This window comes from Rubellimicrobium mesophilum DSM 19309 (assembly GCF_000600335.2).
Classification (GTDB): Bacteria; Pseudomonadota; Alphaproteobacteria; order Rhodobacterales; family Rhodobacteraceae; genus Rubellimicrobium; species Rubellimicrobium mesophilum.
Genome location: NZ_KK088570.1, coordinates 1 through 53,581, shown reverse-complemented (window position 1 = coordinate 53,581; position 53,581 = coordinate 1). Strand labels below are relative to the sequence as shown.

The following is a 53,581-nucleotide window of genomic DNA, read 5'->3' as shown; positions in this document are numbered from 1 at the left end:
CGCCGAACTGGCGGCGAGAGGCGGCCTCTACTCACGGCTCGCCACGGCCTGAGCGGCTCCGGGGGCGGCCGCGGCCAGTCCAGGCCGGGGGGACGCGTGGTGCCGTCGCCGGAGCTGCGGGTCGGGCCGGCCGGCGGCGCGCGCCGGATCCTCGACCGGTGAGGGCGGGCTTGGCCGGGCCCGACAGCACGAAGCCCCCGTGCCTTGCGGCAACGGGGGCTTCGGATTGTCTGTTCCGCGAACCAGCGAGGCGCGGCTTTCGCCGTCTCTCGTCAGTTCGCTCGAGTTTGGTTGCGGGGGCCCGCTTTGGTCACTGGTTGCAGTTGGGACGCGCGAGCAACCTTTAAGCTTCGAGCAGCGAGTTTCGACGAATCTTAGGAATCTTCGTGAGGTCTAACTGATATTTGGCCCCTCATCGGAGTCGCTGAATAACGAGCCCGGACCGTGCTGCCCAGTCAGACAGCCCGCTGAACTACAGCATCGGCGTGCCGCCGTTGACGGCGATGGTGGCGCCCGAGGTGTAGCTCGACAGCGGGTCGGCCAGCATGACGTAGGCGGTGGCGAGTTCGGCGGGCTGGCCCGGCCGCTTCATGGGCGACTGCTGGCCGAAGGTCCTCACCTTCTCGGGTGGCATGGTGGACGGGATAAGCGGCGTCCAGACCGGCCCCGGTGCTACGCAGTTCACGCGGATGCCCTTCTCGGCCAAGAGCTGGGCGAGACCGGCCGTGAAGTTGTGGATCGCCCCCTTGGTGGTGGCGTAGGCGAGGAGCTCGGGGCTCGGCTTGTCGGCGTTGATCGAGGTCGTGTTGATGATCGAGGAGCCCGGTTTCATGTGCGGCACGGCGGCTTTGGCCAAGTAGAACATCGCGTGGATGTTCACGCGGAATGTGAGCTCCCATTCCTCCTCCGGGATCTCGGAGATGTCCTGGAAGGTCTGCTGGTGGGCGGCGTTGTTGACGAGGATGTCGATGCCGCCGAGCTCGGAGACCGCGCGGTCGATGATGGCGCGGCAATGCGCGGCGTGCTGGATGTCGCCGGGCAGGACCACGGCCTTGCGGCCCGCCTCCTCCACGAGCCGGCGCGTCTCCTCGGCCTCCTCGTGCTCGTCGAGGTAGGAGATCAGCACGTCCGCCCCCTCGCGCGCAAACGCCAGCGCCACGGCGCGCCCGATGCCGCTGTCGGCGCCGGTGATGACCGCCTTGAGGCCTTGGAGCTTGCCCGAGCCGCGATAGCTCTCCTCGCCATGGTCCGGGCGCGGCTGCATCTGGTCGGTCCGCCCCGGCATGGGCTGCTGCTGCTCGGGGAACGGGGGAGTGGGATAGTCCTTCATGGGAGCCTCCGGCGGCCTTGGGGGAATGGACTGTCGAACGGGCCGGCGGACGGGTTGTTCCCCGGGACGTCGAGGTCCCCGGCCCGCCTCCATGTGCCAAGGAACAGCGAAGGGGTCGCCGAGTTTTCCCCGCTCAAGGGCAAGCGGAGCGGACCAGAACATGCGACCCGGATCACCCGAGCGGACCGAACGGCGGCATCCGGTGGGGGCCGAGCCCCTGGCCTCGGGCGTCCATTTCCGCGTCTGGGCGCCCGATCACAAGGAGGTCACGCTGGTGACGCCGGACGGGCCTGACCGCCCGATGGAGGCGGAGGACGGGGGCTTCTTCGCCCTGTTCGTGCCCGGGCTGGAGGTCGACTCGCTCTACCGCTTCCGCCTGAGCGGCGACAAAACTATCCGCCCCGACCCGGCCTCGCGCTTCCAGCCCGACGGCCCGGACGGCTGGTCGCAGGTCGTAGACCCCGGGGAGTTCGCCTGGACCGATGAGGGATGGGCGGGGCTCACCCTTCCCGGACAAGCCTTCTACGAGATGCACATCGGCACCTTTACCGAGGAGGGCACCTGGGCCGCGGCGGCCCGCGAGTTGCCTCGCCTGCGCGAGCTGGGGATCACGGCTGTCGAGATCATGCCGGTGGCCGACTTCTCTGGACGCTTCGGCTGGGGCTACGACGGGGTGTGCCCCTTCGCGCCGACACGGCTCTACGGGACGCCGGACGACATGCGGCGCTTCGTCGACGCGGCGCACGCACTCGGGCTGGGGGTGATCCTCGACGTGGTGTTCAACCACCTCGGCACCGAGGGGAACCACATTCCCGCCTTCGGCAAGGCCTTCGTGTCGGAGCGGCACATGACCGACTGGGGGGCGGAGCTCAACTTCGACGGCCCAGGGTCCGAGGCGGTGCGGGCCTTTGTTCTCGCCAACGTGGCTCACTGGATCGAGGAGTACCACGTGGACGGTTTCCGCGTGGACGCCACACAAAACATCACCGACGAGTCTCCGACACACATTCTGGCCGAGATCACGCGCACCGCCCGCGCGGCCGCGGGCGCCAAGCCCATTCTGATCGTGGGCGAGAACGAGCCGCAGGACACGCGCCTCGTCCGCCCGCTCGACCGGGGCGGGCATGGCATGGATGCGGTCTGGGCGGACGACATCCACCACTCGGCCTTTGTGGCGCTCACGGGGCGCGGGGGCGCCTACATGAGCGACTACTCGGGTGGGCCGCAGGAACTGATCTCGGCCTTCCGCCGGGGCTATTTGTTCCAGGGGCAGGGCTATTCGTGGCACGACACGGGGCGGGGCACGCCGGGGCTGGACCTCGGATCGCACCGCTTCGTGGCCTACCTCGAGAACCACGACCAGATCGCCAACACCGGCCCAGGGCTGCGGCTGCATCAGCGCACGAGCCCCGGGCGCTTCCGCGCGATGACCGCGCTCCTGTGCCTTGCGCCCACGACGCCCATGCTGTTCCAGGGGCAAGAGACGGGGAGCGAACGGCCCTTCACCTACTTCCTCGACTCGAGTCCTGCTCTGCGCGAGGAAGTCCGGCAGGGACGGATCGAGTCCATGGGCCAGTTCAAGGGCCTGGCCTCGCCCGAGATGCGCGACCGCCTGCCCGACCCGGCCGACGAAACCGTGTTCCGCGCCTGCAAGCTGCGCCCGCCCGCGACCGAGCGGGAGCGACAGGTCGAGGCACTGCACCGCGACCTCCTGCGGCTGCGGCGCGAGGATCCGGCGATCCGGCCACGTGAGGGAACCGTGACCGAGGGCGCCGTGATCGGGCCGGAGGCGTTCCTCCTGCGGTTCTTCGGATCGGAGGGGCCGGGCGGCGGGGACGACCGGCTGCTTCTGGTGAACCTGGGACCCGACCTGCGGCTTCGGAGCCTGGCCGAGCCGCTCGTCGCACCAACGGCGAAGGGGCCGTGGACTGTTCTCTGGTCGAGCGAGCATCCCGACTATGGCGGCCTGGGGACACCCCCTGTCATTGAGAAAAACTTGACGCTGTTCCTGCCCGGCCATGCGGCCGTGCTCCTCGCGCCCTCCTCCGCAAAACGGCCCTGACCTCGGGCTTCTGTGGCCCAGCATTGAGGCGCTCCGAGAAGAGGCATCCGCCGTTAGGCATCTGCTGGTGGCCAGGACCTGTGGAGACCTTAAGGAACAGTTAGCTATCTCCACGTGGACCTGATGGTGTTCTCGGCCATCTTGGGTCCTATGCGGATGGGGACGAAGTACAACAACAAGATTCGGACCTCGTCGGTGCGGCGCACAATACTGGTATCGACACATTCGGTCCCGACCTGCTGGGCCGGCCGGAGCGAACGCCTACTTGGACGCCGTTAGGCGCCGAGTCCGTCCTACAAACCTCCACATCGCCCTGTCCCTTTCGAAGGAGCCTCCGATGAGCCGTCTTGTTGTGGCCTCGAACAGGACCGCCACCCCGGGCGAGGAGCGTGCGGGCGGCCTGGCTGTCGCCCTCTGGGACGCCCTGGCCGAGCGTGGTGGTGGCCTGTGGTTCGGCTGGTCGGGCGAGACGGCCGAGCGCGAGACGCGCGGGGTCCGCGTCGTCACCGAGGACAACGTCGAGTTCGCCTTGGCCGACCTCACGGAAGCCGAGCACGAGGGTTACTACCTGGGCTACGCCAACCGGGCGCTCTGGCCGGTGTTCCACTACCGCATCGACCTGGCGCGGTTCGACGACGCCGACTGGGACGCCTATGCGGGCGTCAACCGGCGGTTCGGCCGGTTACTCCACCAACTCCTCCGCCGCGAGGATCTCGTCTGGGTCCACGACTACCACTTCCTCCTGCTGGGCCAGGAACTGCGCAACAACGGCTGGCAAGGCCCGCTGGGCTTCTTTCTCCACATCCCCTTCCCGCCCTCCGAGGTCTTCTCGGCGCTGCCCCAGCACCAGAGGATCGCGCGCGGGCTGGCCGAGTTCGACCTCCTGGGCTTCCAGACGCAGCGCGACGTCCGCAACTTCTGCCGCTACATGGTCGAGCAGAACGGGGCCGAGGCGCTGCCCGATGGGCACCTCCGCGCCTTCGGCCGGACCATCCGGGCCGAAGCCTTCCCCATCGGCATCGATGCCCAGGAGTTCCGCTCCTTTACCGAGGCCGACGAGGCTCGCAGGGCCGTGGAACGTGTCCAGCGCTTCATCGGCGATCGCGCCCTGGTGATCGGCGCGGACCGGATGGATTACTCCAAGGGCTTGCCGCAGCGGCTCAAAGCCTTCGGGCGCCTCCTCGACGACTACGAGGACCTGCGAGGCCGGGTGAACCTTCTGCAGATCGCACCTCCTTCGCGCGAGACCGTCGGCGCCTATCGCGACCTGCGGGAGGAACTCGACCGCCTCACCGGCCGGGTGAACGGCGACTACTCAGATCTCGACTACTCGCCGGTCCGCTACCTCGCCCGCGGCTACTCGCGGGAGGTGCTGGCGGGGCTCTACCGTCTGGCCCGCGTAGGGCTCGTCACGCCGCTCCACGACGGCATGAACCTCGTCGCCAAAGAATACGTCGCCGCGCAGGACCCGGAGGATCCCGGCGTGCTGGTCCTGTCGGAGTTTGCCGGTGCTGCCGAACGAATGCCCACCGCCCTGCTCGTGAACCCCCACGACATAGGCGGCGTCGCGGACGCGATCAGGCGGGCGCTGGAGATGTCGCGGGACGAGCGGGTGGAACGCTGGCGTGCCCTGGATGCCGAGGTGCGGACCAACGACATCGCGGCCTGGCGCCGGAGCTTTCTGGGCGCTCTCGAGAGAACAGTCGGAGGCAAGGAATGACCCTCGGCGACCTTGAGGGCTTCCGGCTTGGTCCCGGCGATGCCCTCTTCCTCGACTTCGACGGCACCCTCGCGGAGATCGGTCCAGACCCGGACGCAATATGGCTGCCCGAACCGACCTGCCGGGATCTAGAGCGGCTGGGACGCCGCCTCGGAGGAGCGCTCGCCATCCTCTCGGGCCGTGACCTGCGCGACCTGGCCCGGCGCACCCCAGCCGAGGTCTGGCGCCTGGGTGGCCACGGCCTCGAGGTCCTGCCGCCGGGCATGGAGCCGCCGCCCTCGGCCGCCCGCGTGCCCGAAGCCGTGCTTGCGGCGCTCGCCAATGTGGCGAGGCGCCCAGGCGTGCGGCTGGAGGTCAAGGGCCCGATGGTGGCGGTCCATTACCGCGCCGCGCCGGGGGAAGGTCCCGCCTGCGTCGCTGCCGCCGAGGCCGCGGCGCGGGCAGTGCCGGGCCATGTGGCCCAGGCGGGCAAGATGGTGGTGGAGGTGAAGCCCGAAGGCGCGCACAAGGGCACGGCGCTTCGGCGGCTGATGGGCGCTCCGCCCTTTGCGGGGCGCCGCCCGGTGATGATGGGGGACGACGCCACGGACGAGGACGCGATGAGCGCCGCCCTGGCGCTCGGCGGCGTGGCGATCAAGGTCGGAGCCGGCGAGACCGTGGCCTTCCTGCGCGCGCCGGATCCCAGAAGCGTCCGCTCCTGGCTCGAACGCGAGGCCTCGGCGGCGTGGTCCTTGGGTTGAGCTTTCCGGGCCATGCCTGACCCGTCCGGCCACCCGCCCTGACGCTTACGGCTCGCCGGTGACGATGGTCCAGACGACCGACCAGGGCCCGAGGGTCCCCCTCTCCCGGTCGACGTCCCCCTCGGTCCAGATGACCCGGCCCTCGCCCAGGTCGACCCGCTCGATGATCCTTGCCGACAGGTTGGCCACGAGAGCGAGCTTTCCTCCGTCGCCGAGCGGCCAGACCACGCGAACCGCGCCTTCCCCGAGCATTTCCCATGTGCCGGACTGGTGGAGAGTGTCGCCGAGCCGAGGGACGATTTGCTGGCGACGCGTCGCCAGCAAGCGTTGATAGTGCCCGAGGCGTGCCGCGTGCGGCTCGCGCGAGAGGGCTGTCCAGTCGAGCTTGGCGGATCGGAACGTCTCCTCTGCGATGGGATCAGGGATCCGCGACCGCGCTTCCTCGTCCTGAAGCTCGGGGAACCTCGCGAACTCGCCGCGCCGGCCCTCGCGCACGGCCTGGCCCAGCTCGTCGTGAAAGTCGCAGAAGAAGGGGAAGGGCTGGGAGGCGGCCCACTCCTCCCCATGAAGAGCATGGGGATCTGGGGCAGGAGAAGGCAGACTGCGGCGAGGGCGCGCACGGCTTCGGACGGCGCCAGACGGTCGATCCGGTCTCCGAAGGCGCGGTTGCCGACCTGGTCGTGGTTCTGCACGAAGGCCACGAAGGCCGAGAGCGGCAGATGAGCGCTGGGCTCGCCCCGCGGCTCCCCCCCGGTAGGGCATCATCTCGCCCTGGAAGGCGAAGCCCTCGGCCAAGGCGCGCGCGAGCCTCTCTGTGTCGCCCGTATAGTCTCCGTAATAGCCGGCAGCCTCCCCAGTGGCCGCCACGTGCAGCACGTGATGAGCATCGTCGTTCCATTGCGCCGTGTAGGTGCGGGGACGGCCATCCTCCGTCCGCTCCAGCCGGTGCGCCTCGTTCTCCTCGTTCTCGAGGATGAGGTGGATGTGGCGCTCTCGCCCGACCGTCCCGCGCACGCGCCGGGCCAACTCATCAAGGAGATGCTCCGGACTGTCGTCCACGATGGCGTGGACGGCATCAAGCCTGAGGCCGTCGAAGTGGAACTCTTCCAGCCAGTAGAGCGCGTTGTCGATCATGAAATCGCGCACAGGGCGACTCTGTGCCCCGTCGTAGTTGATCGCGTCGCCCCCAAGGAGTCTTGTGGCGTGAGGTGAAGAAGTCGGGGGCGTAGGCGCTGATGTAGTTCCCGTCCGGGCCGAAGTGGTTGTAGACCACGTCGAGGAAGACCATCACGCCCCTGGCGTGCGCCGCGTCCACGAGCGCCTTGAGGTCGTCCGGACGGCCGTAGGCCGCCGCCGGCGCGTAGAGCAGGACCCCATCGTAGCCCCAGTTGCGGGTTCCGGCGAAGTCCGCCACCGGCATCAGCTGGATGGCGGTGACGCCCAGGTCCACGAGGTGGTCCAAGCGCTCGACGACGGCGCGGAACGTACCCTCCGGGGTGAAGGTACCGACATGCAGCTCGTAGAGGACCGCTTCCTCCCAGGGCCGGCCGCGCCAGTCGGCACTCCCCCCAGGAGTAGCGGCCGGGATCGACGACCTCGCTCGGGCCGTGGACACCCTTCGGTTGGTGACGCGAGGCCGGATCGGGAACGCGCGTCCCATCCTCAAGTCTGAAGCGGTAGAGGGTGCCGGGGGCTGCCTCCGTCAGGACCTCGTGCCAGCCGTCTGCAAGAGCCTGCATCGCCAGCGGGTCCGCCCTGCCCTCGATCCCCAGAAGCAGCCGCATCTGGCCCGGAGCCCAGAGATGGAAGCGCACGCGCCCATCCTTCTGCATAACCGGGCCCCAACTTTGTGGACGGGCCAGTGTCGCGACTTGATCAACAGATTGGGAGAGGGCGGCACCCTGGAAAGGAGTGTCGAGGGTCATGAGGCCTCCGGGTGGCGAGGCCCTCCGAACCGGGGTGTCCTGGCAATGTTCCGATAGGATGAAGCTGACGTGGCGATACCTCGTCCCAGTCTGACTTCGACCGTGCCCTTGACCGAACCGAGATACGTTTAGACCGTCTCCACATAGACGTACTCGACGTCCGAGTAGCTGTCGGCGGCGAAGGCAAAGAGGAAGCGGGCTGGTGCGTCAGCATGCACGGCATTCAGCCTTCCCAAGCCGTAAGTGCATTGCCGGTCGCGGCGAAGGCTGCGGTGTTGTCGAAGATGCACCAACATACGCTGCCCCTGGCCGCGCGGAGACTAAGTCGGTCCATGAGGGTGTGGATCTCCGCGTCGTCGTAGGACGAGTAGTAGATCCTGGGCGAGCCATGCAGGCGGTAGTAGGTCAGGCCGGCCCAGCCGCCGGGCTGGTCGGCGCCTGGGACGGGAGGGGGGTCGGCCGCCACGCGCCCGATCCGGAGCCTGTCCAGCAGGCCTTCGACCTCCGGCATGAACCAGGACTGGTGACGCGGCTCGCAGGCGATCGGGCCCTCTGTTTGCCGCCTCAGGTCCTCAAGGAACCGGTCCGCCACCCCCGGCTCGAAGGCAAGGCTGGGGGGAAGCTGCACCAGAAGGGGACCCAGCTTCGATCCCAGTCCGCCCACCTCCAACAGGAACTGGTCCAGGGGCTCCCCGGCCGCCCGGAGCCGGTGCTCGTGGGTGATGGTCCTTGGCACCTTGACCGCGAACCGGAACGTCTGAGGCACCGACGCGGCCCACCGCTCGTAAGTGGTGCGGCGGTGCGGGCGGTAGAAGGACGAGTTGATCTCCACTGCCCCAAACACCTGCGCATAGCGCTCCAGATGACTGCCTTCGGCCGGAAAGGCGGCCGCGTGCTCCTTTGGGACACTCCATCCAGCCGTGCCGACGCGGATGTTGGGGATGGTCTCATGCGAAGGAGTGCTCTCCAGTGGCATTGCCACGGGTGGCTATTGCCCTTGGGAACGGGTCACACGATCGGCTCGTTCCCATATGCTTTGCGTCCTTCGGTCACTGTTGCTGCGCACCGAGATCCGCCGAACGCGCGAGACGGAGCGCGCCATACCTGCTAGCTCCAACATACGCCGCCCCGCTGCGAGCCTGCCGCATCCTGAGGAGCCCTTCGTGCCTGACATCCGCCCCCACGCCCAGCGCGCCCGCGTGGCCTACCTGACCATGGAGATCGGGCTCCGCGCCGAGATGCACACCTACTCGGGCGGGCTTGGCATCCTCGCAGGCGACATCGCCCGCTCGGCGGCGGATCTCGGGCTCCCTATGGTCTTCGTGACCCTCGCGAGCCGCGAGGGCTACCTGCGCCAGGGTCTCGACCGCGAGGGGCGGCAGGTGGACCACACCGACCCGTGGGAGCCCTCCGACTGGGCCATGCCGCTGGACGAGACGGTTAAGATCGAGCTCGAAGGTCGCCCGGTTCACATCCGCGCCTGGCTCTTCGAGGTTGTTTCGCCCCTTGGGGGCGCCGTGCCCGTCCTGCTTCTCGACACCGACCTCCCGCAGAACGACCCGCGCGACCGCACCATCACCGGTCGCCTCTACGGCGGGGCCGAGCCGGAGCGCATCAAGCAGGAAGCCGTGCTGGGCTTTGGCGCCGACCTCGTGCTACGCACCTTGGGCTTTCGTGTCGAGAGCTACCACCTGAACGAGGGACACGCCGCCTTCCTGCCGCTGGCGCGTCTGCTGCGCCGCCGGGACGAGGCCTCGCCGGGAGCGGCACCAAAGGACCCTGCTGGTCAGGGCGACACGGCCTCGGACATTGAGGCCGTGCGCCAGGCTTGCGTCTTCACCACCCACACCCCCGTGGAGGCGGGCCACGACCGCTTCGACTACGCCGACGTGGAGCGCATCCTGGGCGACCTTGCGCCCGTGGACGTGCTCAAGCCTCTCGCTGGGCCCGAGGTCCTGAACATGACGCATCTGGCGCTGTCGCTCAGCCGGTACGTCAACGGCGTGGCGAAGCGCCATGGCGAGGTGGCCAGCGCCCTTTATCCGGCCTACCGCGTTCATGCGATCACCAATGGGGTGCATCTTGGGCAGTGGGCGCACCCGGCGCTCGCGCGCCTCTTCGACGCCCGCCTGCCCGGCTGGCGCGAGACGCCCGAGACGCTCCATCACGCCGACTACTTGGACCCAGAGGAACTCCGCGCGGCGCGCCGGGAGGCCAAGTCCGCGCTCCTCGCTGAGATCAAGGCGCGCACGGGCCAAGAGCTCGATCCCACCCTCCCCCTCTTCGGCTTTGCCCGCCGGATGACCGGCTACAAGCGGCCTGATCTCCTCTTCTCGGACCTGGACCGCCTCCGCGCCATCGCGAGGGGCTACCCGTTCCAGGTCGTCATGGCCGGCAAGGCGCACCCCAAGGACGCGGCCGGCAAGGAGGGGATCGGCCGCATTGCCGAAGCGGCCCAAGCGCTCGCGGGCGAGGTCCCGGTGGTGTTCGTGCCCGGCTACGACATGGCGCTCGCGGCCCACCTCGTGGGTGGCTCGGATGTGTGGCTCAACACCCCGGTCCCGCCGCTGGAAGCCTCGGGCACCTCTGGCATGAAGGCCGCGCTCAACGGCGGGCTCAACCTGAGCATCCTTGATGGCTGGTGGGTGGAGGGCTGGGAGGAAGGCGTGACCGGCTGGGCCGTGGACGCGCCCGGCGAGGACGAGCCGGTGGGAGTGGCCGGCCAAACCATGGCGCAGGCCTCAGCGCCACTCAGCGCCGTGCCGGCGTTGGCGGCCGAGGGCGACGGCTTTCTGCCCCTCGAGGAGGCGGCGCAGGACGGCCCCGAGACCCACGCCGCCCGGCTCTATGACAAGCTCGAGCAGGTGGTCCTGCCGCTCTGGCACGAGAACCCCGAGGGCTGGGCACGCATGATGCGTCAGGCCATCGCTCGCGTGGCCCCCGTGTTCAACAGCCACGCCATGATGCGCCGCTACACGAGGGAGGCTTACCGGTGGTGAGAGAGGGACAGAGCTCCGGCACCTATGTCCCGTTCGCGAGTTCGCAGACAGCTTAATTGCGTCGCTGGCGCACGGCCTGATGGTCCCAAGCCCTGTTTCCGAGGGGCTCTCAACTGAGGTATGACGCCAGCCAGCGGCGGGGCGATGCTTAGTTGGACCAACTACAGGTGCTCAAAGGTGCATCTGACAATCGGATGTATTCTAGCCGGCACAAGACGCTCCTGAGAGGTCAACGAACATACGTACGCTGATTGCAGCGGCACTAGGTCCCTCGGTACGGATAATACGTGCGGCGTCATTGATTGACCTGAGCCCATGAGCGTGTGCCGATGGAGGTGATGCGGTCGGGCTGAGCGATGAGCCAGTTCCAAGCGTCGCAGCAGGCGTCGACGACGGCGTTGTAGGTCTCGAAGACGCGGTTGCTGAGCTTGTTGCTGCGCAGATAGGCCCAGACATTTTCGACTGGGTTCAGCTCGGGGCTATAGGGCGGCAGGTGAAGGAGGGTGATGTTCTGGGGCACGTTCAGCCGCCTACCGGGTTGGTGCCAGCCAGCCCCGTCGATCACGAGCACGGCGTGCGCCTCCGGCGCGACGCAGGCGCTGATCTCGGCAAGGTGCAGGTTCATCATCTCAACGTTGGCGGCCGGCAGCACCAGCGCCGTGCCCGTGCCGCGTGCGGGGCAGATCGCGCCGAACAGGTAGGCCCAGGAATAGCGCTGGTCGCGGGGCGCGACCGGGCGCGAGCCGCGCTCGGCCCAAACACGGGTGAGCGTGCCCTGCTGGCCAATACGCGCTTCGTCCTGCCACCAGAGCTCGATCGGCTTCCCACGAGCCTGTTCCGGCAGCCGCTCGTCTACGAGGGCGGCAAAGCTTGCCTGAAAGACGCCTGCGCCGCAGCGTCGTGGCCGGGATGGCGAGGACGCGCCACCAGCCGCCGGAACCCAAGCCGCCGGAGCACGTCGCCCACGCTGCGCTCGGCGAGCACCACCCCGAACCGGGCCTCGATCACGCGGGCCAGATCGGCACGCCGCCAGCGGACCACCCCGTGCTCGGCCAAGTCGGGACCACGCCGGACCCACTCGGCAACCTCCGCCTCCTGCTCGGGCGAGAGCCGTCGTTTGGGGCCAACTGCTCCCTGCCGGTCGGAGAGCCCGACCAAACCTTCCGCGTTGTAACGGTGAACCCAGTCGCGAAGCGTCTGACGGTCCATGCCAGCCGCCTGCGCACGCGAACTGCCCTCCAGCACCAAGGCAAGGGCCAACATCCGTCGCGCCGCTGCCGCATCACGCGACCGCCCCGCTGCCCGCCGCAGACCGGCCGCATCCAAGTCCCGCCGCACAATCTCAATCGCTGCCATCAGAGCCTCCGCCATCCAACGCAGAGGCCCCGAATCATGCTACCGTCACGCCCACAACCCCGGACGAGTCAGACAATCGCGCCGGGCGTATAAGAGACCTGCTTCTCGTCAAAGACGGGTTTGGGTTCACAAGTGGTTATGAGGTCGGCATGTCTTACACTAAGTTAGACGGGCTACGAACCCGGACTCTGCTCTGCCGACATGCGGTGGGTATCGGTTTGCCCCTGCTAACCCGTGCCCAGCCCCCAGACGGCCGCGATCATCAGCGTCCCGACGACTAGGACTAACACCGACAGGGGCAGGCCCAGCTTCCAGTAGTCGCCGAAGCGATAGCCGCCCGGGCCCATGACAAGCGTATTGCACTGGTGCCCGATGGGCGTGAGAAAGTCGCAGGCCGCCCCGACAGCCACCGCCATGAGGAAGGGGTCGGGGTTGAGGCTGAGGCGCTGGGCGAGGTTCCCGGCGATGGGGGCCATGACCAGCACCGTCGCGGCGTTGTTGAGAAAGGGCGTCACTGCCATCGCTAGAGCGATCATCAGCCCCAGCGCGGCCAGGGGCGGCAGACTTCCCGCCACCTGTTGGAGCCCGGCCGCAATCAGGTCGGTGCCGCCGGTCGCTTGGATGGCGTTGCTCACCGGGATCAGCGCGGCCAGAAGCACGATCACCGGCCATTCGACGGCCTCGTAAGCCTCCTCGGTGGTCATGATCCGCAGGAGCATCATGGCCGCCGCCGCACCCGCGAAGGCCACCGCCACGGGAACGAGGTGCGTCGCGACGAGGATCATCGCCAGAGCCAGGATGATGATGGGGAGCCAGCTGCGCTTGCGGCGGCCGAGGGCCATGTCGCGCTCGCTCAAGGGTAGAACATGGAGGTGACCGAGAGACTCCGCCAGACGCTCCCTCGGGGCCTTGAGGATCAGGACGTCGCCAACTTCGAAACGCAGGCGGCGGAGCCGCCGGGTCATGCGCTGGCCCGTGCGGCTCACGGCCAAGAGGCTCAACCCGTGCTCGCGCCAGAGCTGGGTCTCCGCCGGAGTTCGGCCGACCAGGGAAGAGTCCGCCGTGACCACGCCCTCCACCACAAGGCTGTCGCCATCGGACTCGTCCTCGGCGACCTCCTCGCCCGCGAGGCGCAGCCGCGCCCGGGCCACGACGCGCTCGAGGTCGCCGGGCTCCCCGGTCAGCAGGAGCACGTCGTCGGCCTCGATCCGCCAGTCGGGACGGGCGCGTAGCGGCGGAAGCGCTCCCGGATGACGGTAGTCACGCGGAGGCCCTCCTCGCCCAGCGCCTCCAGCTCGGCGACCGTGCGCCCGACGAAGGGGGAAGTCTCGGGCACCCGCGCCTCGGTTGAGTATTCCTCGATGTTGAAGGCGGCCTCCATCGACGTCCCGGCGGCGCGACGGCGGCCGGGAGGAGGCGGTAGGCGAAGGACAGGAAGACCACGCCGCTCAGGGCGATGACGATGCCCACCGGCGTGTAGTCGAACATCCCGAACGGCTTGCCCAGCAGTTCCTCGCGCACCTTGGAGACGAGGATGTTGGGCGAGGTGCCGACCAGCGTCACGAGGCCTCCGATCAGCGAGCCGAAGGACATGGGCATGAGGAGGTAGGACAAGGGCGTGCCGGTGCGGCGCGACACCTGCGCCGCCACGGGCATGATCATCGCAAGCGCGCCCACGTTCTTCGTCACCATCGACAGGGCCGTCACAGCCCCCGCAAGGACAGGCACCTGAGTCTGGGGACCTCGGAGATGCCGCAGGAGCGGTCGCATCGCGGTCTCGATCGCGCCCGAGCGCGCGATGGCTGCTGAGACGACGAGCGCGGTGGCGACGATGATGACCACGTCGTCGCCAAAGCCCGAGAAGGCCTCGTCGGCGGGAATGATGCCCAGGACCACTCCGGCAATGAGGGCCAGCACGGCAACGAGATCATAGGCCCATCGTCCCCAGACAAAGAGCCCGATGGTCACTGCCATGAGCCCGAAGGCCAGTGCCTGGTCGAGCGTCACCTGTGTCTCCCTGTCCCAGCGTTCCGGAACCTCCTCCGAGCACCGGAAGTTCCCCCGGCAGGCCAGGGAAGGGTGATGATGGGCTTCGACGTCATTGGCCGGCTTCTCGGGTCGATGCGCGACCGCGACGGACAGGCGCGCGCCCTGGAGGACCTAACCCAGGCCCAGCCGGGCCCGCCGGGCCCCAGGGCTGCTCCCAACCCGGCAGAGGAGATCTATCTGGCGGTCGCCACCAAGGTGCTGAGCGGCTGGCTGGCCAACCGGCAACAGACGCTGGTGCCGCACACCCTGAACTTCCGGGTGCTGGAGCGGGCGCAGGCGGACCTCCTCCTCGCGGTCATGGCCGCCGCGGCGCAGGCCGATGGCGAGATCGACTCGCGAGAGGTGCGGCAGCTTCCCCTGGCCCTGCGCCGTGTCGGGGCCGGTGAAGACGAGGCCCGGCGGCTCGACGAGGCCCTCGCGGAGCCGCAGCACCTCGGCGTGCTTCTGGCCCGGGTGCAGGAGGCGGGCCTTGGGACCCATGCCTATGCCGCGGCCCTTCTGGCCATCAACCGGGGGGCGCGGGCGAACCGGGCCTTCCTGGACTACCTAGGGGCGCGGCTGGGTCTGGCCCCCGAGGTGGCGGGCAGCCTGGAGCGGCGCTACCGGGCCTGAGCGGGCGCCTCGCTCAGGGCGCGGAGCGAAACCTGCAGGGGTTCGCTGCCCACCAGCAGGTGGCGGGCGAGGTCAGCCAGGGTGATCCAGCCGACCACCCGCCCTTCCCCGTCGCGCACGGCGAGCCGGCGGATGGAGTGGGTGGCCATCAGGTCCATGGCGGCCTGCAGCGTATCCTCAGTCCCGCAGCCGATCACCGGGCGGGTCGCCACGTCGCGCACCAGCACCTCGGCCCCGCCCAGCCCCTTGGCGACGACGCGGTAAAGGATGTCGCGGTCGGTGACGATGCCTTCGAGCTCCTCGGCGCGGCCGACCGGAAGGGCGCCCACGTCGAGCTCGCCCATCAGTTCAGCGGCCTCGACCACGGTTGCGTCACCGGGGATGAACTCCACGTGGCGGGACATGATGTCGCCAACCCTCATGACGCGGTCCCCAGGGCGGCGTCGATCTGGGCGAGCAGCTTGGAGAAATCCACGGGCTTGGGGTGGTAGTCGTCGCAGCCGGCAGCCAGGGCCTTCTCGCGGTCGCCCGCCAGCGCATGAGCGGTGAGCGCGATGATCGGGATGGCTCGGGTCGCGGGATCGTCCTTGAGCGTGCGGGCGGCGGTCCAGCCATCCATCACGGGGAGGTTCATGTCGAGAAGGATCACCTCCGGCCGCGCCTCCCGCGCGGTGCTCACGCCCTCTTGCCCGTCATGGGCCAGCACCACCTCGTGCCCGCGCCGCTGGAGGCGGCGGGAGAGAAAGTCCCAGATCTCCTCAGTGTCTTCAACCAGCAGCAGCTTGGCCATCCGTCCCCTCTCTTTTTTCATCAGCCGGGCGGCGCCCCGCCCGTTCGGCCGCGATCCGCTTCAGCTCGGCCAGGAGCTCGTCCACGCTGTCCTCACCGGTTTGGACGATCTGGCGCACCTGGTCGCGCAGCCGAGCCCTTTCCTCGGGCGCGAGGCCGCCTTCGGTCAGGGCGATGACCGGCACGCCACGAAGGCCGGGGTCGCGGCGCAACTCGCGCAGCAGGGCGAAGCCGCCGACCTCCGGAACCTCGACGTTGACGAGGAGAAGGTCCGGGCGGCGGTGGCCCATGCTCTCGCGGGCCGCCCGCGCGTCGGGCACCTCCACCACCTCCCAGCCCTCGCCCGCGAGGAGGCCGTGGAGCTCCTCGCGTGTTGCGGCGTCCTGCTCGATCACGAGCGCATGGCCCGGCGCCGGCTGGCGGCGGTGACGGTCGAGAGTGGCCTTGAGCCTGCCCCAGTCGATCGGCTTGGTCAGGTAGTCGGCGGCCCCCAGCGAGTAGGCGAGGCCCTTCTCCCGAATCATGGAGATCATGATGACGGGGATGTCGGCCAGATCCGCGTCCGTCTTGAGTTGCGACAGCACCGCCCAGCCGTCCATGCGCGGCATCATCACATCGAGGATGATGGCCGAGGGCCGGATATCGCGCGCCATCACGAGGCCCGCCTCCCCGTCGGGGGCCACGGCCACGCCGAGGCCGTCGCGGCCCAGGAAGCGGGTCAGCAGCTCGCGCATGTGCGGGTCGTCGTCGATCACCAAGACATGGTCGGGCGCAGTCTCTGGCGGCGGAGGTTCCTCTTCGGCAGACATTGGGGCCTGGGCATCGGCAGGAAGGGTAAGGGTAAAGGTCGATCCCCGTCCTTCCTGGCTCTCCACAGCGATGCTGCCCCCCAGCATCTCGGCGAAGGCCTTCGTGAGCGCGAGGCCAAGGCCCGTGCCCCCGAAGCGGCGCGTGGTGGACACGTCCGCCTGGGTGAAGCGCTGGAACAGCTTGTCCTGCTGGTCGGGCGTCATCCCGATGCCCGTGTCGGCAACCCGGAAGGTCAGCCGCTGTCCCTTCCGCTCCACGGTCAAGGTGATCTCGCCCCCTTCGGTGAATTTGGCGGCATTCGACAGTAGGTTGAAGAGGCACTGGCGGAGCTTGACGGGGTCCGAGCGCATGATTCCCAGGTCCTCGGGCACATCGGCGCAGAAGCGGTTATCCTTCTTGGCCATCAGTGCCTCGACGGTGCCGCAGACCTCGCGCAGCAGGAGCGCGACCTCGAAGGGCTCGACCTCCACCTCCATCTTGCCGGCCTCAATCTTGGACAGATCCAGCACGCCGTTGATGAGCGTCAGAAGATGACGCGCGCTTCCCTCGATCTTGGCCAGATCCTCGCGGATGAAGGCGCCCTCTTCGCCTAGGTCCTGGGCCTCCTCGTCGAGGAGCTCGGCGTAACCGATGATGGCCGAAAGCGGCGTGCGCAGCTCGTGGCTCATGTTGGCGATGAACTGGCTCTTGGCGCGGTTGGCCTCCTCGGCGGCCTCCTTTGCCGCGGCGAGGTCCTGCTCGTGCTGCTTCCTCTCTGTCACGTCCCAGGTGATCCCCAGAGCGTAAAGGCCGCGCCCGAAGGGCTTCCGCTCGACCGAGCCCCGCGCCACCGCCCAGCGGACCTCGCCCGCTCCGGTCAGGATGCGGAACTCGAGGTCGTACTCGCCTTCAGTGCGCCGCGCCTCCTCCAGTGTAGCCTGCACGGCTTCGGCATCTTCGGGATAGAGGCGGGCGACGAAGTCCGCGTCCGAGATCGGCTCCTCGCCCCGGGGCAGGTCGAAAATCGCACGCAACCCATCGTCCGCCTCGATGGTCCCACTCTCGAAGTCCCAAGACCAGGAACCGATCCGCGCCACCTGGAGGGCGAATCGCAGCCGGCGCTCGGCCGCGATGGCGCGCGCCTCGGCGCGGCGCTGCTCGGTGATATCGGTGTTGGTGCCGAACCAGCGGGCGATGCGGCCCTCCTCGTCGGGGATCGGCACGGCGAGGGACAGGAACCAGCGGTAGCGCCCGTCTTGGCATCGCAAGGGGAAAGTCTCCTCCCAGACGGTTCCGGCCTCCAGGGCGGCCCGGTAGGACTCCTCGGCGCGGGCGAGGTGGTCCGGGTGGTGGACGGCGCGCCAGCCCCAGCCCTGCATCTGCTCGGGCGTGGTTCCGGTGTAGTCGTACCAGCGGCGATTGAACCAGGAGATCGCGCCGTCGGGATCGGCCATCCAGGTGAGCTGGGGCAGGTTCTCGGCCAGGCTACGGAACTCCTCCTCGCGATCCCGCAGCGCCGCCTCGGCCCGCCGGCGTCGAAGGTATTGCCCCACCTGCTGCCCAATGGCCGCGGCGCCGTCGAGAAAGTCGTCGTCCAGCTCCGGCCTCTCGCGACTGAAGAGCTCGATGATGCCGAGCACCCGCCGCCCCACGCGGGCCGGGATCGCCACAGCTGCGATCAGCCCAGAGGCCAAGGCTTGGTCCCGCCGTCCGGTCTCCTCCAAGTCTAGCGCCGGAACAATCTCGCCCTCGACCCAGGCCCGCCCGGGCAGATCGCTGCCCCGCTCTAGGGTCAGGGCCATGGTCCCCTCGACCAAGCCCTGCGCGTCCAGGCCGGTTGCGGTCCAGCTCGCCTCCGGGTCGAGCCGGCGGTCGCGGTGGCTCACCGTCCAGAAGAACCCGGCCTCGAAGTCCAGGCCGCTGCCGACCGCCTCCAGAAGGCGCGGCAGCACGTCGTCCAAGTCGGCGGTACCCGCGAGCAGGCGGCTAACAGTGACCTGCAGGGCCAGGCGGTTACGGGCACTACCCTGCTGGGACGTGTCGACCAGGGTTACGACGCAGCCGGCCAGCCGGCCATCGTCCCGAAGAGGCCAAGCGCAGTACTCAGCCGTGAAGAAGCTGCCGTCCTTGCGCCACAGCACCTCATTGGACAGCCGGACGGGGCGGCCAGTCAGCCGCGTTGAAATGAGCGGGCAGGAGGACTGAGGAAAGACTGAGCCATCGGGATAGCTGTGATGGATCAGATCGTGCATGTTCTGCCCGAGGACCTCGGGCTCCTCGTAACCCAGCATCTCCAGAGCCGCGCGGTTGGCGTAGGTGCAGCGCCCCTCGGCGTCGATGCGATAAAGACCGAACCCGATGGCCTCGAGCGTGTCGCGGTCCACCGGGGCCGCGTCCCGATTCGAGGCGGGGGAAGAAAGGTCCAAGGTCGCCCCCATCTGACTCGCCGCTTACGTCATCCTCATCAAACTCGGGCAGGGGGCCGCCGTTCCAGCCGGTGACCTCGCGTAGGCAAGACTTCTGGCCGCCGGCGTCAGCATCCGTGGCGAAACCAGCTGCCCGCTTGCGCGTTCTGCTGGCGCAAAGGCGAGGCGATCATGGACGAGCGCAAGGTCGAGACCGCGGCGGTGGCGGTGAAGGAGACGGCCGAGCAGACGCAGACCGCGGCCGAGAACGCCGCCAGCGCCGCCCAAGACGCCAGCGCAGCGGCCCAGACGACCACCCAGGCCGCGACCCGGACCTCGGCGGCCGCGGAGACCTCGGCGCAAGCCGCCCAGACCACAGCTGTGGCGGCGGTCATCACCAAGGACAGCGCCGAGCGCCGCACCGAGCTCGCGGGCGACCGCACCGTCTTCGCGGCCGAGCGCACCTACGCGGCCTGGGTGCGCACCGGCCTTGTGGGGCTGGCGGGCGGCATCGGGGCGCGGGCGCTGCTCGAAGGGCTGGTGCCGGGCTGGATGGCGCTGGCGCAGGCCTCGGTGCTGATGCTGTTCGCCGTCTTCTGCTTCGTGGCCGGCGTCTGGCGGCAGATCTTCAAGGTGGAGCCCGAGGCACCCGACATCGACCGCCTGCCCGGCTGGCTTCTGATCGGCGTCAACGTGTTCTTGGCGCTCGTGGCTGCGACCGCCCTCATCGGCATCTGGACCGGCGATTAGGGACGACGTGAGCCCAAGTCTCCACCGATGCGCAGCCCCTCAGGGACGACGATCCCTGTCCTCAGCCCTTTCCACGGGCATACCCTCTTCCAGCTCCTGGCGCAGCTGCCCCAGCTCGCGGTCAAGGAAGAAAGAGATGAGAGACCGGATCAGGACCAGAAGCCCCAAGTAGATGACGTCGGCGATGGCCAGGCTCAGCGCCGAGTGGATGATGTCTGACACGATCAGGAGTTCGAGCCCGGCCAGGATGTAGCGGCCGAGCTCGACTCGGCCCCGGTTGGTGCGCCGCACCCGATCCGCGCTCTCACGGGACAGCTCCGCCCGCAGGACATTCAGGATGAAGCGGAGAGCCCCGATGAGCAGCAGCAGAGTCGCAAGCACGTCGATGCCGGCCGAAACCCACTCCAGGGTGGCCCCGAGCCAGGCCAGTTCGCCGTGGAGCAGGCTCTCGCCCGCGCCGGTCTCCCAGAAGGACGTCCCCGCTCCTTCCATCTCGGTATCCTAGGGGCTCAGGCTACTCACGCGTGACGAAGGACGTAGAACGGCAGGGTCAATCGGGCAGATGCCTTGAGCTTGTCGGATTAGCAGACAGGTGCCACGGAACCACGATGAAGGATCGAGGTCAGAATGGCTGGTGACCTCCGGTGCTGGTCTTCGTCACTGATCTCCTTGGGCATAACGGAGTGGCGGCCCCATTGGGTCGAGAAGATGCGTGACGACGGCTCAGACCGCGCCAGGCTGTAGTGGTGATGGGAAGCCATCACGAATTGGACGCGCTCGGGGCGCGTCTTGCTTGCCCGACGGGACCGGGCAGGTTCTTTCGGCATTTTCCACTCTCGGCGCCATAAGGTGTGTGCTAAAGGCGCCCCGCGACCACAGGAGTCCCGGAATGGCCAGCGGCACGGTGAAGTTCTTCAACGCGAGCAAGGGGTTTGGCTTCATCCAGCCGGACGACGGAGGCCCGGACGTGTTCGTCCATGCCACCGCTCTCGAGCGGGCCGGGCTCCGGGACCTTAACGAAGGCGACCAGGTCAGCTTCGAGGTCGAAGAGGACCGCCGCTCGGGCAAGGAGTCGGCGGTAGACCTGCGGGTGACCGGCTCGGAATCCCGCTCTAGCGACCGGCCGGACCAGCGTTCGCAGAGCGGCTACCGCCCTCATGGCGACACTCAGCGCTCCATGAGCGCCCATCGGGGCCAGGGCTCCCTCCAAGCCGGGAGCAGCGGCCGGGGCACGGTCAAGTGGTTCAACAGCACCAAGGGTTTTGGTTTTATCGGGCTCGAGAGCGGTGGCGGGGACGTCTTCGTCCACATCTCGGTCGTAGAGCGGGCAGGCCTGCGGGACCTGCGCGAGGGACAGGTCATCTCCTTCGATATCGAGCAGGATCGCTCGGGTAAGTCTTCGGCGACCAACCTGCGCCTGGAAGATTGAATGAGCGAAACGGCCGCCCGGGGACATGGTCAGTCCCCGGGGCCACTGCGATGAGCCTCAAGCCGCCTGCTGCTGGGCCGCCGCGTTGATGGTTGACTCGGCGAGTTCGGTCAGGAGTTGGTCGGTCTTCTCCTCCTCGGCCAGCGTCTCGCGTAGGAGGCGCTCGGCCTCGGCGTTGCCGAGCTGCTTGGCCCAGGCCGCGAGTGTGCCGTAGCGGGCGATCTCGTAATGCTCGATGGCCTGCGCGGCACCCAGGAGGCCCGCGTCGAGGGCGGGGGAGTCCTTGTACTCCTCCAGGATCTCCTCGCCTTCCTCGGCCAAGCCGTCGAGCGCGGCGCAGGTCTTGCCCGAGGCCCGCTTGCCGATGGTCTCGAAGACCTGCTGGAGCCGCTCGATCTGGCCTTCGGTCTCGTCGCGATGGGTCTCGAAGGCCTGCTTGAGCTCGGGGCTCCGGGCCGCGCGGGCCTGCTTTTTGAGGGCCTGAAGGGCCTTCTTCTCCGCATAGAGGGCGTCGCGGAGGCCGTCGTGGAAGAACTTCTCGAGGTTCGCGGCGGGCATAGCCGTCTCCGTGCTGGTGTCCGTAAGCCCGTCAAACGCCGGGCCACCCGGCCTGTTCCGCCCCCGACGGAGGACCTCGGAGCCCAGCAGCTTGCTTGCCGATGGCTAAGGACCTTGCTCTCTGCTAGCTGCCGCCACTGAGGGATGCCGCCCGGTGGCTGGATGTTCTGATCCGGTCCTAGCCCACAGGTCGCGATAACGGCTACGGCCTCCTGTTGTTTGTGGCTCACTCCGGTGGTGGTCCCAGGATCTCTACCCCGAACTCGGCCGCGATCGCCACGACCTCGTCCAAGTCGTCCTCCCCTAGCTCACGCTCGGCGACCACTTGGAAGAAGCGCTCGAGCCCAGCGGGCGTGATCACGGTGAGCAGGCGGCCCGTGCCGGGTCCGATGTTCTGGAAGGTATGCGCCTGATCCCTGGGCAGGAGCGCCACCCCACCCGGCCCAATGTCGAAGACCTCGTCGCCGCGCCAGATGCGGAAGGTGCCCTCGACGACATAGGACACCTCGTCCTCGCGCGAGTGGCGGTGCCACGGGCCGGCCACGTCGGGGGGCACGATCTCTTCGATCACTGACGCGTCCACCGGCGAGCCCAGGGGGTCACTCCTCAGGATCACCGTCTCGCCGAAGACGTGCAGCTCTTGGTCGAGTGATGCTTGAATATCGCGATCAGTCAAGTCGGCCATTGATCGTCCTCAGAGCAGCCAAGCGAAGGCGTAGGTTTGTTCAAGGCTCATCCGCGAACAAGGACAGCCGCAAAGGCTAGTAGCTTGCAACCTTCAGAGCGCCTGGAGGTTCGGTGGCTACACAGACCGCAAAGGAAACGTGACATGACCTACACGGACGCCACCTCATCCGGCCTCATGTCCTCGGACGAGGCGAAGCAGAGCTACATCATGGGCATCCAGAGCGCCCATGCCCTCGAGACGCAGGCCACCCAGCTCATCAACCGGCAGCTCGAACGGATCGAGAGCTATCCCGAGGTGGCGGCCATCCTCCGCCAGCACTACGGCGAGACCGAGGCGCAGCTCCAGCGGCTCGACGGCATCCTGCAGGAGCTGGGCACCAGCTCCTCGGGGCTGAAGGATTTCGCGACCGGGCTGTCCGGCAACATGGCAGCCATGGCGCACACCATCATGTCCGACGAGATCATGAAGAACCATTTCGCCAACGTGGCCTTCGAGGCCTTCGAGCAGGCGACCTACCGGTCGCTGATCGCGATGGCGCAGGCCACCGGGTTCCAGCACCACGTGGCCATCTACGAGGCGAGTCTGCGCGAAGAGGAGAAGACCTTCGCCACGCTCCTCAACATGACCGACCAGCTGACGACCAAGTTCATGCAGCTTTCGCTTTCGGGCGAGCAGGCCAAGCGCTGAGGCGTACCTAAGGTCAGACGCCCAGTCGAGACCGGGTGCCTCGGCGAGCAAGCGCTGCCTCCGCGCCATTATGCAAGACTGGAGGCAGCGCTCCGCTGTCGTAGCGCCAAGGTTGCCGAGCACCAAGGAACTGCCCTCAGCACCGAGCGTTCCCCGACACCAGCTCAGGACCAAGGAGTGACCCCATGCGCGCGAATCTCAGGCCGCTGGTCCAGCAGACCCTGGTCATCACTGGCGCGTCGAGCGGCATCGGCCTGGCCACGGCCCAGGAGGCGGTGAGGCGGGGCGCCGCGGTGGTGCTCGCGGCCCGCAACGAGGACGCGCTCAATCAGGTCGCGCGCGAGTTGCAGGCGCAAGGCGGCCGTGTGGCGGTCTGCGTGGCGGACGTGGCCCAAGACGCCGATGTCGAACGGATCGCTGAGACGGCGCTTCAGGAGTTCGGCGGCTTCGACACCTGGGTCAACGACGCAGCGGCCGCCACGTTCGGGACGCTGGAGGAGACGCCGATGGCGGATCACCGCCGCGCCTTCGATGTGAACTACTTCGGCCTGGTGAAGGGCTCTCTCGTGGCTGCGCGCCACCTGCGCGAGCGTGGGGGCGGCGCCATCATCAACCTGGGCTCCGTGCTCTCGGACCGCGCCGTCATCGACCAGGGCCCCTACTGCGCCACCAAGCACGCGATCAAGGCCTTCACGGACGTCCTGCTGGATGGAGCTCGAGCGGGACGGGGCGCCCATTGCGGTGACCCTGATCAAGCCCGGCAGCATGCACACCCCTTACCCCGAGCACGCCCGCAGCTACGTCGATCAGCCCATGCGCGTGCCCCCCGTGGTCTATGATCCGCGGCTGGTGGCGGACGCCATTCTGTTTGCCGCCGAGCACCCCCGGCGCACGCTCGTGATCGGCGGCAACGGCCTGATGATCTCGCTTATGGGACAGGTGGCGCCGCGGCTCACGGACCTCGTCATGGAAGCGATCGGCCGGCCCGCTCAGATCAAGCCGCAGGACCCGGGCGATCCGGCCAAGCGCGACAACCTTTACGAGCCCCGCCCCGACGGCGTGGTCGACGGGAGCCAGGACGTCTACGTCCGCCGGCAGAGCCTCCTGCTGGAAGCGCAGAAGCGGCCCATGGCCACGGCCGCCGTGCTGGGCGCAGTCGGCTGCCTGACCTGGATCGCTCTGTCGAGCCGTCGACGGCCCTCGGCCCTGCCAGGACGCGAAGACATGGCGCGTAGCAGCACTTATCCTGCCCGGGAGGTAGCACCGGGCGATCTTGTCCCACAGCTGCGGCGAGGGGGAGCCGCCGCCCCGGCTGTGCCTTTTGCTGGCCGAAGCGGGGCGATAGGGCTCACCCGCCCAAATCGCTTGCGTCCACTCGGAAGGTCAACGCAACCGGCCCTGCATCAGCTCCGTTCGACGGCATCGACTGGGGGTCCATCTGAGAATCCGGCAGATAGCCAGGTTCAAGTAGCCAGGTTCAAGTGAACCTATCTGGTTGGCCTCGCGGCGACACCGGCATAGACGGGACGAAGCAGAGAGCGAGGGCACACAGCTTGGGCATTCTCGAGCGGCACAACGTAAAGATCACTGGCCGCGGCGATCGTGCGATGATGTTCGCGCATGGCTTTGGCTGCGATGAGAACATGTGGCGCTTCGTGGCGCCGGCCTTCGAAGATCGCTTTCGCGTAGTGTTGTTCGACCATGTGGGCGCGGGCGGGTCGGACCTGAGCGCCTACGACCCGGCGAAGTACGGCAGCCTCCAAGGCTATGCCGATGACGTGGTCGCCATCGCCCGCGAACTCGGGATCGGAGATCGTGTCCCGCTTTGAGCTCCGCACTATGCGGGATGTTTCACCAGAAGACCAACAGCCAAGCCCACAACGTCTGCAGGGTCGTAGGGCTTCGGCAGAACGGCAGCGACGGCCGGGTTCAGCCACTCGGTCTCAGGGCGTGTCGCATAGCCGGAAGCAATCACGACCGGCAGACCAGGACGCTGGTCGGCGAGCCACGCCGCCAGTCCCAACCCGTCGAGCCTGCCCGGCATGCGCACGTCCGTGACGACCAGAGCCACTTCAAGGCCACCCTCGAGCAACGTCACGGCCTCATCGCCAGAGCCTGCCTCATGAACCACAAACCCCGCATCCTCGAGCTCGCCTACGAGCATCATCCGGATCAGGGCCTCATCTTCGACCAGCAGTATGGGCTCCTTGTTACCTTGCATTTCCACTCTTCTTGGCGCTGATATCAGGAAAGTCGAAGGGTGACCGTGGTGCCGTGCCCGGCCCCGGTCCGGCTGTCCACATCGACACCAGCCTCCCGCGCCAGCGCGCGGGTAAGCTGAGTGCCCAGCCCCTCGGCCACACTGCTCTCGGTGAAGCCAACTCCGTTGTCCGCGATGCGAACCTCGGGGCCGGAGGCCTCGATGCGCAACTCGACTGTGAGGCAGCCCGCTTGGCCTAACGGCCAGGCGTGCTTGAGAGCATTCAGGATAACCTCGTAGCAGAGGAGCCCTAGGGGCATCGCACGAGCCACGTCCAAGGTGAGCGGTCCATTGAAGCTGCGCACGAGACGAACGTGTCCATTGCCATGGATGCGGACGAGCTCGGACGCCATGTCGTCGAGTGCGGACGCAAAGTCCACGTCGTGAAGGGTCTCGGTGTCATAGATCCGTGCCTGCACGAGACCGAGCGCCCGCATGCGGCCAGCCAGATCCTTCAACTCGGCCGCGACCTCGCCGCCCCGCGTGCGCGCCCGCATCCCAAGCAGGCTTGTGATAGTCTGCAAGTTGTTCTTCACCCGATGGTGAAGCTCGCGCACGATCGTTTGCTGATGTTCGAGGGCGCTGGCGAGCTGGCGCTCGCGAGCCGAGAGCGCGGTGCGGTTGCGGGCGCTCTCGACGGCGATCTTCATGGACGCCCTCAGCCGAGGCAGCTGCCGGGCTGACTTGACGACATAGTCGTCCAACCCCGCTTTCATCAGCTCAACCGCTGTGGTCTCGTCGCCCGAGTCGGTGAACATGATGACCGGGCACGTGGGATGAAGCGCCCGCACCCGGGCCAGGACCTCGCGACCGTTGCCCCACTTGAGGGCCAAGTCGGTCACCACGGGGTCAAACGGTGGCCCCGCCAGAGCGGCCTCGAGGTCCTCTCGCGAGCCGGCCTCGATGACTTCGCCTTGAGGGTAGAGCGCCTCCGCCTGACGCCGGACCATGGCGCGGTCATCGGGCTCGTCATCAACGGTGAGCACTCGCACAACCTCGCCGCTCACGCGCCGATTACTCGGTTGAGCTTTATCCAGAACGCATCCAGCGTCTGCACCATCCCTAGCAGCGCATCCCGTGAGACGGGCTTGACGAGATAGGCGTTGGCGCCCCGCCGGTAGGCTCGTTCGATGTCGACGGTCTGGTCGGACGACGTCAACACCACCACCGGCGTGTGCTGGGTGGCAGCATAAGAACGGATGGCGTCCAGCACCTCGAAGCCGGAGCGGCGGGGCAACTTGAGATCGAGTAGGACCAGGCCCGGCAAGGGATATCGCTCCCGATCCGCGTAGATCCCTCCTGCCGTCACATAGGCCACTGCGGCGTCGCCATCCGACACGGTGACTAGAGGATTGCCGATCCCGACCTTGTCGAAGGCATAGCGGATGAGTTCGATGTCATCCTCATTGTCCTCGACCAGAAGGACGGTGCTCATCTCGTTCATGCCTGGGCTCCCCCCGTCCGTCAGCCTATGCGGCCGGCTTTGGGGCGGCAAGCTCGACCCAGAACCGCGCCCCTGCCTCGGGCGTCGACTCCACGCCCGCCCGGCCGCCCATGCGCTCGGCTCCCGCCTTCACGATGGCCAAGCCGATGCCGTTGCCAGGGTAAGCTTCCTGGCCGTGCAGCCGCTCGAAGGTGCCAAAGATCCGCTCCTGGTGCTCAGGTGCGATACCGATGCCCTGGTCCTCCACCCAAAGGCGCACGTGCCCGTCGAACTCTTGACCCCAGACCCGAACCTGCGCTGGCTCGCCGTCCTTGCGGAACTTGACCGCGTTGGTTAGCAAGTTCCCCACTACCTGCTTCAGAACCGTGGGCTCAGCTGCGACCTTCGGTAGCGGCTCGTCGATGCGGATGATGGCATCCTCGGGCCCGGCGAGGGCGTGGGCTTCGTTGGCCGCCGTACGGACGATGCCGGTCGGATCAATGGCGCGCAGGCTTACGTCGATCCGCTGCAGGCGGCTGAAGGTCAGAAGGTCGCTGATAAGCGCCTCCATACGCTGGGCTGCCGCCACGATGCGCTCCGCATGGCGCTTGCCTTTGGGCCCGAGCCCATCGGCAAAGTCATCGAGGAGAATGCGAGCAAACCCCTCCATGCCACGCAGCGGGGCCCGGAGGTCATGCGATACCGTGTAGGCGAACGCCTCGAGTTGCGTGTTGGCGACCTCCAGATCGGCCGTGCGCTCGGCTACCATCCTTTCCAGGTCGCGATTGAGGCGGCGCACTTCCGCTTCGCCCGCCTCGGCCCGGACCCGGGCCGCTCGCATGCGTCCGGCCAGAAGCGACACGGCTACAGACATGGCGACAAAGCTGGCGGCCTCCAGGGCATACTCGGCCGAGGCCGGCACAGCGGAGCCCCGAGGTGGAACAAAGGCCCAGAGCGCCGTTACAGCCGACAGCAAGGTAGCCATCAGGCCCACTCGGGTGCCGCCGGCAACCGACGCGGCCAGGACCGCAAGTGTGAAGAACAGGAAGGGCGCCCTGTCATGTAGCACGGGGTCGAGCGCCCAGCGGACGCCAAAGGCTGCAACCACAGCGACAACCGCAACGAGGATGGATCGGGCTCTTACCATTTCCTCTTCAGCACCCCCATCTGCCCTTACAGTCCACTCACCGGGCTGCTACCGCTTAGGCCCGAGTTCCCGACGTTGAGCTAAGTGGGCACGGCGGTGGGCGATGGTTGTGACACCTAGGTCTGCTGGACTGCGTCGGGAGGCTTGACCTGCAAGTATTCGGACCAGGGGTTCGAGGTCGGACAAAGGGGCGGATGGAAGATGACTGGTCTCGAGCGCCATAACGTGAAGGTCTCCGGCCAAGGCCAGCGCGCTATGATGTTCGCGCACGGCTTCGGCTGCGACCAGAACATGTGGCGCTTTGTGGCGCCGGCCTTTGAGGATCGCTTTCGCGTGGTCCTCTTCGATCATGTGGGCGCGGGCGGGTCGGACCTCAGGGCCTACGATCCGGAGAAGTACAGCACCCTCCAGGGCTACGCGGACGACGTGGTGGCTCTCGCCCGCGAACTCGGCATCCGGGACGGCGTCTTTGTGGGCCACTCGGTGAGCGCCATGGTCGGGGTGCTCGCCGCCAAGCAAGCCCCTGAGCTCTTCAGCGACCTGGTCCTGGTCGGGCCATCCCCCGCTACATCGACGACGAAGGTTACTTGGGCGGCTTCAGCGAGGCGCAGATCCATGAGCTGCTGGAGTTCCTCGACACCAACCACATGGGCTGGTCGCAGGCGATGGCCCCGGTGATCATGGGCAACGCCGACCGGCCGGAGCTCGGCGAGGAACTCACCAACAGCTTCTGCCGCACGGACCCCGACATTGCCCGCCGCTTTGCGCGCGCCACCTTCCTGTCGGACAACCGCGCCGACCTGGAGGGCGTCACCACGCGAGCCCTGATCCTGCAATGCGCCGAGGACGTGATCGCGCCTCGCGAGGTGGGCGAGTATGTCCACCGGAAGCTCCCCAACAGCCAACTCGTGATCTTGGATGCAACTGGCCACTGCCCCAACCTCAGTGCGCCCGGGGAGACCATCCGCGCGATCCGGACCTTTGTCTAATCCGCTCCCCTTCCCGCAACGCGCGTCCGCTCCGGTGGAGGACGATGTCACCGACCTCTTCGAGAGCGCGCCCTGCGGCTATGTCTCGGCCGACCCCGGCGGACGCATCAGCAAGGTCAACCAGACGCTGGCAGACTGGCTGGGCTTGCCCAAGGAGGAGCTGGTCGGCCGGCGCTTCCAGGACCTGCTGAACATCGCGGGCAAGATCTATTACGAGACCCACTTCGCACCCCTCCTGCGCATGCAGGGCTTCTTCCACGAGGTGGCGCTGGACCTCGTCGGCGCGGGTGGACGCCGGCTTCCCGCTCTGGTCAACGCGGTCGAGCGGCGGGACGATGAAGGCCGGGTGCTGTTCATCCGCATCACGGTGTTCAACGCGTCGGACCGGAGGCGCTACGAGGGCGAGCTTCTGGAGGCGCGTCGGCAAGCCGAGGCGGCTTCAGCCGAGCTGCGTCTGCTCAACGAGACGCTGGAGCATCGGGTCGAAGAGGCCGTGGCCGAGCGCATGAAGGTGGAGGAGGCGCTCCGGCAGGCCCAGAAGATGGAAGCCATCGGTCAGCTCACCGGCGGCGTGGCGCACGACTTCAACAACCTCCTGACCGTCATCCTGGGTGGTCTCGAGGCCATCCGGAAGCAGCTTGTCCTTCTCCCCTCTGGGGCGGAGACGCAACGCATTGAACGGGCTGCCGCTATGGCCGCCCATGGCGCGGAACGGGCCGCCACCCTGACCGCGCGCCTTCTGGCGTTCTCGCGCCGCCAGCCGCTCGAGCCCAAGGCCGTCGAGCCAGCGCGCCTCGTCACGGGCTTGGCCGACTTGCTCCAACGCACGCTGGGCGAGACTATTGCGCTCGAGACGGTGTCGGGCGCGGGCCTCTGGCGCACGCTGGTGGACCCGGGCGAGCTCGAGAACGCGCTGGTGAACCTGGCCGTGAACGCGCGCGATGCCATGCCCGGCGGTGGGCGGCTCACGATCGAGACCACGAATGCCTACCTCGACGAGAGCTATGTTGAGACCGTGCCCGAGCCGGTGCCGCCAGGGCGCTACGTGCTCGTCGCGGTGAGCGACACCGGCACCGGCATGGACCAGGAGACGCTGGCGCGGGTGTTTGAGCCCTTCTTCACCACCAAGGAGGTGGGCAAGGGCACCGGTCTCGGGCTAAGCCAGGTCTATGGCTTTGTGCGCCAGACCGGCGGGCACATCCGCATCTACAGCGAGTTGGGCATCGGCACGACGGTGAAGCTCTACCTGCCGCGCGCGGCGGACGACCTGCCCTCCTCACCCGAGGCCGCCCGGCCGGCCTCTCGGTCCAGGGGTGGCGGCCGAGACCCATCCTTCTCGTCGAGGACCACGAGGACCTGCGCGCCTTCAGCGCCGGCGTGCTCATGGATCTCGGTTACACCGTGCTAGCGGCGGCGGATGGGCCGGAGGCGCTACGGCTCCTGGACAACGGCCATCCCGTGGACCTCCTCTTCACCGACGTCGTGCTGCCCTCCGGGCTGGACGGGCGCCGGCTGGCCCACGAGGCCCAGGCGCGCCGGCCCGGGCTCAAGGTGCTCTTCACCACCGGCTACACCCGCAACGCCATCGTCCACAACGGCCGCCTCGATGCGGGCGTGGAGCTCATCAGCAAGCCGTTCACCTCGGAGGCGCTGGCGCTCAAGGTCCGAGCCATCCTAGACCGGTAGGTCCGAAGAAGCCCCGTCGGCCCGGGTTCGAAAGTAGGATTGCGCTTAGCCCTAGAGGCAGCTCATGGACTAAGCCTCTCTAGGCCGAACGACAACTTGGCCTAGAGCGCCTCCTTCGGCTGATAGCACTTATCGCCAGTCGGCTGGAGGTTCACGTCAAAGGAGGAGATGCATCTCAGAGTGAAGGGGGCATTGCCGGTCTCGAGTTGCCAGTAGCTGATGACTGCCCGCCGTCCGTCGGGCCAGGACAGGCCCGACGAGCTCGTGTTGCGCCAGCCTTCAGCCGACAGGCCGGCGGAGGTCATGCCCGGGATCAGTTCCCAGGCCTTGTCAGTCCAAGGGTCCTCGAGAGATCCCGCACCCGACCCTGTCGGGAGGACAAAAAGACAGAGCAGCCCCAGGACCCACCGCATTACATCTCCTGAGACCTCTGGATGAGGCATCTGCACGAGTGAGTTGTCGCTCAGCGGCCGCGAAGAAAGACCTGGCCCGCCGCATACCTGGACAGCAGAGAAGATCATGGCGGTTTGCTGTCCTTCAGGGTAGCGGCAGACCTTGCCGGGCCGGAGCCCCCTGCCCGACGGGTCGTGGAAGTCTGTCGGACACAGGGAGCCCCTCGTCGACGCACCGTTCGCACCCTAGCTCCACGCCGCAGCAGCGGTCGGTAACTCAGCCGACCAACCTCCCAGATCGAGCGCTCCCGTGATACCGCCCCTACTCCAAACTCCTGGCCCGATCCGTGACCTCCTGCTCGTCGCCGCTCAGGCGATTGTGGTGATCGTGCTGTTTTGGTTGGCGTGGGGCATCCTGCATGCGCTGCTCTCGCGCGTGGTCCCGGCGGGCAAAGCCCGTGTTGCCGCCCTCCGCACCACTCGGGTGCTGGTCATCGTTCTGTTCGTCATCACGCTGCTCACGGTCGCCATCGTCGACGCTGTGCTTCTCTGGGGCTCAGGTGACCTGACCGGAGGCCTGCTGGCCACGTACGGCCGCCTTCCCTCAGGATTTGCCGAAGACGCTGCCCTGCTGGCAGGCGAGTGGCTGGCCTTGGCTCTTGGCACGGCACTGGTGGTCTGGCTCCTGCGTCGGCTGCTGGGCCGCTTGCAGTTTCAGGCCCGCGGATGGGAGCGCCTCAGGGAGAACGACGCGGCCGTGGACGCGTTCTTCGGCTTTCTGGCAACTGCTGTCACCGTCAGCCTCTGGCTCCTTGGTCTGGCGCTCGCCCTCAGTCTCGTGCCGGCCACCAGCCCAGCCTCGGCACTCGCTTATACTCTCCTGCGCGTCTTCCTGATCTTTGCGGTTGCGCTGCTCCTGGTCCGCGCCACGGCCGCCATCGTGGCCACCCTGGACGCCCTCAGCATCCGGTTCGCCGGCCCCACCTCGCCCTTTCGCCTCTACAGCGAGTTGCGGAGCTTGGTTCCTCTCCTGCGGCGCTGTCTGGAAGCCGCGATCTGGCTGGCGGCCGTCTCGCTCATCCTGCTGCAGATCGGTCCGGTGGCGAACCTGGCCGAGTGGGGCTCTCGGCTTATCCTGGTCGTAGCCATCTTCTTCTTGGCCCGCGTGGCCGCCGAGGTGGTCACGCTCCTGATCCGGGCGCTGGGCGCGAGAGGCGATGAGCTCACCGACTTGGAACGCCAGCAGCGGGCCACCCTGGTGCCGCTCGTGGCGAGCCTCGGGCGGCTTCTGGTCTACTTCGTGGCCTTCGTGCTGGGGCTGAGCGTGCTGGGCCTGAACCCGCTCCCGCTTCTGGCCGGGGCCGGCATCCTGGGCGTGGTGGTCGGCTTCGGGGCGCAGCCCGTCATCAACGATCTAGTGTCGGGCTTCTTTGTGCTGGCCGAGAGCCAGTTCCTGGTGGGCGACTACATCGAGGTGGGCGCCTCCCGCGGGACGGTGGAGGCCATCAACCTGCGCACCACGATGCTGCGCGACCCCGGGGGCCAGCTCCATATTCTGCGCAACGGCCAGCTCACGGGCGTGGTGAACTACTCCAAGCGCTACACCTTCGCGGTGGTGGAGATCACCGTGCCCTACGAGGCGGACTTGCAGGCCACGATGGGTGCCCTGGAAACGGCGGGAGAGCGGCTCAGGTCCGAGCAGCCGGACGTGCTGGAGCGGACAGTCGTGGAAGGCCTCGAGAAGCTGGAGGGAACCGGACTTACCCTGCGCACCAAGACCAAGGTCCGCCCCGGCAGCCACGGACAGGTCGCACGCGAGTACCGCCGGCTTCTGCTAGAGGAACTCCGGCAAGCTCGCATTGCGCCCTACGCTCCGGGCACATCTGCTGCATCGTGAGCCCCCTCGCCCGATATCGGGACGTTCTTGCGAACCGGATTGTGGGGCGGGCGTTAGCAGGACGTGTCCTCAGCCGTCCCGGCATGTTCGTGCTCCTCCTCGCCTCATGATCCGCTCCGAGCTTTGTACCCTTGCCCGGATGAGCGTGGCTGACTTCAACGCCTATCTGGCTGGAGGTGAGTTGCCCTTCGAGACGACCGGCGGCGAGATCCGGGACCCGCAAGGGCAGGTGTGGTCCAACTTCGGCCTGCCTCATGCCGTGGCGCTGCTGGCCGCGCAGCAACTCGTCGCGGCCGGTCTGAACTGGAGGGAGGCGGCGTGGACCCTGCGCGAGCCCCGGGTCCCGGTGCCCCGCAGCACGACCTCGCCCCAAGGGGAGCACTTCGTAGCGCGCGCCGAGTTCGAGCGCGATGGGGGCGGCGCACCCGAGTTCCGGCCTCGTGTCACCGTATATGCCGGCCCTCTGGGCGACATCATCCTGGCCGTGCGGCGGGAAGTAGAGAGCTACAACCGGCAGAGTGCCCGGACCTCTTGGCAGCGGATCAGCCTCTCGGCCCTCGTGGCTTGCGACCTCGCTCGCGCCCGGCGCGTGACAGACGCGCGAGCCGAGGAGATGGGCTTGGCTCCCGAGCAGGTGCTGCGGGTGGATCCGGACGCGGAGGTGGGGCCAAGCAAGTCGCAGAGCCGGTGAGGACGAGTCGAGAGAAGCCGGTCAGGCCTCAGCCTGGTTCCTCTAAAGCCCGACCAAGAGGGAGCCTAAGCTTTGGGGAACCTCGCGGCTCCCTCCGGTCCGGTATCGGGAACAGCGGAAGGACTGGCGGGGAACTGCGTCTGGTTTGTAGCCAACCGTAGGCCTTTTGGCGCACGGCCGTCGTAGGTCGAAGAGAGCTCCGTCAGGCCACCTCACAGCCTGGACACTTTCTACGTCTCCGCGACCGCCTTCAGCAGGCGCTCTCGCAGGTCGACAAGGTCATCCTTGAGGCGCTCCACCGTCCCCAGATCCAGGCCCATGGCATCCACGATGCAGGGCGGCACCTCGGTTGCCAGCTGCCGGAGCGCTCGGCCCTGCTCGGTCAGGCGGATCACGACCTGCCGCTCGTCGTGAGCCGCACGGGTGCGGGTGACGTGGCCAAGAGCCTCTAGGCGCTTGAGCAATGGCGTCAGCGTATTCGACTCCAGAAAGAGCCTTTGGCCGATGGCCCCCACCGTCTGGCCGTCCTCCTCCCAGAGCGTCACCAGGACCAGATACTGCGGATAGGTGAGCCCGAGCCGCTCCAGGAGTGGCTTGTAGACCCGCCCAAAGGCGTGGTTGGCCGAGTAGACGGCAAAGCAGATGAAGTCGAGCAGGCCGGGCATCTCGGGGTCCAGGGTGGCCTGCGGTGTGAGTTGGGACATGAAGCACCTCCGCCGTCGGAGATAAGTCGCTTACGATAGGATCGCAAGCGCTTGACAGAGTACCCGGAAGAAGTCATAGAAGCGGACACGATTTTATCGTTCGCGATGGTTTTGACCGACGTTGGAGGCGACAGGCTCATGGACGGAACCAGCCGGACCCAAGGTCCCCTCCCTAGTGAGGCATGCAACCGCCTCGTGGCCTTTGTCCCAGCCCAGGGCCGCCACAACCGCCAGGTGAGACTGGATCAGTTCGGTCCTGCACCCATCCCCTCGGAGCGGCTCCTTGACTTGGGCCGGGCTGTAACGGAGCTAGGTGCCCTACAACTTGCGTCCGGACGCGGCACCCTTCCGCTTGGCAGCGAGCAGGAGCCGGCAGGGACGGAGCCGTCGAGCGACGATGACATCGTCGACCCGCGGCAGTGCCTGGCCGCCGGAGCCGCGGCCGGCTTTCTGGGCGCACTGCTCCTGGCTGCCTCCAAGGGCGGCTCCGAGGTCCCGCCCAACACCAGCGTGGACGCGACCGTCGACATCGCCACCGGCCCGGTCGGCGAGGCGACGGTCCGTCTCCTGCTCCACGTGGCCTTGCCCGGGCTGACAGCATGGGCCGCCCAGGACCTGCTCGCACGAGCCCATCACGCCTGCCCGTACACCCACATCAGCCACGACGCGGTCGACGTGGTGCTCCGCGCGGCGTGAACGCCCCCATGACCCCTGCTTCCCTTGGAGCCTCCCCGATGCGGTCCCACCCCACATTCGCCGTCCTTGCGCTCCTGTCCCTGAGCCTCCTGCTCCCGTCCGCCGTCTCGGCCGGCTGCATTGGGGGCCGTGAGGACGCAGGCTGCGTCCTGAGCGACGCCGTCCCCGCGCGCCCTGCCATTCCCGCCCGTTCGGCTTCCCTCGTCCAAGTGGCCCTGAGCACCACCTCCGCTCCGGCGCCGCTGGTGGAGGTGGGCGACGTGCTGCCCCGGGGCGCGTACTCCCTCATCCTGGATGCATCCTACTACGGCCTGCCGTCCGCTTCCGACGGATGGGTCTACATGCGCGTGGGCCGGGACGCCTACCGCGTGGACTGGCAAACTCATCAGGTTCTCGAGCGCGTCACCGACAAGGCCGCCGCGAACTTCTAGTGGACGCACAGCTCCGGCTTCAGCGGGATGCTCGGTCACTGCCGCGCTGGGCCGCCGAGCCACTCCAAACGCCAAGCAACCACCCTGACAAGACCAAAGGAGTATCCCATGAAGAGCGCCAAAGACTACCTCGACGAGGCCAATGCCCAGGTGCCGCGCGTGCCAGTCGAGGAGGCACTGCGCAAGCACGCCGAGGGACAGGCCGTGTTCGTGGACGTGCGCGACTCGGGCGCCATTGCCAAGACCGGCACCATCGCCGGCGCCCAGCGCGTGCCGCGCGGCTTCATCGAGTTCGCCGCCGACGCGGGCACGCCCTACCACAACCCGGCGCTTACCAAGGACACTGAGCTCTACCTCGTCTGCGGTGCGGGCGGACAGGCGGCGCTCGCCGGCAAGACGCTCAAGGAGATGGGCTTCACCCGCGTTCACAACGTCGGCGGCATCGGCGACTGGAAGTCCGCCGGCGGTCCGATGGAGGACTGAAGCCTGCGCGGGGGGCCTCGGGCTGAAGCTAGGGGCAGGCCCGGACCTGTGTGCGACCCGGCCCCCTAACCCGCAACAGAGTCGCGCGCCGCTGGACGCACCCGCGCACCTCGGCTTTGGTCAGCCGCCTGTCCGTACCGAGATCCGGGGCGGCGCGCGCCGCCCCACTCCGCGCCGAGGAGTTCGAATGCCATGCTGGCCCGAGTCGATGCATCATTTGGCGCGATTGTCTTGGCCTTTCTAGTGGAGCGCTGGGCCGAGGAGGTCCTGAGATGGGATCCGCGCACGAGCGAGCCTTGGAGCGCCTTTGTTGACCGCCATCACGTGGCGGAGAAGGCGCTTGAGGACAAGGTCCAGCACCTGCCCGGCTGCCGGCTGAGCATGGACGCCACCGGTCGCGAGGTGAGCCTCTCGCGGGGCGGCACCCCGCGTGCAGTCCCGCGTGGGACTGGTCGGCGCCTGCCGGGCTTGGGCAGCGGAAGCACGGCGGCGCGGGGCACGCTGTTCCTGAGATCTGGGCTCCCCAGTCCAATGTGTACATAGGAGCCACCCTCCCCCGCGGGGAGCACCAAGACACAGGCGTGCTTCCGACCGCATCCGCAGGTCCCGCAGCTTGGTCAGCAGCGTCTGCGGGAGGCCTCCAGCGCTCAGGATCGTACCTGACCCGCCGGGCACGTCTGAGGCGAGTTGAACCACACCCAGCCTCACATGAAGAGGTCCCGTTCGATCCGTTCCACCTGCATTAGGGCCATGCCGAGGCGAGCCGCCTTCCGCTCCAGGCAGACATAGAGGATCACCCCAGGCGCTTTCTCCAATGGCCGGATGAAGTGGATCCGATCGGCCTGCGTGATCAGGACGTTCTCGATCTTCTCGTTGAGCCCCATCGCGCTCATGACACGGAGCTTGGCCGCTGCAATCTGTGTGCTGAAGGTGGCCGCGGCTTCAAGGTCGACAGGCCCTCCGGCCTTGGCCATCAGCGTCAGGCCAGACTCGCTGTCCACAAGGCAGGCGCCGAGGAAGCCCGCAATGTCATGGAAGCTGGCGCGCATCACGCTGCCCCTCGGCGACGGCACAGGCTGAGGCCGTCGTGCAGCCCTCAACATCCGACATCACGCCGCTTGGCTTCTTCCGCCGCGATGATGCGGTCCAGTTCCTCGATCTCCCGGTATAGGCTAAAGAGCCGCGGGAGCTCCTCACGGACGCTGCTCCGCGGGAACGCGGCCACAAGATCGATATGACCCTGCACCTGCTGGTCGCGGATTTCCTTGAGCTTTGCGATGTACGCAACCCGGTTCAATGCGCAGTTCCCCTTCAACCGTTACCTCTTACATTTGACCAATCTGGCCCTTAGTCCTGAAACGCAGCCACCGTCAGAGAAATACCCTCAGGCGATCTCGCGATAGGCGGAGGTCGCGGCCATAGTGCGGATGAATTCTGTCGGAACTTTGCAGCACCCCAAGATACCTGCACACCAGCGGGTGACGCGTAAAGTTGCCCGCTCAACAGGGTAGGACAATTCCAGGTTGCGCTTACAACTTTGACGCTGCATTTTCGGCTTTTACGACTTAGCCTTTGACTGCAGCTATTAGAAAATCGATGCCTATTCAGCTTAAGGTTTAATTAGCATCCACAATTCCCTGTAAGGGAGAGTGATGGCTCGTTCCTTATCGGATCGTCCGAAACCCTATACAGACGTCTTGCTGGTCGAGAACCGAGCGATGGACACCCATGCTGATTCAGGGGGACCCGGTGGGGCCGATCTAAACGCCAACTCCTGGGTAGTGGACGAACTTCTCGTCGAACCAGACCGCGCCGCGCTCGCCGTCCTCAAGCTCAAGGGGCAAGTCCGCGCGCAACTCATGCCAGTCGAGCTTGCGACTCCTCAGATCGGTGGCGATGTAGGCGGCCCGGTCGATCAGCGTGTACCACGTCCGGCGCCGCAGCAAGGCGTCCCGGACGACCCGCCCGATCGTCGACCACAGCCCTGAGGCGATGAACAGAAGGCCCAGGAACGGGAACCAGCCTGCCAGGCTGAAGATCGTGTTCCAGAAGTCCAGGCCCGGGCGCCCGTCGCCCGACGGCGCGAAGTGCATTCCCGAGAGCATGCCGGCCATGGTCCAGCTCGACTTGATCCAGAAGATGCCCGCTCCGACCATCACGGCACCATGTACCGATCTCATGCTGAGAAGGTCAGCCCAAACGACGCACCCGTCGGGCTACCCCTGCCAGAAGATCGTCTCCCCTAGGGACAAAATCTCTTCCCAACTGTCGGGGACCTGCGCTGCGGAATCCGTCATAAACCCCTCCACTTACTCAAATGCAGCTCATCAATGAGCCGCTAATTGCCGCCCGAGAGGCGGTGACACAAGGCAGGCTTCCCCGACCCGGCTTGGCGGGTTTCGCATCGGCCCCTTAGATTGAGCCACACGCATCGATCAGATCCCCCCGGGAGGAACCATCGAGACTTCGTGAACGTCTCTGGGGTTGTTATACTTCGGGCATGATCCTCACGACGCCGCACCTCCGGCTTGAACCCTTCGAGGACAGCCACTTCGAGGGCCTGCTCGCCCTGAACTCGGATCCCGTCGTCATGCGCTTCTTCAAAGCTCTCGCCTCGGAGGAGGATATCCGGGTCTGGATCCAAGAGGTCCAGGCTAGATGGGTGAGGCTGGGCTACGCGTGGTGGTCCTTCATCGACCGGGAGACGGAGATGCTCGTGGGCGCCGGCTGCATCCAGAACCTCGAGAAGGACGAGACCAAGCCCTTGGAGGTCGGCTGGCGCCTGCGGCCCGAGCACTGGGGCAAGGGGCTCGCGACGGAGGCCGGTCGCGCCATGCTCGGCTTCGCCTTCGACGAGCTTGAGGCCGAAGAAGTCTTCGCTGTCGCCAATCCGGACAACGTGGCGTCCTTGCGCGTCATGGAACGACTGGGGATGCGCCCCCTCGGCCTCCAGCCCTTCTATGGTTCGATGGTTGCCACCTACGTCAAGGCGCGACACTGATCTCGCCCGTCGGCCCGCCCTGGTCGCGTCAGATCCGCAGGGGCCAAGTGAAGATCTGGCTCCGAGAGCCCTGCCCTCCCCAGTCGCCGCGACGGTGCATGGCTGAGGCCGGCGGGATCAGCGGCTGCGACGTCGGCGCGCCGGCCCCCCCGCCCGTCGTGCGGGTCGAGAAGGCCGATGTCCACGCGCAGATGCGGGGCGAGGTCCGCGGTCAGCTCCTCAGCGCTGGGCTCGGCGGACCTGACGTGCCGGCCGGCCAGGAAGGACACGGGATGCGAGCTGATGATGAGATTGAATAAACCTGCGAATGGCCCACCATGGGCCTGGGTGCTGGAAATCATGGAGCCTCCTCCTGGAGACGTGCGCCGGCGTCCACCCGGCGCGGCTGACGGATCAAATGGCTTCTCCCAGAGCGTACTCCGCGGAGGCCGCAATCCCGTGCTAGGCCGCCCGACCTCCGGCGGCGGCTCCTCGAGGGTCGCCGGACCTGCGGGACGAACCAAGTAGGCCCATGACGCTGGGATCCGGACACAGTCAGTGCGGCGGGACGAGGGGATCGACGCGGCGGCGAGGCCCTTTGTCGAGCGCCTGAAGAGCGTACCACGACGGGACCTTTGCAGCAATGAGGCAAGCGCGTGAGGGCTGCTGGCCCGAGCCGCCCTCAGGCGGCCTAGTCGATGCCAGCCTCGAGGTAGGCGCCTTCGTCCAGCATCTCAGCCATCCAGCGGCCGAAGTCGAAGCCAGGGATGCCATGGCGGGCAAATGCGTCTTCCGCGTCCCTCGTGCGCAGGGCTCCCTGGTCCACTGCGCGAACGACCTCCACGAGGTCCTCGATCACGGCCCGGTCCTGGACCGGGAGGCCCACTAGGCGCGGGCGAAGGGACAGCTGCCCTTCGAGGCGGCTTTGCAGATCCCTGAGATGAGCGACGCTGGATGGGTTGTGCAGGACGACGAGCATGGAAAGCTAGGGTATCTATGGGCATGTTTCTCGTTGTTCGAACAGGTTGAAGGGTGTTCGTCGCGGCGGGCGTGCGGCGGGTCAACGTGTCGCTTGACACGCTGGACCCGGAGCGGTTCAAGCGACTCACCCGCTGGGGGCGGCTCGACCAGGTGCTGCGCGGGATCGAGGCGGCGAAGGCGGCGGGGCTGCGGGTCAAGATCAACGCCGTCGCGCTGAAGGGCGAGACGGAGGAGGAGATGTTCGACCTCCTCGGCTGGTGCGCGGATCACGGGCACGACCTGACCTTTATCGAGGTCATGCCGATGGGCGACATTGGCAACGAGATGCGGCTCGACCAGTTCTGGTCGCTCAGGGACCTGCGGGCACGGATCGAGGAGCGGTTCACTCTGACCGACCTGACCGAGCGGACCGGGGGCCCCGCCCGTTACGCGCGGGTCGAGGAGACGGGCCAGAGGATCGGCTTCATCACGCCGCTGAGCCACAACTTCTGCGAAAGCTGCAACCGCGTGCGGCTGACCTGCACGGGGCAGCTTCACACCTGCCTGGGGCAGGAGGGGTCGTCGGACCTTCGGGCAGCCCTTCGGGCGTCCGACGACGAGGCCGTTCTGGATGACGCAATCCGCGCGGCGATCCGGCTCAAGCCCAAGGGGCACGACTTCGACTACTCGCGCGGGGTCGAGGGGAAGATCAGCAGAGGCCGACCCTGCCTATGGTGTCGGGCCTCTAGGCACCGAGCGACCAGCATGGGCCAAGACTCTCCCGCAACGGATCTCTCCTCGTCCGCCGTGTTCGAGGATGAGGAGAGTTCCTGAGCGTCTGAGGCTTCAGGCGTTTATGCTGTCCTTGAGCGCCTTGGCGACGGTGATCTTGACCACCTTGTCCGCGGGCTTCTGGATCTGCTCGCCCGTGGAGGGGTTCCGGGCCGTGCGCTCGGGCCGCTCGCGGCAGTAGACCTTGCCCACGCCCGGCAGGGTCACGGCGCCGCCCTGGGCTACGGTCTCGGTGATGATGCCCGTCAGCGCCTCCAACGCGGCCCCCGCGGCCTTCTTGTCCCCGGCCGATCCGCTCAGCCAGCGCCGCCACGAGCTGCGCCTTGGTCATCTGGTTGGCCATGTGTCCCTCCTCCTAGCTCGTGCAGCCTCTGGGGCCGGTGGAGGTCCATGCTCCATCGCTGCTCGCCTAGCCCGTCCAGAGGAAGCCTGCCTTTCCTCGGGAAAGCTGCTGGGATGCGAGGTAAATGAAACACCGCGGCAGGCGGGAGGCGTCTCGCACCGGAGGGCGGCTGCCCTAGATTGTCTGGCTGAGAGCGCCTGCGCCCCTCCCGAGCGGAGGGAGACCCTCTGGGGGCTGGCTGCAGTCCCAGAGGGCAGCGGCCCAGCCCTCGTGCCGCTCTTCCTCCTTGGCGAGCGCGGGGGCTGCGGCCGGACCGACTTTTGGCCCAGCCCTGACGCGTTTGGGTCATCCTTTCGGGCCGTTTCAGTGATCAGGTCCTGCCCGACCCAACCCCAGACCACGCCATGGCCACCCCGATCCTCCGCCGCGTCGACCTCCTTGCGCTCACCCCCTCCGAGCGGCAGGCCATGCTCGAGAGAGCCGCACGCGAGATCGAGGCGGAACTTGAACGGGTCAGAGCCTGCCATCTCCGGGCCTGGGACGGCCACCCCTGGGCCTACCACCTCCAGGCCATCTACGCGCGCCGGCAAGCTCTGATGACCGTGGCGCAGCGCGTGGGGTGCGAGGTAGGGGACGGGACGCCCGTCGAGGCCGCCTGACGCGCAGAGGGCAGCCGGGCTCCGGCTACATTGCTTGCCGTGGTGCCGGGCCAACAAAAAGCCGCTCCCGAAGGAATAGCTGATCTGCGATTAGAACTGGTTGCGGGGGCCCGCTTTGGTCACTGGTTGCAGTTGGGGAGAGCAAGCAACCTTTGAGACTATTCAGGATTCACTCAGCAATCTGGGTGCTTTGCCCGCAGCTCCGCCTCGCACCATCCACGTTGCCATCCGCGGCCGCCGCTGGTTGACGGAACGCTTACGTCGATACTGGACTCGGCGGACATGAAGGCCTGTTGTGGCGCCTTGGCTCCGTCCTAGTCATGAGTCGTCAGTCAGTGGGACCGAGTTCCCTGGGCTGCCACAGTCAGGCAGCCGACGGGCTCCCCCACGTCTCGGGCGTACGTGACTGGCCCACTCAGCGCCGAGAGTTTTCCGCGCGGCCCTTGCGGGCGGCCGCGCCAGTGGACACCTCCCGCCCGCAATCAGGTCGGCTACAGGGATCCGGAGGGACACATGTTCAAGAGTATTCTAAGGAGCCTCGGCGTGGGCGGCGCCAGCGTCGAGACGGTCCTCGACAGCCCCGAGGCGGTGGTGGGCGGACGGATCGCGGGTGAGGTCCGCGTCACCGGGGGAGACACCGCGCAGGACATCCGCGGCGTCGTGTTGGAAATCGTCACCCTCTGCCGGGTCGAGACCAGGGGCGACGACAAGGTTTATGCCGAGATCTCGCTGGGCGAGGCTCGCCTCGACCCTGGCACGATCGGGCCCAGGGCCACGAAAACCCTGCCCTTCCAGATCGTCTTGCCCGCCTCGACGCCGCTCACGGTGGGCTCCACCTCGACCGTGCTGCGCACGCGCCTCGATGTGGCCGGCGCGGTGGACCCCAAGGACGCGGACCCGGTGCGCGTCCTGCCCAACCGCGCCATGGCGGCGGTCCTCCAGGGGATGGAGCGAGCAGGCTTCCGGCTGGTGGAGACGGAGGTGGAGTACAACCCCCGGCGCGCGAACCCCTTCGTCCAGGAGTTCGACTTCCGCCCCCGCTCGTCCCGCGACTGGGGGATCGAGGAGGTGGAGATCTCCTTCAGCCCCGTCCAAGGCGGCGTCGAGGTCGCGCTGACCGTGGACAACAGGGGCGGCTTCTTCGCGCTCGGGCGCGAGCGGACGGCACGCTTCCGGGTCTCCGAGGCGCAGGCCGACCGTATCAACCTGGCCACGGAACTGCGGCGCGCCATCGACTCCCTGCGCTGACACACCGGCTGTCAGAGCCCGCCGAGGTAGAGCCGCACCGCTTCCTGCACGTGCCGGAAGCGGTCGCCGCCCAGGGGCTTGCCGCCGAACCAGCGGGTGACGACGACAAGGTGGTCGCGCAGCCCCTCGCGCTCGAGCATGCGCAGGATCACCAGGCCCGCGCCCGCCTCGCCGTCGTCGTTCTTGAGCGCACCGTCTTGGCAAAGGAGCGCCCAGGAGTTGTGGGTTGCCCTGGCGAACTTCTTGTTGCGCGTGAGTTCGGTCACAAAGGTCCGCGCCTCCCCCGCCGATCGGCAAGTCCCGCCCGACACGGCATACCTGGAGCCGCGGTCGCTGATGATGTTCTCGAGGATGCGCATTGGAGAGGAGCCGCTCCCTTTGTTTCAGCTGATCTGACCTGGGCTTGGAGACGTTATGACGATGGGGGAGACGCACTCAATCAGGGCAAGCCTTCTCCCCAATTGCGGGTCTTGGTTGAATCAGTCGGTTTGGCGCCTGTTCAGGCGCACCATTCTCGATGGGCGTATCCGCGATGTCTCACCGAAGGTGGATGACAGGGTGGATCAGCCGCTTCCTCGAACATCTAGGGATCAGAAGAGCAGGGCTGCCCACGCCGGCTCTGGTGCCGGGCCTAGGCACACCCAGCCTTCTCTGAGGTTCCCGAGGTGCATACTCGCCGCAAGAAATACGCTTGCATCGCTGCTCATCGACTACCTAAAAGATTGCTCCTAACCATATATATTCAACTAGAGGATGTTCTTTAGAGTCTAGTTGCGATAACCACTTGACCCATAAATGCATCTAGTTCATATAGACATCACGCTAGTTGCAAGGAGGACGACGAAATGAACTCCGACCCACTCACACAGCTCGGATTGACCATCACACAGGCCGCTTACTGGCTCGATGTGGAGCCCAGCTACTTGGCTCAGGCGTTGGATGAGGAGGAGACTCCTACTTGGCTGGAATACTGCTTGGAGGCGATGCAGGAGCAGTATGAAGAAGAGCCTGAACTTTTCCAATACTTCCGGCTCGGCGCAGAACTGAAAGATCGCTCGTGGAGTTCGCAAACCGCACGGGCCGCAATCCCAGTCCTCATTGAGCAGGCTCGGAAAGGAGAGCCTATGTCGTACGGCGACCTCGATGCGGAATTGCGTCGCCGGGATCCCTCTCGTGGAGATGCAGGTCTTCTTCAAAAGTACGGCCAACCTCTCGGGATCATTGGCACCGTCATCGAAGAAATTCGGGCTGAAGCCCTCGACGAAACCTCTCCCGTTCCGCGGGTAAACGCCATGATGCCGCCCTTGGAGGCCCTTGTCGTGCGGGGTCGGGAACGGCTTCCAGGAAAAGGAATCAATGACTTCTTGATCTCGTACCTTCGCCTCCTTGGCGAAAAGACGCCAGAAGATCTGATGCTCCGCGAAAAGGATCGCAGGGCCGCAGTGGAGAGGATTCACGCCGATATCAAGGACTGGCAGGACTGGTCCATTCTCGAGAAGCTAGCCCGAGAATGACCTGACATCACCAAGGATCCTTTAGACATCTGATCGCGGGAGTCGGAGCGCAAATGAGCGCAGAACGTATCGAACAGCATGGGAAGCGGCCGAGTATAGCAGTCTGAACCTGCCCTGACTGATCCGATCGCACTTCGGCCATTCCGGCCGAGGCGGGATAGCTTTGTCCGAGAAAGGGAATGACTGTGGTGGACATAATCAACGCGCCTGCCCTGCAGAAGGTAGTAGAAGACACTCTGCAGGGCGGCCCCCCGGCCCTCCGGGGTTACCGGCCCGCGGTCAGGGCCTGCATTCGCCGGCTGGCGGCGGAGCATAGGAGCGTCAAGAAAGCACGGCTCCGAAAGAGCGACCCGGAGTGGGCCCGGGCGAAGGCGGAGGCGGGTCACGCACTTTACCGGTTCGACGAGGCGGAGGTCGCGCCCCTTGTCCGAACGATCCAGCGGACGCTCGGCTGGCTTGGACAGGTGGCCGAACTGGCCGGGAACAGGCACCTCCCCTTGTCACGAGAAGCCGGAGTGTTTCTGAGGGGGCTGTCTCACCGCCGGGACGACATCATGGTCCTGGGTCTCGAGGCCAGACACCTGGTCCAAGAGTCAGAACAGGCGGTCCTCAAGGCGGATCTCTACGCCAAGCGCCTGCAGCCTCTCCGGGAGCCCGCCGAGATCAAGGCGGGCGACTTGATCGGACGACGATGCACCACGATCGATGAGATCGTCCAACTCGGCCGAAGGGCTCAGAACTGCTTGAGCCATCGGAACGAGTACTGGGCCAGGTTCGCGGCCGGCGAGTCTGATTTCTGGGTCCTGCAGAGCGGGGACCGGTTGGCCGCCATCTTGGAGGTGAAGTGTCGAACGCGGTGCGTGGCCGCCGCCGAAGGACCCGATGGCGCCACGATCAGCCTTCGCGATGCACGCGGAGTGGCTCTCTTCTGCAAGGCGGCCGGCCTGGAGATCGGCCAAAGGTGCGAAGGCGTCATGCTCGATTTCGCGGCACCGTTCCTTGTGGAGCCGCGAGTGGTGGAGGTCGAAGGCCGGATCATGGCTTACGCCGAATGGCCGACCGCCTTCAGAATAGACCTGGGCCCCGAGCCCGGGCAGCGGACCTCCGGTCATGGTCCAGCGAGCACGCTCGCTCTGTCCTTCGACCCAAGCCGCTCGGTCGCAACGGCGATCCTCGAAGGCCAGGACCTTTGCCGAGCCGTTGAGAGCTTTGGCCGTGAGGCGATCCGGAAAGTAGTCCAGACGGTCGCGCTGGACCAAGCGACGCCAACTCTGGTCCAGCACCGGCTGCTGGCGCTCGCTGCCTGAACGACCCAGGGCCATGCTCCGGCATGGCCCTCCTTCGTGTGAGGCTCTGGCCCGCCCGAGCCGCTCCATATCGGGTCTCAAGGCAGATCCGACGGACCCTTTCAGGGCTCCCAAACGGAAGCTAGAACCGTATCGGACACCGCGCCCCAGGTGCCGGCCAGGTAAAGGGCTCCCTCCCAGCCATCCTCAGTGACGAACACGGCCCTCGGCGCCGGGGTCCGATCCCCATCCGAAGCGGGAATCCTTGTAGGTGATGACCTCCCCAGCCGTGAGCGGCCGGGTTTCGCTGATCTGGGCGAGGCTGCAAGGCACCAGGCGGCTCAGCTTGGCGCTCCCAATCAGGACGCGGTAGCGGGCCCCTTTGGTGAGTTCGATGTGTGACATGCCGATCTGATCCTGAGCATGTTGATGGGAGCCAGAGCGTCTCGCACGAGAGGCGCCCCGGTGCCCGCGCTGCCCGGTCGGCATCCGAACGGTACCAGCCCACCAGGCCTCAGTGGCACCGTCTGCCTGGCCCCGCGTCGGTCGCCTACAGAGCGGCCTCGAGCCGAGCCTCCGCGCGCTGGAGGTTGGCAAGGGTGGCCGCATAGTCGAGGCGTCCGTCCCCGGTGCTCACCATCCAGTCGTCCCAGGTCGCAACGGTCATCCAGGTGCCGGCCCGGAACCTACGGCCGTTGGTGATCCGGGGCAGGCCCAGGCCGTCGCCGGCCCTGTTGAGGCTCGCCAGCCAGCCGTCCACGATCTTTCGGTGTTCGGCGGCGCCTTCCACCTCGATCTTGAAGCAGAGCGGGCCTTGCTCGATCTGCAGATAGGGCGTGTGGTCGCCCCAGGCGCGACGGTGCCACCAAGCCGCCAGGAAGCCGCCACTGGGGTTGGCAACGTAGTCCCAGCTCAGGCCGTCCACGTCCAACTGGAGTTGCATGTAGAAGCCGCGCCAAGCGTCGTCGGTCCAGTCCGCAAGCGGCTTGTGCCGGAAGGACTGCACAGCGTCCTCGCGGCGCCGAAGGTGCCGCAGGAAGTCGGTAAAGATGTCGCTGACCACCCCGTCCTCCCGGCCCGCCTCGAGCACCTTGAGGAGGTCGGCCCGAAGATAGGTCCGATAGCCCAGCTTGCGCGCGACCTCGTAGCTCGACTGGTCGCCCGTCTTGAGCAGGACAGGAAGAACCTGGAGCTCCGGGCACATGGCCTTTGCTTTCGATAGATAGTCCGCCATTGGCTTGCCTCGTTCGGACGTATCCGTCTTGTCCTCGATGAGCAGCAGGAAGTCGCCGTTGACGCGACAGGTGAGGTCGATGCGATGTTCCTGGGCGCGAACCTCGACCCTCGGATCGTCCAAAGGCCCAAACCCATGCTCTGCCAGGAGCGAGTTGAGGAAACGCAGGCCGGCGCGGTGCAGGGCCGGATCCACGCCCGCACAGGTGTGATCGGCCCATTCGAGGAGCCAGCCGAGGAAGGCATCCTGCGACAGCTCGCTCGGCGCGAAGCGGAACAGGTTCGGCCGGGCCTTGGTGACCGGAGATTGCGCCAAGGGATGTGTCTGCACGTTCATGATCGGTCCAGGTGTGGGTGAGGGCTGCGATGGGTTCAATGTCCCACTTCCACACCTTTCGAGCAGCCAATCCCGTCAAAAAATGGCACAGGCTCGCAGGTTGTAGACGCCGCACAACGAAATGGGTGCCTTCAGCCCACTCCCAGAAAAAGTGAGCCGCCCGAGTAGAAAGTTGGCTGGATTGGCGCCCCTCAAGGGGTTCTGTTGTCCGGCGCTGGGTCATCCGCCCTGCTCTCGGTCGTCGGCGCGACATGGATCGCGTCCGGTTCTCCCCTCCAAACCAGCAGGATCCCCGATGAACGACGCTATCATCTACTATCGCGCACGCCCGAGTGAACCTGAGGCCTCCGAGACCGCCATGCGCCTCCAGCGGCAGGCCGTGTGCGCCGCCGTCGAGGCCGGCCAGCTTCAGGTGGTGGGGGAGTTCATCGAGCAGGAGGACGAGGCCTCCGACCAGGTTCTCCGCCTAAAGCGCGAGGCCCTCTGGCGGGCTGTCGAAACTGATAAGCCTTTTGCCGAGGGCAATACAAGGGACGAGACCCGACGCGCTTACTACGCCGCTGTTGAAGCTGCCCGGGCGCACGGTGCGGCGTGCCTAGTCGTCGTCTCCCACGCGGCCATCGGCTCGGGCGAGGTGTTCGCGGAGCCTTGGGTCGAGCAGGGGTCCGGGCTTCTCCACGTGATGCTGGCCGCCGCGCTGGTCCCGACACTGCCCGACATCCCTGTCCCCGCCGGCGCGCCCGGACCGCTCTGCCTTTACGCCGATTTCCGTCCCGGCCAGCTTGAGACCCTGGTCTACCTTTGCAACGCGGGACCGGAGGCCCTCTCGGTGGTGACGGTCGACCTCGACAGCATCACGATGTTCGAGTTTTACAGGGAGGAGCCTGAGCAACGATGGGTGGATGCGTCCACCTTCCCCAAGCAGCAATGGGATGTTCTTCCTGCGGGCCGGGCCGTGCTGATCGATACACTCAGTCACGCCATGTGGGACTTCGTGGACCGCTACCGCCTGGCCTGGAGCGACGGGGTGGGACGGCGCTGGACGGTCGCGGCGGACAGCCTGGCCTTCAATGCTGAACGGCTGGCGCAAGATCCGACCCGAGTGTGGGAGGAGTTGGCACCGGCGCGCTCGGCGGACCGGTGCGAGGAGGCCGTATGAAGGTCCGGCCACGCATCCAGCGGGCCTTTTGGCGTGGCTTGCCGAGGCGCGCCCGCGCTTTGAGCGTCAGGTGTTGGTTCCGTATCCCACGAACCGCCTGCTCCGATTCATACTGCACCAGCCGGGAGGTCCCGCACGGTTCGTGGCGCCGGAGGCGCGATCCAGGCTTGCTGGAGCCTTCGGGGTTCATGAAGGTCATCTCGTGGCCACGAGGATATCTATTTTTCTCAGCAATTCAGAGATTTGCTCTGAAGCGGGCGTGACGGGTTGCAGATCTGAGGTGAGATTCCTCTTGCTGACCCCTCGGAGGGGCGCTAGTTTCCCCTTCGAGGCGACAGACCGGCTGCAACAGCGTCTCCCCGCCCTGGCAACAGGGTCCACGCGCGAGCGAGATAATCCGGAAACGGGTAAGTGGAAGTCGGATCCCAGGGCCACCTTCGGGTGGCCCTCTAAGTTTTCAGACACCGCACATATCATCCTGTTCATGATCATCATGATCATCCCGGAAGACTGTCGCGTGGAACGCCATTAGCGCGGCGCGAACTGGACGGGGCGTTCCAAGTAGATGTTCTGGATGAGCATCTGAAAGCGGATGCTGTTCGGCTTCGCGGGTGGCGTGTAGGTCGACGGCGACTTCCGGTGCGCGCTCTCGACCGTCATGAGAACGTGGCGGTTGCGCTTGCCCCCGTTCTTCCGGACTTCGAAGAAGAGATGGAGGAGCTGGTCGGGAGCGGGGCTCTCGATGGCCAGGTAGACGTAGTTCCGCTTCTCCCACGTTTGATGGACCTTGCAGTCCGGAAGGCTCCTCACGAGCGCGGGCAGAAGGAACGAGTCGCTGTGCCGATCGGGGCAGAAGACGCGATCGTCGAAGCAGCGGATCGAGTGGTGGTCCGCGCCCGTGGCGCCCCGGGTGAAGCAGTGGCTCTTGTAGACGACACGCACGCGCCGGATCTGCCCGTCCGGGGTCGGGCAGTCAAACTCATCGGGCTCAAGGTGGGCCAGCGACATCGGAAGGCCCCCGTGGAAGAGAGGCGGCCAATACGACTTGTTGGCCCCGTGCGCGACGGGGACGGGAAACTGGGACGTCATGCGAATAGAACTATGAGAGCGAGCGGGAGCCTGAGAACGGATAGGGGTGAATTCTCGCGGAACGCAAGCGTCGAGGGGCGGAGGTCTATGGGATCCGGTAAGATGGGGAAGGTCATGCCGCTCGCCGCCTGCCCCAGTAGTTCCCCGTCCCATCGCTGCCGACGTCGAAGCCGTCCTTCTTCAGATGGTAGATCTTGGACGCGATGTTTTTGCGCGCCCGGAAGACCTTGGTGGGGTCGCGGAACTCTTCCGGCTGAAGGAGCCCGCTCCGCAGAATCAACTGGTCGGTCGAGACGCTGCGCGGCCAGGCGCCTTCCAGGATGTCCACCAGCTTCTCGCGGCCGCGGGATCCCTGTCCGCCCGACGGCCTCCTGGTGGAAGTATCTTTGTCGGTCCTGAAGTGGGTCTGGTGGCAATTCGTGCAGACGAACTTGTAGACTTCATCCAAGGGCTCGTGCGCGGCGAGGATCGCTGCCCGCATCTCCCCGAGGGAGCCCTCGATTAGCCGCTCGTCGTCGCTCGCCCTGAACCGGGGCAGGAGCGTCTCCTCGATGATCTGATCGACACCCCTGGGCCAGTGCGCGCTCTCGATCACGAGCCCGTCGTGCCTGACCCTGCAGGTCGGGCAGCCGAGCAGCTTCTGAGCCCTGCGGCGAGCCTGCGTCTTCTTCTGCAGGAGGTTGGTGAGCCGCGCTTTTGCAGTGCTCCAGGTAGGAGGACAGGGTGCCTTTGAAGAAGTCTTCCGTGATGTTCGCGCTGGCCATCGTCCGTCCTCCAAGTTGCATCGTGTTTCTAGGCCAGGCCTGCGCGCAGCAGGCATCCGAGGTCTTTCTTCGGGTTCGAGCTGAGCGGTGGGACAGGAGCCCTGCCTCCTGAGGAGGGCTCCAAACGTTCCCCTGCCCGATCTCGAGGGGCTACTCGTCCTCGGGCTCGTCCTCATCGGGACGGTCGAGGCGCTCAAAGAGGTCATGCTCGGTGACGTCGCCGGAGATCAGGCCGAGGACCAGATCCTCGACACGCTTCGCCGAGATCTTGGTCCAGCTGTCCGTGGCGTCGGTCCGGATCAGGCCGAAGCTGCCATCGCGCAGCTCCAGCAGATGCCAGCCCAGGCCTGCAAGCTCGTCCGCCAGCTCCGCAAGGAACGAGACCCGAAGGATCCTGCGGTCCGACAAGTACATGACCGTGGACCGGCTCATGCGGGCGCGGGGGACACTCTTCCCCTTCGCGTCGGCGTAGTCCTTCACCGCGATCACCATGAGAGCGGCGGTGGCGTAGGGGCTGACCATACTGATCGCAGGCATCGGCATCATCCATCTAAGAGATGTAGAACTGGATGCGGTATATCATAACATCTAATGCGGTGTCGATACCATCGCACCCGGTATTTCATGTCTTCGCGTCAGCTTCCTTCCTAAGCGAGCAGCCCATGCTGGTGCAGAAATCTTGATCGGCGCAGATGCTCAGGATCGTTGCTGAGGGCGATCGCCACGGGTTCGGTGGACGGAAGGGTGAATCAGTGTCCTTTCTCGAGCAGATGAAAGCCAGCAAGGCAAGGATGGCGGCGCAACCTTGGCATCGGTCAAGATCATGCTCGGTGGGGGCGTAGGGCCTGCCAAGCGCGTCCCCATCCGGCTCGGCCTCGCCATGGCGGGCGACTACCTACGGTCTGAGGGCTAGCTCGCTCGGCCTCGTCATAGAGACGTCGTGGCTCGACTGGCGCCAGCCCTTCGCGGCGCAGGCGGCGGCAGCCTATGCAGGCCTCGGGCGAGCGCAGGTCTTACGCGACCGGTCGGGTGCGGAGGGAACGGCGCTGCGCCTTGCCCTAGCGCCTATCCTCGCCCCCATCACCCCGCGCGCCCTCGTCGAAGTAGGCTCCGCAGCGGGGGCACATGATGTTGCCGAGGTCGTCGGCGACGGTCTCGTGGTAGGTGAGCCCCGAGCCGTTCTTCCACAGCGTGCGCCGTCCGTCGTCGTCGCACTGGTAGCAGTGGGTGCGCAGGGTCGCTTGGCCGCAGGCGAGGCAATCGAGCGTCCAGCTCGTGTAGCCGCCCTGCGTAGCCTTAGCGGTCACACCGCGCGGGTCGTGGCGCTCGCCGCACTCGACGCAGAAGCTGTCGCTCTCCCACCAGTATCTCTCCCGGTCGCGCCCTGCATTGCCCACCGGGGTGGGCGGCGCGAAGGCGTGCTGCAACTCGAGCGCAAGAAGACGCTTGAGGTGGCCCTCGTCGGCGGCGGGGGCGACCCAGACGGCGCCCCCCCGGTGGTTGCCAGGGCGGCGCTGGCCGTAGTTGGCATGCCGCCCCCAGGCGAGCGGCGAGGTCGGTGGGTCGTGCGCCCCCTGAGCGGGGTGCAGCACGAAGACCCGCGCGGCACCGTCGCGGTCGTAGCCCTTGACGCGGCGCAGGTCGCGCAGGACGCCCTCGAGTTCGCTCAGACGCCAGCGGGCGCGGAACTTGGCGTCCATGACAAGGCCCTGTGTCGAGCCACCCTCGTCGCCGAGGCGCCGAACCTCGACGACGACGTCGGGCCGCCGCCCGTTTGGCAGCACCATCTGCCAAGTCACACGCGCCTGGAGGCCTACATCCGGACGCGTCAGCAGCAGGGACAAGTCGCTACGCCGTGCCACTGCCGCCTCGACGAGCCGCGCCTGCCAGCCGGGCGGCGCCTGGAAGCGGTAGTCGTCGACGAGGAGACCGAGGACACGCAGGAGGCACCACTTCTCGTAGAGGTCGCTCGCGGGCAGGAGCGACACGCGCTCGAGTCCGTCGAGGAGCCCCTCGTCGATCCCGGCGGCGTCGGCTGCGGCCCGGAGCGCGTTCCACGCGGCGATGGCGGCGGCGAATGCCGGATCGCGCAGAAAGCGCATCCCCGCCGGGCGGCTCGGGCTGAGGCCCACGCCGAGCGCGGCGAAGGCGCGCTCGGCCGCTGCGAGGCCCTCGCGTGCGGCGGCGAGGCCCGCGGCGGCCCTGTCTGTCGCGGCGGCGCGGGCCCCGAGCGCCTCGGCCCGGCGCCCCGCGGAGGCGGCCTCACGCTCATTCTCGCGCCTCTCCTTGGTCGTAAGCGGCGCGACCCAACCCCGGCGCGCGAGCCAGTCGCGGCGCGCGCGCTTCTCGGCCACAACGTCGCGGCAGGGCTCGACCCGCGTGACCGTCTCGAAGCGCAGGAGGCGATACTTGTCGCCTTTGCCGTTCGTCTCCTCCGTCTCGACGAGCCGCCCCTGCAGCGCGTAGGCGCGGCACAGGTGTAGCGCGTCGCGCAGCGCGTCGACCAGGTCACGCGGCAGCTGGACGACGCGGTAGGGGCCGCCCTCGCGGTCCTCATCCACGAAGAAGGCGCGGCCGTCGCGCCCGTAGGGCTTGCCGATCCGCAGGCGTTGCGTTGCGACGTGCCCCTCCTCGTCCTCCGAGCGGTAGCCCGCGAGGTCGGCCATGCGGCGCTCGGTGTCGACGAGCTGGCGCTCGAAAATCGCGGGCTCCACGGACCGCTCGCGCTCGGCGAGCAGCGCGGCGGCGCGGTTCCTGTGCAGCGCCCCGAGCTGCCCGAGGAGGCCCGCGCGGGCCGCCGCCCCCGCCTCACCTGCGCGGGCGAGACGTGCGGCGACCCCCGCGAGGTGGCGCAGATGGCGTGCCTCTGGTAGGTCGTGCGTTGCCACCGCCACGCGCCCCGCGAGACGGCGCGCGCTGGGGTGGCGGGCATGGTCGCGAAAGGTTGCGGGTCCCGCGCGCAGTCGATCGCGCGGGCAGGGCTCGAGTGCCTCGCGCAGGTCGACGGGCGGCGCGCGCAGCACGCGGCGCAGAGCGGCAGCGAAGGCGGCCGCCGCCTCGGCGAGATCCGCGCCCCCACCCGCGCCGCGCACCTCGCCCGTCGCCGCGCTGTCGCCGAGGATGAGGCTCAGGAGCTCGCCGCGGAAGGCGTCGAGGAGCGCGTCGAGCTCGGCGGGTCCGAGACCATCTTCGACGACGTCGATGCGCAGCCGCTGGCTCCCTACGGCGACGTGCCAAGCGCCGGCGCTGCGTTGCATCTCGGACAGGTGGGCACCGCGGGCGGGGTCCCAGGGGCTGTCCTCAACCCACCAGGCCATGTCGGAGCTGTCCACGCGCATCATGGGTTGCTCGCGTCCGTCGGCGAGGAGGAGGCGCGGTATGGCCTGCGCCGCCGGCCCCGTGAGCCTGAGCCCGAGCCAGGGCAGGCGGCCGGCGAAGAGCCGCGCCTCGAGCGCGAGGTCGCCACCCGCCTCCTTCTCGATCTCGAGCGGGAGCGCGCCCGCCTCGACGCGGGCGGCGCGGCGGGGGGC

55 protein-coding genes and 3 pseudogenes are annotated in these 53,581 nt (G+C 67.2%); 28 read left to right on the top strand and 30 right to left on the bottom strand.

The window, feature by feature from the left end; translation table 11 throughout:
- Positions 1 to 472: 472 nt before the first annotated feature.
- Positions 473 to 1,330 (bottom strand): SDR family oxidoreductase, encoded by an 858-nt coding sequence (locus RUMESO_RS10710; protein WP_037280141.1) that lies wholly within the window; start codon positions 1,328 to 1,330, stop codon positions 473 to 475.
- A gap of 160 nt (positions 1,331 to 1,490) precedes the next feature.
- On the opposite strand from RUMESO_RS10710, the gene treZ reads away from it, so the two are divergent.
- From treZ to otsB, 3 genes are all read left to right on the top strand, one after another.
- A complete protein-coding gene (gene treZ / locus RUMESO_RS10705; RefSeq protein ID WP_037280139.1) occupies positions 1,491 to 3,392 on the top strand; it encodes a malto-oligosyltrehalose trehalohydrolase in 1,902 nt (633 codons plus the stop codon).
- Between the two features lie 337 nt (positions 3,393 to 3,729).
- Positions 3,730 to 5,112, top strand: a complete 1,383-nt coding sequence (locus RUMESO_RS10700) for an alpha,alpha-trehalose-phosphate synthase (UDP-forming) (RefSeq protein WP_037280137.1) — start codon at positions 3,730 to 3,732, stop codon at positions 5,110 to 5,112.
- Entirely contained in the window at positions 5,109 to 5,852 is a 744-nt protein-coding gene (gene otsB / locus RUMESO_RS10695; protein ID WP_037280135.1) for a trehalose-phosphatase, read from the top strand. Before RUMESO_RS10700 ends, otsB begins: the two co-directional genes overlap by 4 nt.
- A 45-nt stretch (positions 5,853 to 5,897) precedes the next feature.
- Here the strand turns inward: otsB and RUMESO_RS26370 are convergent, their stop codons facing one another.
- The 3 genes from RUMESO_RS26370 to RUMESO_RS10685 form a co-directional block, all read right to left on the bottom strand.
- A complete protein-coding gene (locus tag RUMESO_RS26370; protein WP_211262860.1) occupies positions 5,898 to 6,998 on the bottom strand; it encodes a DUF3459 domain-containing protein in 1,101 nt (366 codons plus the stop codon).
- A complete protein-coding gene (locus tag RUMESO_RS26365) occupies positions 6,928 to 7,467 on the bottom strand; it encodes an alpha-amylase family glycosyl hydrolase (protein WP_211262859.1) in 540 nt (179 codons plus the stop codon). The genes RUMESO_RS26370 and RUMESO_RS26365 overlap by 71 nt, the downstream gene beginning before the upstream one ends.
- A 533-nt stretch (positions 7,468 to 8,000) precedes the next feature.
- Positions 8,001 to 8,753 (bottom strand): DUF72 domain-containing protein, encoded by a 753-nt coding sequence (locus RUMESO_RS10685; RefSeq protein WP_051521228.1) that lies wholly within the window; start codon positions 8,751 to 8,753, stop codon positions 8,001 to 8,003.
- 187 nt (positions 8,754 to 8,940) lie between these two features.
- Between RUMESO_RS10685 and glgP the strand changes: the two genes are divergently transcribed.
- Positions 8,941 to 10,776, top strand: a complete 1,836-nt coding sequence (glgP, locus tag RUMESO_RS10680; protein ID WP_245639232.1) for an alpha-glucan family phosphorylase — start codon at positions 8,941 to 8,943, stop codon at positions 10,774 to 10,776.
- Between the two features lie 295 nt (positions 10,777 to 11,071).
- Here the strand turns inward: glgP and RUMESO_RS24160 are convergent.
- The 3 genes from RUMESO_RS24160 to RUMESO_RS27130 all read right to left on the bottom strand — a co-directional run bounded on the left by RUMESO_RS24160 (position 11,072) and on the right by RUMESO_RS27130 (position 14,139).
- Positions 11,072 to 12,132 (bottom strand): IS630 family transposase gene (locus RUMESO_RS24160; protein WP_156362868.1). Its coding sequence is split into 2 segments (ribosomal slippage): positions 11,072 to 11,649 and positions 11,649 to 12,132, totalling 1,062 coding nucleotides; the frame shifts between segments, so codons are not numbered across the junction.
- A gap of 227 nt (positions 12,133 to 12,359) precedes the next feature.
- Positions 12,360 to 13,325, bottom strand: a complete 966-nt coding sequence (locus tag RUMESO_RS27135) for an SLC13 family permease (protein ID WP_245639231.1) — start codon at positions 13,323 to 13,325, stop codon at positions 12,360 to 12,362.
- 67 nt (positions 13,326 to 13,392) lie between these two features.
- Positions 13,393 to 14,139: an SLC13 family permease gene (locus RUMESO_RS27130; protein WP_245639230.1), complete on the bottom strand. Its 747-nt coding sequence runs from the start codon at positions 14,137 to 14,139 to the stop codon at positions 13,393 to 13,395.
- 75 nt (positions 14,140 to 14,214) lie between these two features.
- On the opposite strand from RUMESO_RS27130, the gene RUMESO_RS10660 reads away from it, so the two are divergent.
- On the top strand, positions 14,215 to 14,793 hold the full coding sequence (locus tag RUMESO_RS10660) for a DUF533 domain-containing protein (protein ID WP_037280131.1): 579 nt from the start codon (positions 14,215 to 14,217) through the stop codon (positions 14,791 to 14,793).
- On the opposite strand, the gene RUMESO_RS10655 is transcribed toward RUMESO_RS10660, so the two are convergent.
- From RUMESO_RS10655 to RUMESO_RS10645, 3 genes are read right to left on the bottom strand one after another with little or no spacing between them, the layout of a single operon-like run.
- Complete coding sequence (locus tag RUMESO_RS10655) at positions 14,781 to 15,215, bottom strand: CBS domain-containing protein (protein WP_037280130.1); 435 nt, start codon at positions 15,213 to 15,215, stop codon at positions 14,781 to 14,783. The genes RUMESO_RS10660 and RUMESO_RS10655 overlap by 13 nt on opposite strands.
- Complete coding sequence (locus RUMESO_RS10650) at positions 15,212 to 15,583, bottom strand: response regulator (protein ID WP_037280129.1); 372 nt, start codon at positions 15,581 to 15,583, stop codon at positions 15,212 to 15,214. The genes RUMESO_RS10655 and RUMESO_RS10650 overlap by 4 nt, the downstream gene beginning before the upstream one ends.
- Positions 15,561 to 18,797, bottom strand: coding sequence for a PAS domain S-box protein (locus RUMESO_RS10645; protein ID WP_169791158.1), 3,237 nt, complete (start codon positions 18,795 to 18,797; stop codon positions 15,561 to 15,563). Before RUMESO_RS10645 ends, RUMESO_RS10650 begins: the two co-directional genes overlap by 23 nt.
- A gap of 171 nt (positions 18,798 to 18,968) precedes the next feature.
- Here RUMESO_RS10645 and RUMESO_RS10640 point away from each other — a divergent pair, with 171 nt between their 5' ends.
- Entirely contained in the window at positions 18,969 to 19,526 is a 558-nt protein-coding gene (locus tag RUMESO_RS10640) for a YidH family protein (protein WP_082483807.1), read from the top strand.
- 39 nt (positions 19,527 to 19,565) lie between these two features.
- Here RUMESO_RS10640 and RUMESO_RS10635 read toward each other — a convergent pair whose 3' ends face one another.
- Positions 19,566 to 20,018: a DUF1622 domain-containing protein gene (locus tag RUMESO_RS10635; RefSeq protein ID WP_051521226.1), complete on the bottom strand. Its 453-nt coding sequence runs from the start codon at positions 20,016 to 20,018 to the stop codon at positions 19,566 to 19,568.
- Positions 20,019 to 20,415: 397 nt separating this feature from the next.
- Here RUMESO_RS10635 and RUMESO_RS26360 point away from each other — a divergent pair.
- Both RUMESO_RS26360 and RUMESO_RS26355 read left to right on the top strand, forming a co-directional pair.
- Positions 20,416 to 20,613: pseudogene (locus RUMESO_RS26360) on the top strand (cold-shock protein); the annotation flags it as partial.
- Positions 20,614 to 20,703: 90 nt separating this feature from the next.
- Positions 20,704 to 20,955, top strand: a complete 252-nt coding sequence (locus RUMESO_RS26355) for a cold-shock protein (protein WP_211262861.1) — start codon at positions 20,704 to 20,706, stop codon at positions 20,953 to 20,955.
- A 57-nt stretch (positions 20,956 to 21,012) separates the two neighbouring features.
- Here the strand turns inward: RUMESO_RS26355 and RUMESO_RS10625 are convergent, their stop codons facing one another.
- Positions 21,013 to 21,513, bottom strand: coding sequence for a YciE/YciF ferroxidase family protein (locus RUMESO_RS10625; protein ID WP_037280126.1), 501 nt, complete (start codon positions 21,511 to 21,513; stop codon positions 21,013 to 21,015).
- Between the two features lie 226 nt (positions 21,514 to 21,739).
- Positions 21,740 to 22,198: a cupin domain-containing protein gene (locus tag RUMESO_RS10620; RefSeq protein WP_037280124.1), complete on the bottom strand. Its 459-nt coding sequence runs from the start codon at positions 22,196 to 22,198 to the stop codon at positions 21,740 to 21,742.
- A gap of 144 nt (positions 22,199 to 22,342) precedes the next feature.
- On the opposite strand from RUMESO_RS10620, the gene RUMESO_RS10615 reads away from it, so the two are divergent.
- The 4 genes from RUMESO_RS10615 to RUMESO_RS10605 all read left to right on the top strand — a co-directional run bounded on the left by RUMESO_RS10615 (position 22,343) and on the right by RUMESO_RS10605 (position 24,717).
- Positions 22,343 to 22,888 carry a DUF892 family protein gene (locus RUMESO_RS10615; protein WP_051521224.1) on the top strand — a complete coding sequence of 182 codons (546 nt, stop codon included), beginning with the start codon at positions 22,343 to 22,345 and terminating at the stop codon, positions 22,886 to 22,888.
- A gap of 185 nt (positions 22,889 to 23,073) precedes the next feature.
- A complete protein-coding gene (locus tag RUMESO_RS26350; protein WP_051521223.1) occupies positions 23,074 to 23,727 on the top strand; it encodes an SDR family NAD(P)-dependent oxidoreductase in 654 nt (217 codons plus the stop codon).
- Positions 23,630 to 24,373, top strand: coding sequence for an SDR family oxidoreductase (locus tag RUMESO_RS26345; protein ID WP_211262858.1), 744 nt, complete (start codon positions 23,630 to 23,632; stop codon positions 24,371 to 24,373). The genes RUMESO_RS26350 and RUMESO_RS26345 overlap by 98 nt, the downstream gene beginning before the upstream one ends.
- A 68-nt stretch (positions 24,374 to 24,441) precedes the next feature.
- Positions 24,442 to 24,717: an alpha/beta fold hydrolase gene (locus RUMESO_RS10605; protein ID WP_211262857.1), complete on the top strand. Its 276-nt coding sequence runs from the start codon at positions 24,442 to 24,444 to the stop codon at positions 24,715 to 24,717.
- A gap of 8 nt (positions 24,718 to 24,725) precedes the next feature.
- Here RUMESO_RS10605 and RUMESO_RS10600 read toward each other — a convergent pair whose 3' ends face one another.
- Genes RUMESO_RS10600 through RUMESO_RS10585 form a run of 4 tightly spaced genes read right to left on the bottom strand, consistent with a single transcriptional unit; the run spans position 24,726 to position 27,718 of the window.
- Positions 24,726 to 25,109, bottom strand: a complete 384-nt coding sequence (locus RUMESO_RS10600; RefSeq protein WP_037280122.1) for a response regulator — start codon at positions 25,107 to 25,109, stop codon at positions 24,726 to 24,728.
- Between the two features lie 23 nt (positions 25,110 to 25,132).
- Positions 25,133 to 26,134 (bottom strand): sensor histidine kinase, encoded by a 1,002-nt coding sequence (locus RUMESO_RS10595; RefSeq protein ID WP_156362866.1) that lies wholly within the window; start codon positions 26,132 to 26,134, stop codon positions 25,133 to 25,135.
- Positions 26,135 to 26,151: 17 nt separating this feature from the next.
- On the bottom strand, positions 26,152 to 26,592 hold the full coding sequence (locus RUMESO_RS10590; RefSeq protein ID WP_037280119.1) for a response regulator: 441 nt from the start codon (positions 26,590 to 26,592) through the stop codon (positions 26,152 to 26,154).
- 25 nt (positions 26,593 to 26,617) lie between these two features.
- Positions 26,618 to 27,718: a PAS domain-containing sensor histidine kinase gene (locus RUMESO_RS10585; RefSeq protein ID WP_051521221.1), complete on the bottom strand. Its 1,101-nt coding sequence runs from the start codon at positions 27,716 to 27,718 to the stop codon at positions 26,618 to 26,620.
- A gap of 201 nt (positions 27,719 to 27,919) precedes the next feature.
- On the opposite strand from RUMESO_RS10585, the gene RUMESO_RS28505 reads away from it, so the two are divergent.
- The 6 genes from RUMESO_RS28505 (at position 27,920) to RUMESO_RS10560 (ending at position 33,373) form a co-directional block, all read left to right on the top strand.
- Positions 27,920 to 28,396 (top strand): alpha/beta fold hydrolase, encoded by a 477-nt coding sequence (locus tag RUMESO_RS28505; RefSeq protein ID WP_425414899.1) that lies wholly within the window; start codon positions 27,920 to 27,922, stop codon positions 28,394 to 28,396.
- Positions 28,306 to 28,707, top strand: coding sequence for an alpha/beta fold hydrolase (locus RUMESO_RS27120; protein WP_245639228.1), 402 nt, complete (start codon positions 28,306 to 28,308; stop codon positions 28,705 to 28,707). Before RUMESO_RS28505 ends, RUMESO_RS27120 begins: the two co-directional genes overlap by 91 nt.
- A gap of 34 nt (positions 28,708 to 28,741) precedes the next feature.
- Positions 28,742 to 30,115, top strand: a complete 1,374-nt coding sequence (locus RUMESO_RS24155) for a PAS domain-containing hybrid sensor histidine kinase/response regulator (protein WP_211262856.1) — start codon at positions 28,742 to 28,744, stop codon at positions 30,113 to 30,115.
- Positions 30,091 to 30,393 (top strand): response regulator, encoded by a 303-nt coding sequence (locus RUMESO_RS26340; protein WP_245639227.1) that lies wholly within the window; start codon positions 30,091 to 30,093, stop codon positions 30,391 to 30,393. The genes RUMESO_RS24155 and RUMESO_RS26340 overlap by 25 nt, the downstream gene beginning before the upstream one ends.
- A 774-nt stretch (positions 30,394 to 31,167) precedes the next feature.
- Positions 31,168 to 32,682 carry a mechanosensitive ion channel family protein gene (locus tag RUMESO_RS10565; protein ID WP_169791156.1) on the top strand — a complete coding sequence of 505 codons (1,515 nt, stop codon included), beginning with the start codon at positions 31,168 to 31,170 and terminating at the stop codon, positions 32,680 to 32,682.
- A 145-nt stretch (positions 32,683 to 32,827) separates the two neighbouring features.
- A complete protein-coding gene (locus RUMESO_RS10560) occupies positions 32,828 to 33,373 on the top strand; it encodes a hypothetical protein (RefSeq protein WP_156362862.1) in 546 nt (181 codons plus the stop codon).
- Positions 33,374 to 33,603: 230 nt separating this feature from the next.
- On the opposite strand, the gene RUMESO_RS10555 is transcribed toward RUMESO_RS10560, so the two are convergent.
- Positions 33,604 to 34,077, bottom strand: coding sequence for a MarR family winged helix-turn-helix transcriptional regulator (locus RUMESO_RS10555; RefSeq protein ID WP_051521220.1), 474 nt, complete (start codon positions 34,075 to 34,077; stop codon positions 33,604 to 33,606).
- A 51-nt stretch (positions 34,078 to 34,128) separates the two neighbouring features.
- On the opposite strand from RUMESO_RS10555, the gene RUMESO_RS10550 reads away from it, so the two are divergent.
- From RUMESO_RS10550 to RUMESO_RS10540, 3 genes are all read left to right on the top strand, one after another.
- On the top strand, positions 34,129 to 34,773 hold the full coding sequence (locus RUMESO_RS10550) for an OsmC family protein (protein WP_051521219.1): 645 nt from the start codon (positions 34,129 to 34,131) through the stop codon (positions 34,771 to 34,773).
- A 38-nt stretch (positions 34,774 to 34,811) separates the two neighbouring features.
- Positions 34,812 to 35,204 carry a hypothetical protein gene (locus tag RUMESO_RS10545; RefSeq protein ID WP_037280112.1) on the top strand — a complete coding sequence of 131 codons (393 nt, stop codon included), beginning with the start codon at positions 34,812 to 34,814 and terminating at the stop codon, positions 35,202 to 35,204.
- A 108-nt stretch (positions 35,205 to 35,312) separates the two neighbouring features.
- The gene (locus RUMESO_RS10540) at positions 35,313 to 35,687 is read left to right on the top strand and encodes a rhodanese-like domain-containing protein (protein WP_037280111.1); all 375 of its coding nucleotides are present in this window, start codon (positions 35,313 to 35,315) and stop codon (positions 35,685 to 35,687) included.
- A gap of 704 nt (positions 35,688 to 36,391) precedes the next feature.
- Here the strand turns inward: RUMESO_RS10540 and RUMESO_RS10530 are convergent.
- From RUMESO_RS10530 to RUMESO_RS10520, 3 genes are all read right to left on the bottom strand, one after another.
- Positions 36,392 to 36,736 carry a hypothetical protein gene (locus RUMESO_RS10530; protein WP_037280108.1) on the bottom strand — a complete coding sequence of 115 codons (345 nt, stop codon included), beginning with the start codon at positions 36,734 to 36,736 and terminating at the stop codon, positions 36,392 to 36,394.
- Between the two features lie 47 nt (positions 36,737 to 36,783).
- Positions 36,784 to 37,002 carry a hypothetical protein gene (locus RUMESO_RS10525; protein WP_169791155.1) on the bottom strand — a complete coding sequence of 73 codons (219 nt, stop codon included), beginning with the start codon at positions 37,000 to 37,002 and terminating at the stop codon, positions 36,784 to 36,786.
- 445 nt (positions 37,003 to 37,447) lie between these two features.
- Positions 37,448 to 37,843, bottom strand: a complete 396-nt coding sequence (locus tag RUMESO_RS10520) for a hypothetical protein (protein WP_037280106.1) — start codon at positions 37,841 to 37,843, stop codon at positions 37,448 to 37,450.
- A gap of 344 nt (positions 37,844 to 38,187) precedes the next feature.
- Between RUMESO_RS10520 and RUMESO_RS10515 the strand changes: the two genes are divergently transcribed.
- Positions 38,188 to 38,688 (top strand): GNAT family N-acetyltransferase, encoded by a 501-nt coding sequence (locus RUMESO_RS10515; protein WP_037280104.1) that lies wholly within the window; start codon positions 38,188 to 38,190, stop codon positions 38,686 to 38,688.
- A gap of 670 nt (positions 38,689 to 39,358) precedes the next feature.
- On the opposite strand, the gene RUMESO_RS25110 is transcribed toward RUMESO_RS10515, so the two are convergent.
- On the bottom strand, positions 39,359 to 39,526 hold the full coding sequence (locus tag RUMESO_RS25110; RefSeq protein ID WP_156362860.1) for a hypothetical protein: 168 nt from the start codon (positions 39,524 to 39,526) through the stop codon (positions 39,359 to 39,361).
- A gap of 182 nt (positions 39,527 to 39,708) precedes the next feature.
- On the opposite strand from RUMESO_RS25110, the pseudogene RUMESO_RS10500 reads away from it, so the two are divergent.
- Positions 39,709 to 40,344, top strand: a pseudogene (locus RUMESO_RS10500) (GTP 3',8-cyclase MoaA); the annotation flags it as partial.
- 129 nt (positions 40,345 to 40,473) lie between these two features.
- Here RUMESO_RS10500 and RUMESO_RS10495 read toward each other — a convergent pair.
- Positions 40,474 to 40,762: pseudogene (locus tag RUMESO_RS10495) on the bottom strand (HU family DNA-binding protein).
- A 404-nt stretch (positions 40,763 to 41,166) separates the two neighbouring features.
- On the opposite strand from RUMESO_RS10495, the gene RUMESO_RS10490 reads away from it, so the two are divergent.
- Positions 41,167 to 41,421, top strand: coding sequence for a hypothetical protein (locus tag RUMESO_RS10490; protein ID WP_037280100.1), 255 nt, complete (start codon positions 41,167 to 41,169; stop codon positions 41,419 to 41,421).
- Between the two features lie 513 nt (positions 41,422 to 41,934).
- Positions 41,935 to 42,669, top strand: a complete 735-nt coding sequence (locus tag RUMESO_RS10485) for a sporulation protein (protein ID WP_082483784.1) — start codon at positions 41,935 to 41,937, stop codon at positions 42,667 to 42,669.
- Between the two features lie 11 nt (positions 42,670 to 42,680).
- Here RUMESO_RS10485 and RUMESO_RS10480 read toward each other — a convergent pair whose 3' ends face one another.
- A complete protein-coding gene (locus RUMESO_RS10480) occupies positions 42,681 to 43,028 on the bottom strand; it encodes a YigZ family protein (RefSeq protein WP_037280098.1) in 348 nt (115 codons plus the stop codon).
- 486 nt (positions 43,029 to 43,514) lie between these two features.
- Between RUMESO_RS10480 and RUMESO_RS10475 the strand changes: the two genes are divergently transcribed.
- Complete coding sequence (locus RUMESO_RS10475; RefSeq protein WP_037280097.1) at positions 43,515 to 44,183, top strand: hypothetical protein; 669 nt, start codon at positions 43,515 to 43,517, stop codon at positions 44,181 to 44,183.
- A 188-nt stretch (positions 44,184 to 44,371) separates the two neighbouring features.
- Positions 44,372 to 45,490, top strand: coding sequence for a hypothetical protein (locus tag RUMESO_RS10470; protein WP_156362858.1), 1,119 nt, complete (start codon positions 44,372 to 44,374; stop codon positions 45,488 to 45,490).
- A gap of 186 nt (positions 45,491 to 45,676) precedes the next feature.
- Here RUMESO_RS10470 and RUMESO_RS10465 read toward each other — a convergent pair whose 3' ends face one another.
- Both RUMESO_RS10465 and RUMESO_RS10460 read right to left on the bottom strand, forming a co-directional pair.
- Entirely contained in the window at positions 45,677 to 45,874 is a 198-nt protein-coding gene (locus tag RUMESO_RS10465) for a hypothetical protein (RefSeq protein WP_037280094.1), read from the bottom strand.
- Between the two features lie 145 nt (positions 45,875 to 46,019).
- On the bottom strand, positions 46,020 to 47,039 hold the full coding sequence (locus RUMESO_RS10460) for a PDDEXK-like family protein (protein ID WP_037280092.1): 1,020 nt from the start codon (positions 47,037 to 47,039) through the stop codon (positions 46,020 to 46,022).
- Between the two features lie 295 nt (positions 47,040 to 47,334).
- On the opposite strand from RUMESO_RS10460, the gene RUMESO_RS10455 reads away from it, so the two are divergent.
- Entirely contained in the window at positions 47,335 to 48,198 is an 864-nt protein-coding gene (locus RUMESO_RS10455) for a hypothetical protein (protein WP_037280091.1), read from the top strand.
- A gap of 528 nt (positions 48,199 to 48,726) precedes the next feature.
- Here RUMESO_RS10455 and RUMESO_RS27115 read toward each other — a convergent pair.
- The 4 genes from RUMESO_RS27115 to RUMESO_RS25725 all read right to left on the bottom strand — a co-directional run.
- Positions 48,727 to 49,206 (bottom strand): hypothetical protein, encoded by a 480-nt coding sequence (locus tag RUMESO_RS27115; RefSeq protein ID WP_245639226.1) that lies wholly within the window; start codon positions 49,204 to 49,206, stop codon positions 48,727 to 48,729.
- Positions 49,207 to 49,399: 193 nt separating this feature from the next.
- Positions 49,400 to 49,882: a hypothetical protein gene (locus RUMESO_RS10445; protein WP_037280090.1), complete on the bottom strand. Its 483-nt coding sequence runs from the start codon at positions 49,880 to 49,882 to the stop codon at positions 49,400 to 49,402.
- A gap of 319 nt (positions 49,883 to 50,201) precedes the next feature.
- The gene (locus RUMESO_RS10440) at positions 50,202 to 50,588 is read right to left on the bottom strand and encodes a hypothetical protein (protein WP_156362856.1); all 387 of its coding nucleotides are present in this window, start codon (positions 50,586 to 50,588) and stop codon (positions 50,202 to 50,204) included.
- Between the two features lie 521 nt (positions 50,589 to 51,109).
- Positions 51,110 to 53,581 (bottom strand): hypothetical protein (locus tag RUMESO_RS25725; protein WP_037280087.1); only part of this gene is annotated, 2,472 nt, incomplete at its 5' end.

Excerpts from the sequence above, each read along its gene's own strand:
- RUMESO_RS10600 (WP_037280122.1), bottom strand. The coding sequence starts at position 25,109 with ATGCAAGGTAACAAGGAGCCCATACTGCTGGTCGAAGATGAGGCCCTG.
- RUMESO_RS10635 (WP_051521226.1), bottom strand. The coding sequence starts at position 20,018 with ATGGAAGGAGCGGGGACGTCCTTCTGGGAGACCGGCGCGGGCGAGAGC.
- RUMESO_RS10540 (WP_037280111.1), top strand. The coding sequence starts at position 35,313 with ATGAAGAGCGCCAAAGACTACCTCGACGAGGCCAATGCCCAGGTGCCG.
- RUMESO_RS10465 (WP_037280094.1), bottom strand. The coding sequence starts at position 45,874 with ATGTCACACATCGAACTCACCAAAGGGGCCCGCTACCGCGTCCTGATT.
- RUMESO_RS28505 (WP_425414899.1), top strand. The coding sequence starts at position 27,920 with ATGACTGGTCTCGAGCGCCATAACGTGAAGGTCTCCGGCCAAGGCCAG.
- RUMESO_RS26350 (WP_051521223.1), top strand. The coding sequence starts at position 23,074 with ATGCGCGCGAATCTCAGGCCGCTGGTCCAGCAGACCCTGGTCATCACT.
- RUMESO_RS10545 (WP_037280112.1), top strand. The coding sequence starts at position 34,812 with ATGCGGTCCCACCCCACATTCGCCGTCCTTGCGCTCCTGTCCCTGAGC.
- RUMESO_RS10515 (WP_037280104.1), top strand. The coding sequence starts at position 38,188 with ATGATCCTCACGACGCCGCACCTCCGGCTTGAACCCTTCGAGGACAGC.
- RUMESO_RS10615 (WP_051521224.1), top strand. The coding sequence starts at position 22,343 with ATGACCTACACGGACGCCACCTCATCCGGCCTCATGTCCTCGGACGAG.
- RUMESO_RS10655 (WP_037280130.1), bottom strand. The coding sequence starts at position 15,215 with ATGAGGGTTGGCGACATCATGTCCCGCCACGTGGAGTTCATCCCCGGT.
- RUMESO_RS10585 (WP_051521221.1), bottom strand. The coding sequence starts at position 27,718 with ATGGTAAGAGCCCGATCCATCCTCGTTGCGGTTGTCGCTGTGGTTGCA.
- RUMESO_RS10625 (WP_037280126.1), bottom strand. The coding sequence starts at position 21,513 with ATGCCCGCCGCGAACCTCGAGAAGTTCTTCCACGACGGCCTCCGCGAC.
- otsB (WP_037280135.1), top strand. The coding sequence starts at position 5,109 with ATGACCCTCGGCGACCTTGAGGGCTTCCGGCTTGGTCCCGGCGATGCC.
- RUMESO_RS10620 (WP_037280124.1), bottom strand. The coding sequence starts at position 22,198 with ATGGCCGACTTGACTGATCGCGATATTCAAGCATCACTCGACCAAGAG.
- RUMESO_RS10530 (WP_037280108.1), bottom strand. The coding sequence starts at position 36,736 with ATGCGCGCCAGCTTCCATGACATTGCGGGCTTCCTCGGCGCCTGCCTT.
- RUMESO_RS10485 (WP_082483784.1), top strand. The coding sequence starts at position 41,935 with ATGTTCAAGAGTATTCTAAGGAGCCTCGGCGTGGGCGGCGCCAGCGTC.
- RUMESO_RS26355 (WP_211262861.1), top strand. The coding sequence starts at position 20,704 with ATGAGCGCCCATCGGGGCCAGGGCTCCCTCCAAGCCGGGAGCAGCGGC.
- RUMESO_RS10640 (WP_082483807.1), top strand. The coding sequence starts at position 18,969 with ATGGACGAGCGCAAGGTCGAGACCGCGGCGGTGGCGGTGAAGGAGACG.
- RUMESO_RS10455 (WP_037280091.1), top strand. The coding sequence starts at position 47,335 with ATGAACGACGCTATCATCTACTATCGCGCACGCCCGAGTGAACCTGAG.
- RUMESO_RS10685 (WP_051521228.1), bottom strand. The coding sequence starts at position 8,753 with ATGCCACTGGAGAGCACTCCTTCGCATGAGACCATCCCCAACATCCGC.
- treZ (WP_037280139.1), top strand. The coding sequence starts at position 1,491 with ATGCGACCCGGATCACCCGAGCGGACCGAACGGCGGCATCCGGTGGGG.
- RUMESO_RS10700 (WP_037280137.1), top strand. The coding sequence starts at position 3,730 with ATGAGCCGTCTTGTTGTGGCCTCGAACAGGACCGCCACCCCGGGCGAG.
- RUMESO_RS10440 (WP_156362856.1), bottom strand. The coding sequence starts at position 50,588 with ATGCCTGCGATCAGTATGGTCAGCCCCTACGCCACCGCCGCTCTCATG.
- RUMESO_RS10710 (WP_037280141.1), bottom strand. The coding sequence starts at position 1,330 with ATGAAGGACTATCCCACTCCCCCGTTCCCCGAGCAGCAGCAGCCCATG.
- RUMESO_RS10650 (WP_037280129.1), bottom strand. The coding sequence starts at position 15,583 with ATGGCCAAGCTGCTGCTGGTTGAAGACACTGAGGAGATCTGGGACTTT.
- RUMESO_RS10475 (WP_037280097.1), top strand. The coding sequence starts at position 43,515 with ATGAACTCCGACCCACTCACACAGCTCGGATTGACCATCACACAGGCC.
- RUMESO_RS10490 (WP_037280100.1), top strand. The coding sequence starts at position 41,167 with ATGGCCACCCCGATCCTCCGCCGCGTCGACCTCCTTGCGCTCACCCCC.
- RUMESO_RS10590 (WP_037280119.1), bottom strand. The coding sequence starts at position 26,592 with ATGAACGAGATGAGCACCGTCCTTCTGGTCGAGGACAATGAGGATGAC.
- RUMESO_RS26340 (WP_245639227.1), top strand. The coding sequence starts at position 30,091 with ATGGATCTCGGTTACACCGTGCTAGCGGCGGCGGATGGGCCGGAGGCG.
- RUMESO_RS10660 (WP_037280131.1), top strand. The coding sequence starts at position 14,215 with ATGATGGGCTTCGACGTCATTGGCCGGCTTCTCGGGTCGATGCGCGAC.
- RUMESO_RS10460 (WP_037280092.1), bottom strand. The coding sequence starts at position 47,039 with ATGAACGTGCAGACACATCCCTTGGCGCAATCTCCGGTCACCAAGGCC.
- RUMESO_RS10480 (WP_037280098.1), bottom strand. The coding sequence starts at position 43,028 with ATGCGCATCCTCGAGAACATCATCAGCGACCGCGGCTCCAGGTATGCC.
- RUMESO_RS10520 (WP_037280106.1), bottom strand. The coding sequence starts at position 37,843 with ATGGTCGGAGCGGGCATCTTCTGGATCAAGTCGAGCTGGACCATGGCC.
- RUMESO_RS10555 (WP_051521220.1), bottom strand. The coding sequence starts at position 34,077 with ATGTCCCAACTCACACCGCAGGCCACCCTGGACCCCGAGATGCCCGGC.
- RUMESO_RS27115 (WP_245639226.1), bottom strand. The coding sequence starts at position 49,206 with ATGTCGCTGGCCCACCTTGAGCCCGATGAGTTTGACTGCCCGACCCCG.